The organism is Xanthomonas sp. NCPPB 1325 (assembly GCF_041477645.2).
Lineage (GTDB): Bacteria > Pseudomonadota > Gammaproteobacteria > Xanthomonadales > Xanthomonadaceae > Xanthomonas > Xanthomonas cannabis.
The window spans coordinates 1,494,019-1,551,689 of the sequence record NZ_CM192985.1 but is presented as its reverse complement, the minus strand read 5'-3'; the positions used below and the strand labels follow the sequence as shown (position 1 = coordinate 1,551,689).

Annotated in this window: 49 protein-coding genes and 1 riboswitch (2 of these 50 only partly in view); of the genes, 28 read left to right on the top strand and 21 right to left on the bottom strand. The window is 66.2% G+C overall.

Going from position 1 to position 57,671, the window contains the following annotated elements:
- From ileS to murJ, 3 genes are all read right to left on the bottom strand, one after another.
- Positions 1-2,684, bottom strand: partial view of an isoleucine--tRNA ligase gene (ileS, locus tag ACCQ10_RS06460; RefSeq protein ID WP_372362543.1) — the 5' portion only. It extends 148 nt beyond the left edge of the window; only the first 2,684 of its 2,832 coding nucleotides appear in the window; it begins with the start codon at positions 2,682-2,684; its stop codon lies beyond the left edge, outside the window.
- A 6-nt stretch (positions 2,685-2,690) separates the two neighbouring features.
- The gene (locus tag ACCQ10_RS06455; protein ID WP_372362542.1) at positions 2,691-3,854 is read right to left on the bottom strand and encodes a bifunctional riboflavin kinase/FAD synthetase; all 1,164 of its coding nucleotides are present in this window, start codon (positions 3,852-3,854) and stop codon (positions 2,691-2,693) included.
- Positions 3,855-4,063: 209 nt separating this feature from the next.
- On the bottom strand, positions 4,064-5,668 hold the full coding sequence (gene murJ / locus ACCQ10_RS06450; protein ID WP_372363068.1) for a murein biosynthesis integral membrane protein MurJ: 1,605 nt from the start codon (positions 5,666-5,668) through the stop codon (positions 4,064-4,066).
- Positions 5,669-5,784: 116 nt separating this feature from the next.
- Here murJ and rpsT point away from each other — a divergent pair, with 116 nt between their 5' ends.
- Entirely contained in the window at positions 5,785-6,054 is a 270-nt protein-coding gene (gene rpsT / locus ACCQ10_RS06445; RefSeq protein WP_003484323.1) for a 30S ribosomal protein S20, read from the top strand.
- Between the two features lie 91 nt (positions 6,055-6,145).
- On the opposite strand, the gene obgE is transcribed toward rpsT, so the two are convergent.
- The 3 genes from obgE to rplU form a co-directional block, all read right to left on the bottom strand.
- Positions 6,146-7,198: a GTPase ObgE gene (gene obgE, locus ACCQ10_RS06440; RefSeq protein WP_039409562.1), complete on the bottom strand. Its 1,053-nt coding sequence runs from the start codon at positions 7,196-7,198 to the stop codon at positions 6,146-6,148.
- 232 nt (positions 7,199-7,430) lie between these two features.
- A complete protein-coding gene (rpmA, locus tag ACCQ10_RS06435) occupies positions 7,431-7,691 on the bottom strand; it encodes a 50S ribosomal protein L27 (protein WP_003484326.1) in 261 nt (86 codons plus the stop codon).
- 12 nt (positions 7,692-7,703) lie between these two features.
- On the bottom strand, positions 7,704-8,024 hold the full coding sequence (gene rplU, locus ACCQ10_RS06430; RefSeq protein ID WP_003484328.1) for a 50S ribosomal protein L21: 321 nt from the start codon (positions 8,022-8,024) through the stop codon (positions 7,704-7,706).
- A gap of 292 nt (positions 8,025-8,316) precedes the next feature.
- Here rplU and uvrA point away from each other — a divergent pair, with 292 nt between their 5' ends.
- Both uvrA and ACCQ10_RS06420 read left to right on the top strand, forming a co-directional pair.
- Positions 8,317-11,283 carry an excinuclease ABC subunit UvrA gene (gene uvrA / locus ACCQ10_RS06425; protein ID WP_372362541.1) on the top strand — a complete coding sequence of 989 codons (2,967 nt, stop codon included), beginning with the start codon at positions 8,317-8,319 and terminating at the stop codon, positions 11,281-11,283.
- Entirely contained in the window at positions 11,283-11,687 is a 405-nt protein-coding gene (locus ACCQ10_RS06420; protein WP_372362540.1) for an acyl-CoA thioesterase, read from the top strand. The genes uvrA and ACCQ10_RS06420 overlap by 1 nt, the downstream gene beginning before the upstream one ends.
- Before the next feature lie 220 nt (positions 11,688-11,907).
- On the opposite strand, the gene ACCQ10_RS06415 is transcribed toward ACCQ10_RS06420, so the two are convergent.
- Positions 11,908-12,378 carry a copper chaperone PCu(A)C gene (locus ACCQ10_RS06415; protein ID WP_221205392.1) on the bottom strand — a complete coding sequence of 157 codons (471 nt, stop codon included), beginning with the start codon at positions 12,376-12,378 and terminating at the stop codon, positions 11,908-11,910.
- A gap of 23 nt (positions 12,379-12,401) precedes the next feature.
- On the opposite strand from ACCQ10_RS06415, the gene ACCQ10_RS06410 reads away from it, so the two are divergent.
- From ACCQ10_RS06410 to ACCQ10_RS06390, 5 genes are all read left to right on the top strand, one after another.
- The gene (locus tag ACCQ10_RS06410; RefSeq protein WP_039564991.1) at positions 12,402-13,172 is read left to right on the top strand and encodes an enoyl-CoA hydratase/isomerase family protein; all 771 of its coding nucleotides are present in this window, start codon (positions 12,402-12,404) and stop codon (positions 13,170-13,172) included.
- A 70-nt stretch (positions 13,173-13,242) separates the two neighbouring features.
- Complete coding sequence (gene tesB, locus ACCQ10_RS06405) at positions 13,243-14,148, top strand: acyl-CoA thioesterase II (RefSeq protein ID WP_039409857.1); 906 nt, start codon at positions 13,243-13,245, stop codon at positions 14,146-14,148.
- Between the two features lie 208 nt (positions 14,149-14,356).
- Positions 14,357-14,866 carry a putative signal transducing protein gene (locus tag ACCQ10_RS06400; RefSeq protein ID WP_372362539.1) on the top strand — a complete coding sequence of 170 codons (510 nt, stop codon included), beginning with the start codon at positions 14,357-14,359 and terminating at the stop codon, positions 14,864-14,866.
- A gap of 106 nt (positions 14,867-14,972) precedes the next feature.
- Positions 14,973-16,166 carry an RNA polymerase sigma factor gene (locus tag ACCQ10_RS06395; protein ID WP_372362538.1) on the top strand — a complete coding sequence of 398 codons (1,194 nt, stop codon included), beginning with the start codon at positions 14,973-14,975 and terminating at the stop codon, positions 16,164-16,166.
- 305 nt (positions 16,167-16,471) lie between these two features.
- Complete coding sequence (locus tag ACCQ10_RS06390; protein WP_184369646.1) at positions 16,472-16,957, top strand: hypothetical protein; 486 nt, start codon at positions 16,472-16,474, stop codon at positions 16,955-16,957.
- Positions 16,958-17,124: 167 nt separating this feature from the next.
- Here ACCQ10_RS06390 and ACCQ10_RS06385 read toward each other — a convergent pair whose 3' ends face one another.
- On the bottom strand, positions 17,125-17,724 hold the full coding sequence (locus ACCQ10_RS06385; RefSeq protein WP_372362537.1) for an EF-hand domain-containing protein: 600 nt from the start codon (positions 17,722-17,724) through the stop codon (positions 17,125-17,127).
- A gap of 40 nt (positions 17,725-17,764) precedes the next feature.
- Here ACCQ10_RS06385 and ACCQ10_RS06380 point away from each other — a divergent pair, with 40 nt between their 5' ends.
- Both ACCQ10_RS06380 and ACCQ10_RS06375 read left to right on the top strand, forming a co-directional pair.
- The gene (locus tag ACCQ10_RS06380; RefSeq protein ID WP_372362536.1) at positions 17,765-18,679 is read left to right on the top strand and encodes an arginyltransferase; all 915 of its coding nucleotides are present in this window, start codon (positions 17,765-17,767) and stop codon (positions 18,677-18,679) included.
- A gap of 21 nt (positions 18,680-18,700) precedes the next feature.
- Positions 18,701-19,960, top strand: a complete 1,260-nt coding sequence (locus ACCQ10_RS06375; protein ID WP_372363067.1) for an endonuclease/exonuclease/phosphatase family protein — start codon at positions 18,701-18,703, stop codon at positions 19,958-19,960.
- A 304-nt stretch (positions 19,961-20,264) separates the two neighbouring features.
- Here ACCQ10_RS06375 and purT read toward each other — a convergent pair whose 3' ends face one another.
- Complete coding sequence (gene purT, locus ACCQ10_RS06370; protein WP_372362535.1) at positions 20,265-21,467, bottom strand: formate-dependent phosphoribosylglycinamide formyltransferase; 1,203 nt, start codon at positions 21,465-21,467, stop codon at positions 20,265-20,267.
- Positions 21,468-21,591: 124 nt separating this feature from the next.
- Here purT and ACCQ10_RS06365 point away from each other — a divergent pair, with 124 nt between their 5' ends.
- From ACCQ10_RS06365 to ACCQ10_RS06350, 4 genes are all read left to right on the top strand, one after another.
- Positions 21,592-22,461, top strand: coding sequence for an SPFH domain-containing protein (locus ACCQ10_RS06365; RefSeq protein ID WP_372362534.1), 870 nt, complete (start codon positions 21,592-21,594; stop codon positions 22,459-22,461).
- Positions 22,462-22,470: 9 nt separating this feature from the next.
- Positions 22,471-22,755 (top strand): hypothetical protein, encoded by a 285-nt coding sequence (locus ACCQ10_RS06360; RefSeq protein WP_039409835.1) that lies wholly within the window; start codon positions 22,471-22,473, stop codon positions 22,753-22,755.
- Positions 22,752-22,931, top strand: a complete 180-nt coding sequence (locus tag ACCQ10_RS06355; RefSeq protein WP_039409832.1) for a type II toxin-antitoxin system antitoxin — start codon at positions 22,752-22,754, stop codon at positions 22,929-22,931. The genes ACCQ10_RS06360 and ACCQ10_RS06355 overlap by 4 nt, the downstream gene beginning before the upstream one ends.
- A gap of 209 nt (positions 22,932-23,140) precedes the next feature.
- Complete coding sequence (locus ACCQ10_RS06350) at positions 23,141-23,938, top strand: M15 family metallopeptidase (protein ID WP_372362533.1); 798 nt, start codon at positions 23,141-23,143, stop codon at positions 23,936-23,938.
- A gap of 36 nt (positions 23,939-23,974) precedes the next feature.
- Here ACCQ10_RS06350 and ACCQ10_RS06345 read toward each other — a convergent pair whose 3' ends face one another.
- From ACCQ10_RS06345 to ACCQ10_RS06325, 5 genes are all read right to left on the bottom strand, one after another.
- Positions 23,975-24,649 (bottom strand): DNA-3-methyladenine glycosylase family protein, encoded by a 675-nt coding sequence (locus ACCQ10_RS06345; protein WP_372362532.1) that lies wholly within the window; start codon positions 24,647-24,649, stop codon positions 23,975-23,977.
- Positions 24,650-24,651: 2 nt separating this feature from the next.
- Positions 24,652-25,023, bottom strand: a complete 372-nt coding sequence (locus tag ACCQ10_RS06340) for a DUF423 domain-containing protein (protein ID WP_047695953.1) — start codon at positions 25,021-25,023, stop codon at positions 24,652-24,654.
- A 97-nt stretch (positions 25,024-25,120) separates the two neighbouring features.
- Entirely contained in the window at positions 25,121-26,302 is a 1,182-nt protein-coding gene (locus ACCQ10_RS06335; protein WP_184369632.1) for a polyketide cyclase, read from the bottom strand.
- Between the two features lie 328 nt (positions 26,303-26,630).
- Positions 26,631-27,272, bottom strand: coding sequence for a response regulator (locus ACCQ10_RS06330; protein WP_039409820.1), 642 nt, complete (start codon positions 27,270-27,272; stop codon positions 26,631-26,633).
- Positions 27,273-28,469 carry a sensor histidine kinase gene (locus tag ACCQ10_RS06325; protein ID WP_228313777.1) on the bottom strand — a complete coding sequence of 399 codons (1,197 nt, stop codon included), beginning with the start codon at positions 28,467-28,469 and terminating at the stop codon, positions 27,273-27,275. It abuts the gene before it with no gap.
- Between the two features lie 244 nt (positions 28,470-28,713).
- Here ACCQ10_RS06325 and ACCQ10_RS06320 point away from each other — a divergent pair, with 244 nt between their 5' ends.
- From ACCQ10_RS06320 to ACCQ10_RS06300, 5 genes are all read left to right on the top strand, one after another.
- Positions 28,714-29,310 carry a GNAT family N-acetyltransferase gene (locus ACCQ10_RS06320; protein WP_372362531.1) on the top strand — a complete coding sequence of 199 codons (597 nt, stop codon included), beginning with the start codon at positions 28,714-28,716 and terminating at the stop codon, positions 29,308-29,310.
- A gap of 3 nt (positions 29,311-29,313) precedes the next feature.
- The gene (gene minC, locus ACCQ10_RS06315) at positions 29,314-30,060 is read left to right on the top strand and encodes a septum site-determining protein MinC (RefSeq protein WP_039409811.1); all 747 of its coding nucleotides are present in this window, start codon (positions 29,314-29,316) and stop codon (positions 30,058-30,060) included.
- Positions 30,061-30,095: 35 nt separating this feature from the next.
- Positions 30,096-30,905: a septum site-determining protein MinD gene (gene minD / locus ACCQ10_RS06310; RefSeq protein ID WP_372362530.1), complete on the top strand. Its 810-nt coding sequence runs from the start codon at positions 30,096-30,098 to the stop codon at positions 30,903-30,905.
- A 2-nt stretch (positions 30,906-30,907) separates the two neighbouring features.
- Positions 30,908-31,165: a cell division topological specificity factor MinE gene (gene minE / locus ACCQ10_RS06305; RefSeq protein WP_011036323.1), complete on the top strand. Its 258-nt coding sequence runs from the start codon at positions 30,908-30,910 to the stop codon at positions 31,163-31,165.
- Positions 31,166-31,318: 153 nt separating this feature from the next.
- The gene (locus ACCQ10_RS06300) at positions 31,319-31,810 is read left to right on the top strand and encodes a hypothetical protein (RefSeq protein WP_039409866.1); all 492 of its coding nucleotides are present in this window, start codon (positions 31,319-31,321) and stop codon (positions 31,808-31,810) included.
- Here the strand turns inward: ACCQ10_RS06300 and ACCQ10_RS06295 are convergent.
- Together ACCQ10_RS06295 and ACCQ10_RS06290 are read right to left on the bottom strand one after the other, a co-directional pair.
- Positions 31,796-33,103: a sensor histidine kinase gene (locus tag ACCQ10_RS06295; protein ID WP_372362529.1), complete on the bottom strand. Its 1,308-nt coding sequence runs from the start codon at positions 33,101-33,103 to the stop codon at positions 31,796-31,798. The genes ACCQ10_RS06300 and ACCQ10_RS06295 overlap by 15 nt on opposite strands.
- Positions 33,096-33,812: a response regulator transcription factor gene (locus ACCQ10_RS06290; protein ID WP_166743392.1), complete on the bottom strand. Its 717-nt coding sequence runs from the start codon at positions 33,810-33,812 to the stop codon at positions 33,096-33,098. The genes ACCQ10_RS06295 and ACCQ10_RS06290 overlap by 8 nt, the downstream gene beginning before the upstream one ends.
- Before the next feature lie 215 nt (positions 33,813-34,027).
- On the opposite strand from ACCQ10_RS06290, the gene ACCQ10_RS06285 reads away from it, so the two are divergent.
- From ACCQ10_RS06285 to ACCQ10_RS06265, 5 genes are all read left to right on the top strand, one after another.
- Positions 34,028-35,761 carry an ArnT family glycosyltransferase gene (locus tag ACCQ10_RS06285; RefSeq protein ID WP_372363066.1) on the top strand — a complete coding sequence of 578 codons (1,734 nt, stop codon included), beginning with the start codon at positions 34,028-34,030 and terminating at the stop codon, positions 35,759-35,761.
- 99 nt (positions 35,762-35,860) lie between these two features.
- Positions 35,861-36,625 carry a phosphatase PAP2 family protein gene (locus tag ACCQ10_RS06280; RefSeq protein ID WP_372362528.1) on the top strand — a complete coding sequence of 255 codons (765 nt, stop codon included), beginning with the start codon at positions 35,861-35,863 and terminating at the stop codon, positions 36,623-36,625.
- A complete protein-coding gene (locus tag ACCQ10_RS06275) occupies positions 36,622-38,283 on the top strand; it encodes a phosphoethanolamine transferase (protein WP_372362527.1) in 1,662 nt (553 codons plus the stop codon). The genes ACCQ10_RS06280 and ACCQ10_RS06275 overlap by 4 nt, the downstream gene beginning before the upstream one ends.
- Positions 38,284-38,541: 258 nt before the next feature.
- Positions 38,542-40,560 (top strand): M2 family metallopeptidase, encoded by a 2,019-nt coding sequence (locus ACCQ10_RS06270; protein WP_372362526.1) that lies wholly within the window; start codon positions 38,542-38,544, stop codon positions 40,558-40,560.
- Between the two features lie 132 nt (positions 40,561-40,692).
- Positions 40,693-42,639 carry an XVIPCD domain-containing protein gene (locus ACCQ10_RS06265; protein WP_372362525.1) on the top strand — a complete coding sequence of 649 codons (1,947 nt, stop codon included), beginning with the start codon at positions 40,693-40,695 and terminating at the stop codon, positions 42,637-42,639.
- Between the two features lie 257 nt (positions 42,640-42,896).
- On the opposite strand, the gene ACCQ10_RS06260 is transcribed toward ACCQ10_RS06265, so the two are convergent.
- Entirely contained in the window at positions 42,897-43,301 is a 405-nt protein-coding gene (locus tag ACCQ10_RS06260; protein WP_047694246.1) for a hypothetical protein, read from the bottom strand.
- A 16-nt stretch (positions 43,302-43,317) separates the two neighbouring features.
- Complete coding sequence (locus tag ACCQ10_RS06255; RefSeq protein WP_372362524.1) at positions 43,318-44,571, bottom strand: multidrug effflux MFS transporter; 1,254 nt, start codon at positions 44,569-44,571, stop codon at positions 43,318-43,320.
- A 263-nt stretch (positions 44,572-44,834) separates the two neighbouring features.
- Positions 44,835-44,949: riboswitch (glycine riboswitch) on the top strand.
- Positions 44,950-45,039: 90 nt separating this feature from the next.
- Between ACCQ10_RS06255 and gcvP the strand changes: the two genes are divergently transcribed.
- The 4 genes from gcvP to ACCQ10_RS06235 all read left to right on the top strand — a co-directional run bounded on the left by gcvP (position 45,040) and on the right by ACCQ10_RS06235 (position 52,997).
- Entirely contained in the window at positions 45,040-47,913 is a 2,874-nt protein-coding gene (gene gcvP, locus ACCQ10_RS06250; protein ID WP_372362523.1) for an aminomethyl-transferring glycine dehydrogenase, read from the top strand.
- 147 nt (positions 47,914-48,060) lie between these two features.
- Positions 48,061-49,731 (top strand): carboxylesterase/lipase family protein, encoded by a 1,671-nt coding sequence (locus ACCQ10_RS06245; protein ID WP_372362522.1) that lies wholly within the window; start codon positions 48,061-48,063, stop codon positions 49,729-49,731.
- A gap of 112 nt (positions 49,732-49,843) precedes the next feature.
- Positions 49,844-50,698, top strand: a complete 855-nt coding sequence (locus tag ACCQ10_RS06240; protein ID WP_372362521.1) for an aldo/keto reductase — start codon at positions 49,844-49,846, stop codon at positions 50,696-50,698.
- A 190-nt stretch (positions 50,699-50,888) separates the two neighbouring features.
- Positions 50,889-52,997 (top strand): catalase, encoded by a 2,109-nt coding sequence (locus ACCQ10_RS06235; protein ID WP_372362520.1) that lies wholly within the window; start codon positions 50,889-50,891, stop codon positions 52,995-52,997.
- 1,246 nt (positions 52,998-54,243) lie between these two features.
- Here the strand turns inward: ACCQ10_RS06235 and ACCQ10_RS06230 are convergent.
- From ACCQ10_RS06230 to ACCQ10_RS06220, 3 genes are all read right to left on the bottom strand, one after another.
- Positions 54,244-54,969 (bottom strand): AraC family transcriptional regulator, encoded by a 726-nt coding sequence (locus tag ACCQ10_RS06230; RefSeq protein ID WP_039413302.1) that lies wholly within the window; start codon positions 54,967-54,969, stop codon positions 54,244-54,246.
- Between the two features lie 123 nt (positions 54,970-55,092).
- The gene (locus tag ACCQ10_RS06225) at positions 55,093-55,572 is read right to left on the bottom strand and encodes a hypothetical protein (RefSeq protein ID WP_372362519.1); all 480 of its coding nucleotides are present in this window, start codon (positions 55,570-55,572) and stop codon (positions 55,093-55,095) included.
- 372 nt (positions 55,573-55,944) lie between these two features.
- Positions 55,945-57,671, bottom strand: the 3' portion of a protein-coding gene (locus ACCQ10_RS06220) for a prolyl oligopeptidase family serine peptidase (RefSeq protein WP_372362518.1). 394 nt of this gene lie beyond the right edge of the window; only the last 1,727 of its 2,121 coding nucleotides appear in the window; the start codon falls outside the window, past its right edge; its stop codon occupies positions 55,945-55,947.

Below are 57,671 nucleotides of genomic sequence, written 5' to 3'. Positions count from 1 at the left end.
AAGATGTCGTCGGTGCTGGCCGCGGTCACGGTCACATCGCCACTGATGAACAGGAAGCGCAGCTCCTGGCTCAGCGGCTGCCAGCGCGCGGCGGTCTGCGCATCGGCGGCCACGGTGATTTCCGCTTCCAGTGCGGCGCCGATGGCGCCATTGGCACGCATCGGTTCCAGCACCTTGGCGACCTGCTCGCGCAGCGCCAGCAACTTGTCGACATCGGCACTGGTCAACGCCGCATCGGCCGGCAGCGGCGCCAGGCCGTCATACCAGGTGGCGAACAGCACGTTGCCGACATGCTCGCCGGGCAGATACGCCCACAGCTCTTCGGCGGTGAAGGTGAGCACCGGCGCGACCCAGCGCACGAACGCCTCGGCCACGTGATACATCGCGCTCTGCGCCGAACGCCGGCCGCGCGAATCCTCGGCCATCGTGTACAGACGGTCCTTGGTGACGTCCAGGTACAGCGAGCCCAGATCCACGCTGCAGAAATTCAGCAGCGCCTGCACGATTTCGGCGAAGTCGTAGCGCGCGTAGGCGGCCACGATCTTTTCCTGCAGCTCATGCGCGCGATGCACGATCCAGCGGTCCAGCAACACCATGTCGTCCAGCGCCACCAGATGCTGCAGCGGGTCGAAGCCATGCAGGTTGCCCAGCAGGAAACGCGCGGTATTGCGCAGGCGGCGATACGCATCGGCATTGCGCTTGAGGATCTCCTGCGACAGCGACATCTCGTTGCTGTAGTCGGCCGAGGCGATCCACAGGCGCAGGATGTCCGCGCCCAGCGTCTTCATGATGTCCTGCGGCTCGATGCCGTTGCCCAGCGACTTGGACATCTTGCGGCCGTGCTCGTCCACGGTGAAGCCGTGGGTCAGGCACTGCTTGTACGGCGCCGCCTTATTCATGGCCACGCCGGTCAGCAGCGAGGACTGGAACCAGCCACGGTGCTGATCGGAGCCTTCCAGATACAGGTCCGCCGGCGTGGGCAGGCCGCGGTCCACCAGCACCGCCTCGTGGGTCACGCCCGAGTCGAACCACACATCCAGGATGTCGGTGATCTTGTCGTAGTCGGCGGCCTCGTCGCCCAGCAGCTCGGCGGCATCCAGCGTGTACCACACGTCCACACCGCGCTGCTCCACCCGGTCGGCCACCTGCCCCAGCAATTCGGTGCTGCGTGGATGCGGCTCGCCGGTTTCGCGATGCACGAACAGGGCGATCGGCACGCCCCAGGTGCGCTGGCGCGAGATGGTCCAGTCCGGACGTCCTTCGACCATGCCGGCAATACGCGCCTGGCCCCAGGCCGGGTACCACGTCACCTGTTCGATCGCCTTAAGCGCGTCAGCGCGCAGGTTGGCCTGCTCCATCGAAAAGAACCACTGCGGCGTGGCACGGAACGCGATCGGCGTTTTGTGCCGCCAGCAGTGCGGATAGCTGTGCTCCATCTTGCTCGCCGCCAGCAGCACGCCGGTGTCGCGCAGCGCGTCGATGATGACCTCGTTGGCCTTCCAGATATGCAGCCCGGCCAGCACGGTATCGCCCAGCGGCGGGGTCGACGGCAGATACACGCCGCGTCCGTCTACCGGATTGATCTGCGCCGCGCCGTAGCGCTCCAGCAGCCCGTACTGCTTGGAGACCTGGTAGTCCTCCTGGCCGTGACCTGGGGCGGTGTGCACCGCGCCGGTACCGTCCTCGGCCGACACATGGTCACCCAGCAGCAGCGGGATCTCGCGCTCGACGTAGAACGGGTGATTCAGCAGCATCTGATCCAGCACCGCGCCCTTGGCGCGACCGTGCACCACCACCTCGTCCACGCCGTAGCGCGACAACGCCTTGGCCGCCAAGGCCTCTGCCATCACCAGCCAACGCGGCTGGCCGCGATCGGCCGGGCCTTCGACCAGCACGTAATCCAGTTCCGCACCCAGGCTCACCGCCAGCGAGGCCGGCAGCGTCCACGGCGTGGTGGTCCAGATCGGCACCGCCACGCTCACGTCCGCCGGTAGCGTCGCACCGAATGCGGCAGCGACAGCACCCGGATCGCGCGCCGGATAGGCGATATCCACCGTCGGCGAGACCTTGTCGGCGTATTCGATCTCGGCTTCGGCCAGCGCCGAGCCGCAATCGAAGCACCAGTGCACCGGCTTGACGCCACGGGTCAGATGGCCGTTCTCGATGATCCTGGCCAGCGCGCGCAGCTCGTTGGCCTCGAAGCGGAAATCCAGGGTCTTGTACGGGTTGTCCCAATCGCCCACCACGCCCAGGCGCTTGAAGTCGCGGCGCTGCAGATCGATCTGCTCGCTCGCGTACTCGCGGCACTTCTGACGAAATTCCGCCGCGTCCAGCTTCACGCCGACCTTGCCGTACTTTTTCTCGATCGCAATTTCGATCGGCAAGCCGTGGCAGTCCCAGCCCGGGATGTAGGGCGCATCGAAGCCAGCCAGATACTTCGACTTGACGATGATGTCCTTGAGGATCTTGTTGACCGCGTGACCGAGATGGATCTGGCCGTTGGCATACGGCGGGCCATCGTGCAGCACGAACAGCGGGCGTCCGGCCGCGTTCGCGCGCAGCTGCGCATACAGACCCTCGCGCTCCCAGCGGTCCAGCATCGCCGGCTCGCGCTTGGGCAGGTCGCCGCGCATCGGAAAGTCCGTCGCAGGCAGATGAAGAGTGGCTTTGTAGTCTTGGGTCACAGGAATCTACCGTTGCGCTGCTTTCATTGAAGAGTCCGCACAGGGACGTGCGGGCTGTTGCGAAGGACTCGCATCATCGGAGTCCGCACTCGGATGTGCGGGCTGTTGCGAAGGACTCGCATCATTGGGGTGTGCACCGGGCGCCACAGCGCCTTGCGCGCGACTGCCTTCGGCATGCACGGAAACATCGCGCGCCTGCTGCAGGCCGCCCATGCTTCCAGCGCCAACCAGCATTCGCGACGGGCTGCCCTCAAGCACCGCACGCGCCTGTTCGGCATCGCGATGCATCTGCACGGTCAGCGCCTCCAGACCATCGAACTTTTCCTCGTTGCGCAGTTTGGCGACGAATTCGACTTCCAGATGCCGGCCGTACAGATCGCCCTGGAAATCGAACAGATGCGCTTCCAGCAGCGGCTCCACGCCAGCCACGGTCGGCCGCGTGCCGAAGCTGGACACCGAGGGCCACGGTTGCGCGGCCACGCCGTGCACCCAGGTGGCATAGATGCCCGACAGCGCCGGCGTGCGCGAAAACCGCAGATTCGCGGTGGGGTAGCCCAACGTGCGACCCAGTTGCTTGCCGCGCACCACCCGCCCGCCGATGGCGTACGGGCGGCCGAGCAGATCGGCGGCGTGCGCAAACTCGCCTGCCACCAATAATTCACGGATGCGCGTGGCCGAAATGCGCTCGCCATGCAGATGCACCGGCGCAATCTCCCCGGCCGCAAATCCGTGCTGCTCGCCGAGTGTGCGCAACAAGGCGATGTCGCCGCCACGGCGATGGCCGAAACGGAATTCCGGGCCGATCCACACCTCGCGGGCGCAGAGCCGGCCCACCAGCGCCAGCCGCACGAAGTCTTCGGCGCGCATCGCCGACAGACGGCCATCGAAACGGATCAGGCCGACGCTGTCGGCGCCGAAGCCGAGCAAGCCTTCGATCTTGGCGCGCGCCAGGGTCAGCCGCGGCGGCGGTGCGGCCGGGGCGAAGAACTCGCGCGGCAATGGCTCGAAGCTCAACGCCACTGCCGGTACGCCCAGCGCGCGCGCGCGGTCAACCGCGTGCTGCACCAATGCCCGATGCCCCAGGTGCAGGCCATCGAAGGCGCCGATGCAGACCACGCTTCCGTGCGGGAACAGCGTCCCGCCCTCGACGTCTCTAAACAGCCTGCTCATTCCTCGATCCAAACAGATGCCGGCTTGGCGGCCGACCCTCGCTGATACATAACTTGTAAGTATAGCCGTGCCTGTCAACCCGCATGATCCGCATCGATCACGCAAGCGCTCAGCGACACCAGGCCAAGCCCGCCGCCGGTACGGCCTACCCCCATCCGCCCTTCAGGCACTTTCCCCCGCACACGGGGGAAGGGACCCGACATCCAGACTCAGCTCTCGCGCAGGTGGCGCGGCCGCAGACCCAGCGCCAGCTGCGCTGCCAGGTAGGTCAGCCCGCCACTGCCGACCAGCACCGCCAGCCAGCCGATCCGCTGCCACTTGTCCATTCCGGTGAACGACGGCAGCCACCACAGCAGGCCCAACAGCACTACCGCCATCGCCGTGCATGCCAGCAGCAGACGCATCACATAGCCGCCCCAGCCCGGCCGGCGCTGATACACGCCGGACTTGCCCAGCCAGTACCACAGTAGCCCCAGGTTGAGATAACTCGACAGCGCGCTGGCAATACCCAGCGCCAGATGCAGCCCGGGCTGTTTACCCAGCGCCTGCATCACGCCCTGCGCCTTGAGCTCGGGCGGCACCATGAGGTGGTACAGCACCGCCAGGAACGCAAAGTTGAACACCATATTGGCCACCAGCGCCGCCACGCCGGCGCGCACCGGGGTGCGGGTGTCCTGGCGCGCATAGAACGCCGGCAGCACCACCTTGAGCATGGCGTACGCCGGTAGGCCAAAGCTCAGGCCGTATACCGACAAGGCCGTCATGCGGGTGTCGAAAGCGGTGAACTTGTGATACTGGAACAACGTTGCCACCAGCGGCTCGGCCAGCAACAACAACCCCAGCATGGCCGGCATTGCGATCAGCAAGGTTGTCCGGAAGCCCCAGTCCAGCGCGCTGGAAAACGCGGCGCGGTCGGTCTTGACGTGATGGCGCGCCAGCGCCGGCAGGATCACCGTGCCCAGCGCCACCCCGAACACGCCCAGCGGCAGTTCCAGGAACCGGTCGGCCAGCGACAGCCACGACTGCGAGCCATCGGTCAGCTTGGCGGCGATCACGGTGTCCAGCAGCAGGTTGATCTGCGCCACCGAGGAGCCGAACAGGGTCGGCACCATCAGGGTCAGCACCTTGCGCACACCCGGATGTCGCCAGCCCCAGCGCGGCAGGGTCAACAGGTTGATGCCCTTCAGCGAAGGCAGCTGGAACAGCAACTGCAGCATGCCCGCCGCCAGCACCGCCCAGCCCAGCGCGAGGATCTGCCTTTCCGGCGTCCCACCCAGCCGCGGCGCCAGCCACACCGCCCCGGCGATCATGCACAGGTTGAGGATCACCGGGGTCAGCGCCGGCATGGCGAACTTCTGGAAACTGTTCAGCGCCCCGCCCGCCAGCGCAGTCAGCGACACGAACAGCAGGAACGGGAAGGTCAGACGGAACAGATCCACCAGCAGGCCATGCTTGGCCGGATCGGTGTCCACCCCGCTGGAAAACAGCGTGGCCAGCTGCGGGGCGAAGATCAGCGCCAGCGCGGTGACCAGCAGCAGCACGCCGCCGAGGGTTCCGGCCACGCGCGCCATCAGCTCGCGCAGCTCGGCATGCGGCCTGGCTTCCTTGACTTCGGTAAACACCGGCACGAAGGCGGTGGCGAAGGAGCCTTCGGCAAATAGCCGCCGCAGGAAATTGGGAACCCGGAAGGCCACCCAGAACGCATCGGTCACTGCATTGCTGCCGAAGGTGGTGGTGATGACCTGGTCGCGCACCAGCCCCAATACCCGCGACACCATGGTCATGCTGCTGAAGGAGAGCAGGCCCCTCATCATGCGGGGGGTGCTCATGGGGACTGCCTCTTGACAACTGACTTGACGTACATATCTGGGTCCATCATACTTTCGCGCTTGCTTTTTCCACCACACCGATTTTTCAGGAAACCACCACCGTGGCCAATATCAAGTCCGCCAAGAAGCGCGCCAAGCAGACCATTGTGCGCAATGAGCGCAACACCGGTCAGCGCTCGATGCTGCGCACCGCCGTCAAGAAGGTGATCAAGGCCCTTGACGCCAACGATGCTGCAGGCGCCGAAGCTGCTTTCGCCGTTGCACAGCCGATCCTCGACCGTTTCAGCGCCCGTGGCCTGATTCACAAGAACAAGGCTGCACGCCACAAGAGCCGCCTGACCGCGCGCATCAAGGCCATCAAGGCCGCGTAAGCGATCGGCAGCGACGTTGCCGGAAGCCTGGCTTCCGGTAGCACAGAAAAACCCGGCCTCGGCCGGGTTTTTTGTGTGTGCGTGTGCGCACTCAGCCCGCATCGCGCGCCTCGAGCTCGTCCTCGCGCTGGCGGTCGAAGAAGGCCATCACGTCCTTCATGATCGGGAAGGTGCCGTCACGGCCCAGCGCCGAGACCAGATACCACGGCGCGGTCCAGCCCAGCTCGGCCACGATGGCCTCGGCAGCGGCGCGCGCCTCGTCCTCGAACATCAGGTCGGCCTTGTTGAGCACCAGCCAGCGCGGCTTCTTCAACAACTCCGGATCATGCCGCTCGAGCTCGCGCTCGAGGGTACGCACCTGGTCGGCCGGCGACACACCGTCCACCCCACCATCCATCGGAGCCATGTCCACCAGATGCAGCAGCAGGCGGGTGCGCTGCAGGTGACGCAGGAACTGCGTGCCCAGGCCGGCACCATCGGCTGCGCCTTCGATCAGGCCGGGCACGTCCGCGATCACGAAGCTGCGGTACGCCTCGACACTGACCACGCCCAGATTGGGATACAGCGTGGTGAACGGGTAGTCCGCCACCTTCGGCGTGGCCGAAGACACCGCACGGATCAGCGTGCTCTTGCCGGCATTCGGGAAGCCCAGCAGGCCAACGTCGGCCAGCAGCTTGAGCTCCAGCTTGAGCAGGCGCTCCTCGCCCTCTTCACCGGTGGTGGACTGGCGCGGCGCACGGTTGACCGAGCTCTTGAAATGCATGTTGCCCAGACCGCCCTTGCCGCCCTTGGCTACCAGCAGGCGATCGCCGTGCTGAACCAGGTCGCCAATGATTTCATCGGTCTGCACGTTGATCACCACGGTGCCGACCGGCACCACGATGACGCGATCTTCGCCGCCCTTGCCATAGGCCTGGCGGCCCATGCCGTTCTCGCCGCGCTGCGCCTTGAAGGTGCGCTCATGACGGAAGTCGACCAGGGTGTTGACGTTCTCGTCGGCCACGATCCAGACGCTGCCGCCTGCCCCGCCATCACCGCCATCAGGCCCGCCCAACGGGATGAACTTCTCGCGGCGAAAGCCGACACAGCCATTGCCGCCATTACCGGCGGTGACCAGGATTTCTGCTTCGTCGACTAATTTCATGGGATTCGGGATTCGTGATTTGGGATTGGTGACAACGCTGCAACGCAACCATGGCGAGCCCGTCAGCAGGAAAGGATGGGGACGCCAGGATGCCGAGGGATCTGCTCTTGCGAATCCCCAATCCCGAATCCCGATTCGCAGCTCTCAAACGCAAAACCCCGCCGAAGCGGGGCTTTCCGTCTCATTCGCCCGGCAGCGTTGCCGGGCGAACTGGCCTGCATGGAGCGGGCGATTACGCCTCGGCAACCACGCTGACGGTGCGACGCTTCTTCGGGCCCTTGGTGGAGAATTCCACCTTGCCGTCGACCAGCGCAAACAGCGTGTGGTCACGGCCCAGGCCGACGCCGGCGCCCGGATGGAACTGGGTGCCGCGCTGACGCACGATGATGTTGCCGGCGTCGATGGCCTGGCCACCGAAGATCTTCACGCCGAGGTACTTCGGGTTGGAATCGCGACCGTTGCGCGAGGAACCTACGCCCTTTTTATGTGCCATGACTGGTTCTCCTTACTTCTTGTCGCCACCGGCGATGCCGGTGATCTCGATTTCGGTGTAGTGCTGACGGTGTCCCTGACGCTTCATGTGGTGCTTGCGGCGACGGAACTTGATGATGCGCACCTTGTCGGCGCGGCCATGGGCCACGACCTTGGCGGTGACCGAGGCGCCCTTCAGCGCATCGCCCAGCTTGATGCCGTCGCTATCGCCCAGCATCAGGATGGTGTCGAACTTGATCTCGTTGCCAGCTTCGACTTCGAGCTTTTCCACGCGGAGCGTTTCGCCCTGCGCGACGCGGTATTGCTTACCGCCGGTTACCAGAACTGCGTACATGACCAGGTGTTCCTCTGTAGTTATTATGGTCGCCTGACTTGCCCATGGGGCAGACAGGAGCGGAATTGTACTGGCCTAGCCGGTTTCGGGTCAACCCGCAAGCCGGCCCGCCGCTGCCGGCCGGAATCGGCCTGGTGGAACGCATCATCCGGCCGCCACAACGGCCCCGGCAGACTGGCATTTGGGGCAATTGCCCTCACCTAGGTCGGCGGGTAGGCTGATCGACTGCCACTCATTCCTGCTGAGCACGCTCGCACCACCGCCGGTTCGCCGGCCCGACATCGGATCCCCCATGGCGATGGATTTCATCCGCATCCGCGGCGCGCGGACGCACAACCTCAAGAACATCGACCTCGACCTGCCCCGCGACAAACTGATCGTGATCACCGGCCTGTCCGGTTCGGGCAAGTCGTCGCTGGCGTTCGACACCATCTATGCAGAAGGCCAGCGCCGCTACGTCGAGTCGCTGTCGGCGTATGCGCGCCAGTTCCTGAGCGTGATGGAAAAGCCGGACCTGGACCATATCGAAGGCCTGTCCCCGGCGATTTCGATCGAACAGAAATCGACTTCGCACAACCCGCGCTCCACCGTCGGCACCATCACCGAGATCTACGACTACCTGCGCCTGCTGTACGCGCGCGTCGGCCAGCCGCGCTGCCCGGACCACGGCTTCCCGCTGGAAGCGCAGACCGTCAGCCAGATGGTCGACCACATGCTCACCCAGGACCAGGAACAGCGCTACATGCTGCTGGCCCCGGTGATCCGCGACCGCAAGGGCGAGCATGCGCAGGTGTTCGAACAACTGCGTGCGCAGGGCTTCGTGCGCGTGCGCGTGGACGGCGAACTGTACGAGATCGATGCGGTGCCGCCGCTGGCATTGCGCCAGAAACACACCATCGAAGCGGTGATCGACCGTTTTCGCCCGCGCGAAGACATCAAGCAGCGCCTGGCGGAAAGTTTCGAAACCGCGCTCAAGCTGGGCGAAGGTATGGTGGCGGTGCAGTCGCTGGACGACCCGGCCGCCGCACCGCACCTGTTCTCGTCCAAGTACAGCTGCCCGGTGTGCGATTACTCGCTGCCGGAGCTGGAACCGCGGCTGTTCTCGTTCAACGCACCGGTGGGTGCCTGCCCGAGTTGCGATGGCCTGGGCGTGGCCGAGTTCTTCGACCCGGACCGTGTGGTGGTGCATCCGGAGCTGTCGCTGTCGGCCGGTGCGGTGCGCGGCTGGGATCGGCGCAATGCCTATTATTTCCAGCTGATCGCCTCGCTGGCCAAGCACTACAAGTTCGACGTGGACGCGGTATGGAGCACGCTGCCGGCCAAGGTGCGCCAGGCGGTGCTGTTCGGCAGCGGCGATGAGGTGATCAGCTTCACCTACTTCACCGATGCGGGCGGGCGCACCACGCGCAAGCATCGCTTCGAGGGCATCCTGCCGAACCTGGAACGTCGCTACCGCGAAACCGAATCGCCGGCGGTGCGCGAAGAACTGACCAAGTACGTTAGCCAGCAACCCTGCCCGGCCTGCAACGGCACGCGCTTGAATCGCGCTGCGCGCAATGTGTTCGTCGCCGACCGCCCGTTGCCGGAACTGGTGATGCTGCCGGTCAACGAAGCGCTGAACTTTTTCCGCGGCCTGTCCTTGCCGGGCTGGCGCGGCGAGATCGCGGCCAAGATCGTCAAGGAGATCGGCGAGCGGCTGGGCTTCCTGGTCGATGTGGGCCTGGATTACCTCACGCTGGAACGCAAGGCCGACACCTTGTCCGGCGGCGAGGCGCAGCGCATCCGTCTGGCCAGCCAGATCGGTGCCGGCCTGGTCGGCGTGATGTACGTGCTGGACGAGCCATCGATCGGCCTGCACCAGCGCGACAACGAACGCCTGCTCGGCACGCTGACGCGGCTGCGCGATCTGGGCAACACGGTGATCGTGGTCGAGCATGACGAAGATGCGATCCGCCTGGCCGACCATGTGCTGGACATCGGCCCCGGTGCCGGCGTGCATGGCGGCGAGATCTGCGCGCAGGGCACGCTGGAGGACATCCTGAAATCGCCGCGTTCGCTGACCGGCCAATACCTGTCGGGCAAGCGCCGCATCGAGATCCCCAAGCAGCGCCACAAGCCCAACCCGAAGATGATGCTGCATCTGCGCGGGGCGACCGGCAACAACCTGAAAAATGTCGACCTGGACATTCCGGCCGGTCTGCTGACCTGCATCACCGGCGTGTCCGGCTCGGGCAAGTCGACGCTGATCAACGATACCTTGTTTACGCTGGCGGCCAACGAGATCAACGGTGCCTCGCACGTGGTGGCGCCACATCGCGAAGTCGAAAATCTTGATCTGTTCGACAAGGTGGTGGACATCGACCAGTCGCCGATCGGTCGCACGCCACGTTCAAACCCGGCCACCTACACCGGCATGTTCACCCCGTTGCGCGAGTTGTTTGCGCAAGTGCCCGAGGCGCGCGCGCGCGGCTACTCGCCGGGGCGTTTCAGCTTCAACGTGCGCGGCGGCCGCTGCGAGGCCTGCCAGGGCGACGGCATGATCAAGGTGGAGATGCACTTCCTGCCCGACGTCTACGTGCCCTGCGATGTCTGCCATGGCAAGCGCTATAACCGCGAGACGCTGGAGATCCGCTACAAGGGCTTCAATATCAGCGACGTGCTGCAGATGACCGTGGAAGATGCGCTGCGCTTGTTCGAGCCGGTGCCGTCGATCGCGCGCAAGCTGGAAACGCTGGTCGATGTGGGTCTGAGCTACATCAAGCTGGGCCAGAGCGCGACCACGCTCTCCGGCGGTGAAGCGCAACGCGTCAAGCTGTCCAAGGAACTGTCGCGTCGCGATACCGGGCGCACCTTGTACATCCTGGACGAACCGACCACCGGCCTGCACTTCCACGATATCGAAGCCCTGCTCGGCGTGTTGCACAAGCTGCGCGACGAAGGCAACACGGTGGTGGTAATCGAACACAATCTGGACGTGATCAAGACCGCAGACTGGATCGTGGATCTGGGTCCGGAAGGCGGCCACCGTGGCGGCACCATCCTGGTCTCCGGCACGCCGGAAGATGTGGCCGTGCACGAGGCGTCCTACACCGGCCAGTTCCTGGCCAAGATGCTGCCGTCGGTGAAGGCGCGCGAGACGCGTCCGGCCGCGATGGCCAACAAGCCGGATGCGCGCCCGCCGCGCAAGGTCAAACCGGAGAAGGTGGCCAAGGCTGCCAAATCCGCCACCAAAAAAACCGCGAAGAAGAAGGCAAGCTGATGAGCGAACACAAGATCCTGGCACGCATTCCGATCAGCGTGCGCTGGCGCGACATGGACAGCATGGGCCACGTCAACAACGCCAAATACATCTCCTATCTGGAAGAAGCACGCGTGCGCTGGATGCTGGGCGTGCAAGGCGTGTCAATGACCGACCGCATCGCACCGGTGGTCGCGGCCACCAACGTCAACTACAAGCAGCCGCTGATCTGGCCCAACGACATCACGGTGGAGCTGTTCGTGGAGCGGCTGGGCAACAGCAGCGTCACCATCGGCCACCGCATCTTCGACCAGAAGGACGACAGCGTGCTGTATTCCGATGGCAACGTGGTGGTGGTGTGGATCGATACGCAGACCGGCAAGAGTGCGCCGCTGCCGGACGCGGTGCGCCTCGCCAGCACCTGAGCGGTCGCGCCGCCAGGCCTGGGCAATCACGCCATCGACGGCGGCTCTTGCGGGAGCCGCCGTTTTTTTGTGGGCGCGTGCTTTATCTGGCAGTGGCGCCGCGCGAGCCGATCCCGCTGCACCTGGCCGCAGGCCGCAAGCCCAAGCGCCCCGGCAATGCCGCACGCACGTGCATGCGGAAGACGAAGCCGGCTCCCCGGGCGTATATCCGCCCCGCTCCTCATCCGCCCGGCGCGCGCTTGCGTGCCTGCAGCGTGGCCTTGAATTGGCGACCGTCCTGCAAGGTGAACGTCACCGGCACCTGCGCGCCTTCCTGCAGCGGGGCGCGTGCCTCCATCAACATTAGATGCAGGCCGCCGGGTGCCAGGGGCACCGTCTTGCCGGCGGGCAGGGCCAGCGCGGGTACTGCACGCATGCGGCTGACGCCATTGCTCTGCGTGGTCTCGTGCAGCGACACGTCGGCGAAGGCGCTGCTCGTGGCCGCGGTGATCGTCAACGGTTGCGTGCAGCCATTGTGGAATTGCCCGAATCCCGCGGCCATGCCCATGCCGCCAGGTGGCGGGATGCGGATCCAGCCGTCCTTGAACTCCGGCATGCACTGCGCCGCAGCGCCCGCGCTGGCCAGCAGCGCCATCACACCAAGCCACACGCGTGCACGCAGCTGCCACCTGCTTCGACTGCCGTCTATCATGACCCGACCTCCAGGAGCCCCGAATGAGCATCCAGATCTTAGACCATGGCCGAGTTCGCGAAATCCGTCTGGCGCGCCCGCCGGTCAATGCGCTGGATCGTGCGCTGTGCCAGGCACTGAGCGCTGCGGTGCAACAGGCCGGCGACGAGGCCGACGGCATCGTGCTGTCGGGCAACGAGCGGATCTTCTCCGGTGGCATGGATGTGCCGCAACTGCTGGCGCACGGTACCGACCGCGCGGCGTTGCTGGCCAGCTGGACGGCATTCTTCGAGGCTGCGCAGGCGCTGGCCAATAGCCGGATTCCGGTGGTTGCGGCGATCGGCGGGCATGCGCCGGCCGGCGGCTGCGTGCTGGCGCTGTGCTGCGACTACCGGGTGATGGCACGCAGCGCCGATACCGCCAGGCCGTACACGATCGGCTTGAACGAAGTGCAGGTCGGCCTGGCCGCACCGGAAGGCATCCAGCGGCTGTTGCGCCGCGTGGTCGGCGCGCACCGTGCCGAGCGCCTGCTGATCGCCGGGCAGCTGCTGCCTGCCGAACAGGCGGTGCAGATCGGCCTGGTGGATGAACTGGTCGACGGCGAGCTGGTCACCGCGCGCGCGGTGGCCTGGCTGCACGAACTGCAGCAGCTGCCGCGTCAGCCGATGCTGGCCACGCGTGCGGTGGCCCGCGCCGACCTGCGCGCGGCCCTGGCGCCGGAGCTGATCCAGCTGGAGCGGTTCGTCGACGGCTGGTACGCCCCGGATGCACAGGCCGCACTGCACGGGCTGGTCGCGCGCCTGCAGAAGGGCTGAGCCTTCCACTGCCGCGGTGACCACGAAGCGGCCCGCTATAATCGCGGTCCGTCGCACCCAGGCCAGCCCCTTGTCCGCCACCGCCGAACCCGTCGTCTCCGAACTGATCAGCCTGCTGTCGCTGGAGCGCCTGGAGGACAACCTGTTCCGCGGCCAGAGCCGCGACATCGGCACCAAATACGTCTTCGGTGGACAAGTGCTGGGCCAGGCGCTGTCGGCCGCGCAGGCCACGGTCGACAACGGGCGCCAGGCGCATTCGCTGCATGCCTATTTTCTGCGTGCCGGCAACATCGACCACCCCATCGTCTACGACGTCGACCGCACCCGCGATGGCGGCAGTTTTTCGGTGCGCCGGGTCACCGCGATCCAGCACGGCAAGGTGATCTTTTTCTGCGCGGCCTCGTTTCAGGAACGCGAAGACGGCGCCGAGCATCAGTCGGCGATGCCGGTGGTGCCGCCACCGGAAGACATCGAACCAGCCGCGCCGCTGGCACCGGAGGTGCTGGCGAACCTGCCGCCGAAAGTGCAGCGCTGGCTGTCGCGCGGCGGTCCGTTCGAATTTCGCCACGTGTTTCCGCGCGACGAACTCAGGCCGCCCAAGCGCCCGCCGTTCCAGCAGATGTGGCTGCGCTTGAACGACCCGATCGGCGACGACGTGGGCCTGCATCAGGTGCTGCTGGCGTACGCGTCGGACTTTCAGTTGCTGGGCACCTCCACGTTTCCGCACGGCATCAGCTACTACACGCCCAACGTGCAGATGGCCTCGCTCGATCACGCGCTGTGGTTCCATCGGCCGTTCCGCACCGACGACTGGCTGCTGTATTCGCTGGACAGCCCGACCGCACAAGGCTCCCGCGGCCTGGCGCGCGGGCAGTTCTTCACCCGCGATGGCGTGCTGGTGGCCAGCACCACGCAGGAGGGGCTGATCCGCGTGGTGCCCGATGGCAGTGCGATTGCCGTGCCGGCCAAGGGCTAGGCGTGCAGCGTTGCGTCGCGCCGAGTGGGTGGGTGACCGTGCACTGACCACGTGCGTCCCACGCCCCCTGGCGTACTGCTACCGGGACCTGCTGTCGCACGCCTGCGTTGCGTGCACCGTCAGTGGCAGTGTTGATCGGCTTTCCTTTCCACCTTGAACCGGCGCAGCAGTGGCGCCATCTGTTCCGGACCCAACGGCGGTTTCCAGCATGCGCAAGATCTTCAGCAGTCAACGTATCGAAACCGCCGAGGGCGTCGCCAATCTGTTGCGCGATGCGGGGATCGAGATCCGTCTCAGTAATGGCCGCTCCTACCAGAGCAAGCGCGGCGGCCAGTTCAGCTATCTGGAGCAAAGCAACGCGCAGGCACAGCCCACCGTGTGGATCGTGCATGCCAACGACCAACCGCGTGCGCGCGAACTGCTGCGCGATGCACGCCTGCTCGACACCACCCGCCGCGATCTGCCGAACGTGGAATACACCTTCCGCGACGGCGAAAACGGCTCCAGTGCCAGTGCGCGCAGCTGGGCCTGGCGCATCCGTCTGGTGCTGCTGCTGGTGATCGGCGCCGTGGCCATGGGGGTGGTGATGCGCCATCGCAGCGCGCCTGCGCCACTGGCACCGGCGTCACAGCCGGCGTCGCAGCAGGCGCCGACGCCAGATGCCGCCCAGCCGGCAGCAGACGACGAAATGCGTGTGCGGATCCAGCCGGCGCGCTGAGCGCGGCGCGACCAATTGATGGCGGGATAGCCGCGCGCACGTCATCAGCCCGGTCACATCCATTGCCGGCATGCGTCATGCTGGCAACAGGACATGGATTGCGCCGATGAACGCCAACACGCTGGAGCTGATGTTGCAACACGAACTGCCCAACGCCGCGGCCGGCTGCCAGCAGGCGTATGGGCGCATCGTGGGCGCCTGCCAGAACACGGTGACTGCCATCGCGCTGGCAATCACCCGCGACATCGCAGCCAGCGAAGACATCGCCCAGGAGGCCTTCCTGCGTGCCTGGCAGCGGTTGGCGCAGCTGCATCAGCCGGCAAGCTTTCTGCCCTGGCTTCGGCAGATCACCCGCAACCTGGCGCGCGACTGGCTGCGTGCCAACCGCCATCGTGCGCTCAGCGGCGAGGCCGCCGAGCTTGCCATCGCGATGGCAGCCGACCCGGCGCCCTCACCCGCCGACCAGCTGCTACAGGTGGAAGAAGAGATCGCCGCGCTCGATATCATTTCTGCACTGCCGGAAGAGAGCCGCGAAACGCTGCTGCTGTATTACCGCGAAGGCCAGAGCTCGCAACAGGTTGCCGCGCTGCTCGGGCTCAGCGACGCGGCGGTACGCAAACGGCTGTCGCGCGCCCGTGCCAGCGTGCGCAGCGAGTTGCTGCGCCGCTTCGGCGAATTCGCACGCGGTAGCGCGCCGAGTGTGGCGTTTGCCACCGCGGTGACCTCGGCCACCCTGTTGGGCGCGCCGGGCAAGGCTAGCGCGGCGGTTGTGCTGACGAGCATCGGAGGCGCGGGCAAACTAGGCGCGAGCGGGTTAAGCGGCTCGGCGCTTGGTGGGGGCGGCGCCGCCGGCGCGCTCAGCCTCTGGCTCGGCATGCCGACACTGTTCGCTGCGTGCGCGGTGCTGGTTGCCGGGATCGGCACGTACTGGTCGTACTGGTACCTGCTGCGCTTCGCACAGACCGCCAGCGAGGCAGCAGCGATCCGTCGTTTCATGCACATCACCACGCTGACCTCGGCTCTGGTGTGCGGCAGCACGTTGGTGCTGAAATACCTGCAGGCGGGCGCGTGGGCATCGGTTCTGACGCTGTGCGCAGGCATGGCGGTACTCAACTATCAATCCCTGCGCATCCTGCCACGCGTGATGCGCCCCATGCTGGAACGCGATGCGCGCAGGCGCGGCGCCACGCAGGCACCGCTGTTGTACCGCTGCATGTTCAGTCCGGGCGCGATGGTGGTGAGCACAGCGGCCGTCATTCTGCCGATCGTGCGGCACTACATGCAGCTGGGAATGTTCTGAGGCTGGCGTGACGTCACCGCAGCACCGGCAGTTGCAACCTGTTCCGAGACGAGGACACGCGGCTGCGGATCCACCCGCGCTGGCGGCAGCACCGGCTTTGCGTTACGCAGGCTTGGCGACATGGTTATCGACGACGCACACTGAAGCACGCTGCGGCCCAGCCTGCCTTCCTGCAACGGTGAACGCCGCGGGCAGCAACGTCGCATGGTCCGAAGTGATGCGTTCATATCCGACTTCAGCGGCCACCGGGTAGCGTCCACGCTGCTACAAGCAGGGAGAATTCGACCAAACCCCGGAGCAATGAAGTGAAGGCAAGTCTCTTCACCAGTCTGCTGATGATGGCCAGCATGAGCGCGCACGCGGATGGACTGACGACATCCCACGATGGCAAGACCCTGTCGGTGAGTTTCGGAGCGCCGACCTTCAAACAGGTGCTTCACTACAACAAGATGTACGAGAAGAAACCGTTCCCCGATGCGGAAATCTATTATTTCAGCAACGGCATGTACAAGATCATTTCGCAAGGGGAAAACCATTACGGGGTTTACGTCCTGCAGGGGACGTTCGACGACCAGACCTACACGATCCGTTTCATCTCGCTGCCCTCGGAAGACTGGGGCAACAAGACTGCGTTCCATCAGCTGACCTTCGTGCGCGGCGACAAGCAGAATGTCTTCATCCAGAACGCCATCGTCGACACCGGCGAAGCGATCGCACAGCAGAACGGAACCTACACGCTGGAGAAAAACACCGTTTCCAATCCGGTTCCCACGTCCTGGAAGCACGACTGATCGTTGCAACCGCGCCCCGCATCTAGCCCAAACGCAAGCGCCCTCCCGCCAGGCGAGAGGGCGCGGTCGATCGGCGCCTTGTTACGTTTTGATGCTACGTGTTGCTGCTGATGCAGCGACCGCCGCGCCTGTCACGCGCCGGCCGCTGCATCGATGCGCACTACTGCTTAGTTGCCCGCAGCAGGCTTGGCCGGCATCGCATGCTTGCCGTGGTCGCCACGCTCACCATGCTCACCCGGACCGCGCGGACCATGCTCGCCGCGCAGCTTCGAGGCCGCATCGAACTCGACCTTGCTCAGCTTGCCGTCCTTGTCGGTGTCGGCCTTGGCAAACCACGCATCGCGGTGTTGCTGCATGCGTAGCTCGCGGTCGGCACGATCGACAAAGCCATCCTTGTTGAGGTCCATCTGATCGAAGCGTGTTGCAAGCTTCGGGTCGGCCTTGGCCTCCTCGCGGCTGATGCGGCCGTCCTTGTTGGTGTCGAGCTTGGCCATCCATTCGCCACGGCCCTCGCGCCCCGGGCCGCGATGACGTGGGCGCTCGTCGCGCGACAGCTTGCCGTCCTTGTTGGTGTCCAGCGTATCGAACTGCGCGGCCAGCTTCGGGTCGGCGGCCGCTTCGCTGCGATCGATGACGCCGTCGCCATTGCTGTCGAGCTTGCCAGGACGCGAAGCATCGCCGGAGGCCGGCGGAGTGGCAGCGAACACCGCGCCGGTGGACAGCGCAGCCAGCACGGCCAGTGCGAGGAAAGGTTTGCGGGACGTCATGAGAAACTCCTGAGTTGTGGGAACCACACGCGGCACCTGCATGGGCCGCATCGCGTGGGTGGCGCATCCGGATCAGCCGTGCGCTGCCACCAACACCCACATCAACGAGCTACCGCCGCAGGCGTTGACGCCGGCACCGGGCGCATTCATCCGGCGGACAGTCGCCGCTGCTGCGACACACAGGCGCTATCCTGCGTACATGGCCATCCATGCCGACACCCACGACGACCTGCGCCTGTTCCAGACCGGCGAGCATGCCTGTGGCTACTGGTCCGACCGCCAGGCGCGCGACCTGGTCCTGGACCCGCACGACCCACGGCTTGGCACCATCTACCCGCAGGCGTTGGCCTGGGGATTCCGTCGCTCCGGCGATCTGGTCTACCGGCCGCATTGCGAACGGTGCCGCGCCTGTGTGCCGGTGCGCATCGCGGTGGACGCGTTCCGACCCGATCGCAGTCAACGCCGTTGCCTCGCGCGCAATGCGGATCTGGTGGTGCGCGTGGTTGCGGCCGAACGCACCGACGAGCAACTGGCCCTGTATCGCCACTACCTCAAACACCGTCATCCCGGCGGCGGCATGGACGAACATGGCGCCACCGAGTTCGATCAGTTCCTGATCGGCGGTTGGTCGCACGGGCGCTTTCTTGAGATCCGCGAACCGGCTGTCGCGCATGTGCCCGGGCGCCTGCTGGCCGTCGCGGTCACCGACGTCACCGAGCACGCGCTCTCGGCGGTGTACACGTTCTATGCGCCGGATGCAGCCGCGCGCAGCCTGGGCACGCTGGCGATCCTGCAGCAGATTCAATGGGCACGCCGCGAGCGACGCGCGCATGTCTATCTGGGCTACTGGATCGACGGCCACGCAAAGATGAACTACAAGCGGCGGTTCGGCGCGCTGGAAGCCTACGACGGCCGCCACTGGCGCGGACTGCCGGCCACTGCGCCAGCGCCCTGACGTGCCGGCGGCGACATCGGCCTGTCGCATCCAGCATGCGACAATCGCGCAATGATCAAGCCACTGCTGCTGCTCGCACTGACCGCGCTCTGCGCTGCCTGTACCCATCGCACGGCCACACCGGCGGCCACCGCCGACACTGCGTCAGGCCAGGCATCGCCCGCGCAGTTGCGCATCGCCACCTACAACACCTCGCTGTACTCCGACGAGGCCGGCGGCCTGGTCCGTGAGCTGCAGGGCGACAGCGCGCACGCGCGCAAGATTGCGGCCGTGCTGCAGCGCGTGCGCCCGGATCTGGTGCTGCTCAACGAGTTCGATTTCGACCCCGACCACCGCGCTGCCGAGTTGTTCCAGCAGCGCTATCTGCAGGTCGCCCAGCCCGGCGGCGGCGAGCCGCTGCGTTATCCGTATCGGTATCTGGCGCCGGTCAACACCGGTGTGCCGAGCGGGCTGGATCTGGACAACAGCGGCAGCGTCGGCGGCGCTGGCCGCAACCGCGGCAATGATGCCTGGGGGTTCGGCCTGCATCCGGGGCAATACGGCATGCTGGTGCTGTCGCGTTATCCGATCGATGCGCAGGCCGTGCGCAGTTTCCAGTTGCTGAAATGGAGTGCATTACCAGGTGCGCTGCGGCCGATCGATCCGACCACGCGGACCTCGTTTTATAGCGACGCAATCTGGGCGCAGCTGCGGCTGTCGTCCAAGTCGCATTGGGACGTACCGGTCCGCACGCCACAGGGCGTGGTGCATGCACTGGTGTCGCACCCCACCCCGCCGGTGTTCGATGGCGCGGAAAAACGCAATGCCGCGCGCAATCATGATGAGCTCGCACTGTGGCGCGCGTACCTGGACAACCCCGCCGACAGCACGGGCTGGCTCTGCGACGACAAGGGCACCTGCGGCGGCCTGCCGGCGGATGCGCGCTTTGTGATTCTGGGCGATCTGAACAACGATCCGATCGATGGCGCCGGCCGCCACGAAGCGATCCGCGCACTGATCCACCACCCGCGCGTCCTGCAGTACCCCACACCGCGCAGCGAAGGTGGCGCGGAAAAGACCGCCGAATACGCCGCGCGCGGCATCGCGCACACCGGCGACCCGCACCAGGTCACCGGCGACTTCGGCCCGCAGGCCGGCACCATGCGCCTGGACTATGTACTGCCCTCCCACCAGTTCACCCTGGTCGGCAGCGGCATCTTCTGGCCGGCCGGCACCACCGCCGACGCGGCGATTGCCGATGGCAGCGACCATCATGCGGTGTGGGTGGATGTGGGTTGGTAGCGGGGATTGGGGAGTCGGGATTGGGGAGTCGGAAGAGCGCATTCCCTGTCCGGCTACGTTAGTGGAGCTCGGCTGATGAAGGACGTGGGCATGCGCGGCCAGCCGTGCGGCGCGACGCAGCTCGGCCTGCAGTGACGCATAGGTGGCGTCACCAAGGGTGGTCAATCACCTAGCGACGGGCAGCGCGCCTGGACGTGCGCACGAACCTCGCCATGCTTTGGTGCTTTGGTGCTTTGGTGCTTTGGCGCTTTGGCGCGTTGACGCAATGCGGCGGTGCGCTGCATTGCGTCGGACGTGCAGCGCGTCAGGCCTGCAACTGGATCGACAGTGCCGCGGCCGCCACGCGCGCCTTCTCGCGTGCGTCGTCGATGCTGCCCGCGCGGGCAAGCGTCACGCCCACACGGCGGTGACCGTCCACGCGCGGCTTGCCGAACAGGCGTAGCGCGGTATCCGGGTCGCGCAGGGCGTCGGCCACGTTGTCGAACAACGGCACGCCATGGCCGTGCGCAAGCAAGGCGCACGAGGCCGACGGGCCGCTCTGACGGATGACGCCTCCGTCTTCTGCGCCCACCGGCAAGCCGAGAATCGCGCGCGCATGCAGTGCGAATTCGCTGAGCTCTTGCGAGACCAGCGTGACCAGTCCGGTGTCGTGCGGACGCGGCGACACTTCGCTGAACCACACCTCGTCGCCCTTGACGAACAGCTCCACGCCGAACAGGCCCCAGCCACCGAGGTCGTCGGTGATGGCCTTTGCGATCTGCTGCGAGCGACGCAATGCGGCTTGCGACATCGGCTGCGGCTGCCAGCTTTCGCGGTAGTCGCCGTCCTGCTGCCAGTGGCCGATCGGGTCGCAGAACGAGGTGCCGCCGGCATGCCGCACGGTCAGCAAGGTGATCTCGTAATCGAAATCGATGAAGCCTTCGACGATGCAGCGCCCGGCACCGGCACGGCCGCCGGTCTGCGCGTACTCCCACGCCGCGTCGATGTCCGCTTCGCTGTGCAAGGTGCTCTGGCCCTTGCCCGAGGAGGACATCACCGGCTTGACCACGCACGGCAGACCGACCGCGGCAATCGCCTCGCGGTATTCCGCGGCGGTGTCGACGAAGCGGTACGGCGAGGTCGGCAGGCCCAGCGTTTCGGCAGCCAGCCGGCGGATGCCTTCGCGGTCCATGGTCAGGCGTGCGGCACGCGCGGTCGGAATCACCTTCTGGCCCTGGTCGCGCTCCAGCGCCACCAGGGTCTCGGTATGGATCGCCTCGATCTCCGGCACGATCAGATGCGGCTGCTCGGTGGCGATCAGCGCGCGCAAGGCGGCGGGATCGAGCATGTCCAGCACGTGCGAGCGGTGCGCCACCTGCATCGCCGGCGCGTTCGCGTAGCGATCGGCGGCGATGACTTCTACCCCGAAGCGCTGCAATTCGATCGCCACTTCCTTGCCCAACTCGCCCGAGCCCAGCAACAGCACGCGGGTGGCGGAAGGCGACAACGGCGTGCCGAAAGTGGTCATGAGCGCAGTCCAGATCAAGGGGGCCGCCATTCTAACGGCTGCCAACGGCTGCGCCGACGAATGGCCCTTGCCTGGACTGATATCAAATTGATATCTTTTACTCACTCCACAAGGACTTGTCCTCATGAAAGAGAAGCAGATCGGTTCGTTGCCTGGCATTCCCGTCGTCCTGGTCGCAGGCGCCGGCCTCATCGGTGCGGCTTGGTCCGTGTTTACGATGCTGGCCAGCGGCAGCGTCACCCCGGGCGCGTTCATCGCCGCAGCAGTGGTCGCGGCGGCGGGCATTTTCATGCTGGCCGGCCTGTACACGCTGGAGCCCAACCAGGCCGCGGTACTGAGCCTGTTCGGCAAGTATGTCGGTACGGTCAAGGACGCCGGCCTGCGCTGGAATGTGCCGTTCTACGCCAAGCGCCGCGTCAGCCAGCGCGTGCGCAACTTCGAGAGCGGGCGGCTCAAGGTCAACGAACTGGACGGTAGCCCGATCGAGATCGCCGCGGTGATCGTGTGGCAGGTGCTGGATGCCTCCGAAGCCGTCTACAACGTGGACGACTACGAGAGCTTCGTGCACATCCAGTCCGAGGCGGCGCTGCGCGCCATGGCCACCAGCTACCCGTACGACCAGCACGAAGACGGCCAGATCTCGCTGCGCAGTCACCCGACCGAGATCAGCGAGCAGCTCAAGCGGCACCTGGACGAGCGCCTCACCCAGGCCGGCGTGGACGTGATCGAAGCACGCATCAGCCACCTGGCCTATGCGCCGGAAATCGCCCAGGCCATGCTGCAGCGCCAGCAGGCCAATGCGGTGATCGCCGCACGCACCCGCATCGTGGCCGGCGCGGTCGGCATGGTGGAGATGGCGCTGGCCGAGCTGCAGAAAAACGGCGTGGTACAGCTGGACGAAGAGCGCAAGGCGCATATGGTCAGCAACCTGCTCACCGTGTTGTGTTCTGATCGCGGTACCCAACCGGTGGTCAATGCCGGCTCCTTGTATTGAGGTGATGCAATGAATGTCATGGTGCCACTGGTCGTCGCGCTGTCCGGCTTGCCCGCGCTGGCGATCGCCGCCTCGATCGGGGCGGACGACGACGACCGCGCGCGCGGCCTGGGCCTGCGCTGGGCGTTGATCAGCCTGGTGATCCTGGTCGGCGCGGCATGCCTGTACTGGGCCGGCGACAACCGCGCCGGTATCTACGCGGTGGTGATCGGCATGATCATCGGCGTCAACACGCTGATCGTGTCGATGGTCATGCACCTGCGCCGGCACGGCAGCCGCAGGAACGGCGAATGAGCGAAAAGAAGGCCTACCCGCTGCGCATCAATGCCGATGTTCTGGCCGCCGCGCAGCGCTGGGCCGACGACGAATTGCGCAGCCTCAACGCGCAGATCGAATACGTGCTGCGCGATGCGCTGCGCAAGGCCGGGCGACTGCCGAAGCCGCGTGACGACAGGACAGCCGACGACTGACGACGCGTGGGACGTCGCACGAACGCGCGCGCAGTGACGTCGCCTCGCATCTGCAGGCAAGATGGCCAGAGGCAGCCCTGAGTGCACCCCAGCGCTGCAGCCACCGCGGCGGCCGACCGCCTGTCATACGCCCACCTGGAGCAGTCCAGGCTGACCACATGCGCTCGTGCTCACTGGTGACGCTCACCACTTCACCCTACCCTGTCGCAATGCGTCCTCTCCCCACCACGTTGCTAAACACCACTGCCATCGAGTTGCTGCCTGCCGCCTTGCTGCGCGCGCGCAGCAATGCCGATGCACGCGTGCTGGCGCAGGCCGACTGGCTGCTGCGGCGCAAGCGCGACGGACGCTATCTGGCCGCGCAGCTGACACAGGGCCTCATGCCGCTGATACCGCGGCTGGCACGCGAGCCCGGGCTGGACGAGGCGCTGGACCGGCTGCAGGCCGCCGCTGCCCGCACGCAACCGCCGCACGGCATGACGCTGATGGTCGACGGCCTGCAGCGCCGCCTGAGCCGACTCGGTCTGGATGCAGACGGTTATCAGCAACAAACCGGCCTGCAGCTGATCGCCGAGCCGGCGACCTTGCAATCTGCCGGGCGCGATCGCTTCGGCCGCCCGCTCTGGCTCAGCGCAGGCGCCGCACGCGCCTGGCACCACATGCGCGCGGCAGCGCTGCGAACGGACATCGTGCTGGATGCCATCTCCGGCTACCGCAGTCACGACTACCAGCTGGGAATCTTCGAGCGCAAATTTGCGCGTGGGCTTACCCTGGAACAGATCCTGGCAGTCAACGCCGCGCCCGGTTTCAGCGAACACCACAGCGGCGACGCGCTGGATATCGGCACCCCCGGCGAGCCACCGGCCGAAGAGTCGTTTGAGACCACCGCGGCGTTTGCCTGGTTGAACGAGCATGCGGCAGATTTCGGCTATCGCCTGAGCTACCCACGCGACAACCCGCACGGCATCGTCCATGAGCCGTGGCATTGGCGTTGGCATGCTCCCTGACAGACGCGGCATGCAAGACGCAGTGGCCGCGATGGATCACTCCTGCGAACGCGGCGTCGGCACCTTGGCTGCCACGCTGAAGTCGGCGATCTTCCACAGATAGAACGCGGCATAGGTGCGGTACGGGCCCCAACGTTCGCCGCGGATGGCCAACTCCTTTGGCGTCGGCATCTGCGCCTGCTTGTCCACGCGCTGGGCGCCCTTGCGCACGCCCAGGTCATCGATCGGCAGCAGATCCGGCCGGCCCAGGCGGAACATCAGCATCATTTCCACCGTCCAGCGGCCGATGCCACGCACCGGAATCAGTGCCTGGACAATCGCCTCGTCGTCCATGAAAGCGAGCTTGCGCAAGGAGGGTATCTGGCCGTCGCACGCGCGGCGAACCAGATCGCGCAACGCCAGCGCCTTGTTGCCGGAAACTCCGCAGCCACGCAATGCCGCATCGTCCACGCGACCGAGGGTGTCCGCATGCAGGCGCGGCAAGCCGATCGCCGCTTCCACCCGTGCCACGATGGTGGACGCCGCCTTGCCGCTGAGTTGCTGGAACAGGATGGCGCGCGCCAACGCATCCACCGGGTCGAACGGTTTGCGCCATCCCGGCTGCGGGGCGATCGGGCCGATACGCCGCATCCACGCAGCCAGGGCGCGATCGCGCCGGCTCAGGTGTGCAAACGCCATCTCCACATCGAAGCCGCGGGTATGGCGCGGCATGCTCAGCGCCTCAACGCACCGATGGCCAGCACCACCCAGCCCAGCATCAGGCTCATGCCGCCTACGGGCGCCAGGCTGGTCGGCCAATGCAGCAGCGCGCCGCCGACCAGGCTGCCCGAAAACAGGACGGTGCCGAGCAACAACAACGACAGCCCGACCCGCGCCAGTGCACGCGTGTCGGTGGCGCCAAGCACAGTGAGCACCGCGCCGTGCCCGAAGGCATACAGGGACGCCAGTTGCAGCCGCGACTGCACCAGCGCATCGGACACGCCATGCGACGCGTAGGCAGACAGGCCCACCGCGGTGGCGGCCAGCAGGCCGCCGCAGAACGCCAGTAACGAGGGGTGTTTCTTGCGACGGTCGAGCAACGACATAAGGGGACACTTCCTGGCAGCGCAATGGCGCAAAAAAAACGCGCCGCAGGACTGCGGCGCGTTTTTTTGTCTGGATCAGATCATCGCGGTGAGACGATTACTTGATGGCCCAGTAGACGTCGTAGGTGCCGTCCTGCGTAAAGGACTTGTCCACGCCGCCCTTCCAGCTTTCGTACGGACGCTCGGTTACGTCCATACCGCTGGTGGCAGCCCAGGCACGCAGCGAGTTGCGCACGGCATCCAGGCCAGCCATGTGACCTGCATAGGTCGCAAACGCCGAACGGTGCGCCGGGGTGCGCTGGTACTTCACAGGCGCCTCGGACGGGATGTTGACCTTCAGCTCTTCGCCCGTTGCGGCAACCGGGGTTGCATCGACCGGTGCAGCGGCTGCGGCGTCGTCCTTCTTGGCATCGGCCTTGGCGGTATCGGTCTTGGCGTCGGCCTTCGGCGCGCCACCGGCACGCTTGCGGACCGGCTGCACGACGTCGAACGCGTACTTGTCGGTGGCGAAGTCGGTGGTGACGATGCGCACCGGGCCAGCAGTTTCCAGACCATTGGCGTCCATGACGCGCTTGATCCACTCCTGGTTGTCCTTGATCGACTTCTTGATCGTCTCGTTGTCACGATCGATGTTGCCTGCGGTGACGACCAGCAGGTCCTCGGCGGGCACATCGACGATCTTGAGATCGCTCAACACCGGCTTTCCGTCGAGCTGGGCGCGGTAGTCGAAATTCGGCACGGTGGCCAAGGCGGTTGCCAGACGCGACAGACCCAGCTTCAGGTCATCGCCCACGTGACGGCTGACATACAAGCCGGCGTAGCGACCGAACAGGTTCCAGCCGTACTTGACGCTGTAGTCCTGGGTGATCTTGACGTTCTTGTTGTTCTTGCCGGTCGGCGCCAGGGTGAAATTGGTGACCTTGTCGTAGCCCTTGGTGGGATCTTCGATCGCGATCTCAACACGCTCGTTCTTGACGGTGTTGGTGATTTCCCAGCTGCCCTTGCCGATATAGCCCTCGTTGGAGCTGTACTCGACGCGTGCACCCTTGCCCTCTTCCGGGCCGGCCAGCTTCAGCTGGATCTTCGGGTCACGCAGCACAAGCGGGTTCCAATCCTTGAAACGACGGAAGCTGTTCACGGTGTCGTAAACAATCGTCATCCTGCGGTTGGTCTCAACACTCTCGGACATCTGCCGCTCCGAGGGCAACACCAAGCCCACCACGACAAACAAGCCAGCCACGATCCCCAAGGCGATCAGGAACTCGATAATACGGGTCATTCAGGAGGTCTCCGGGGCCGATCCCACGGCCGGGTTGAGTGAAGCGAAGCCACCATCCTAGCAGGCTTCGAGAAAGATGTTCAGTTGTGCGACGGGTAGCGCGGTCTTGCGGTGTCATCCAGCGCGCGCGACGCCGTGGTGGAACTGCGCAATCCCTGCCTGCGCAAGGGTTTGCGCCGCGCGCGCAGCCATCATGCACATCGTGCGCTGCGTGCGCGTGATGCCGTGCCCGTTGCGGACGCCGATGGCCGCCGGCACCGCGTCCGAACGGGCCGCCGCGGCAACCGGACCACGACCTGCGGCACGCAGGCAGCACCTGCCGTCTCGATCAGACCAGCTGCAGCTCGAACGCCTTCAGCACCGCGCGGGTACGGTCGCGCACGCCCAGTTTGGACAGGATGTTGGAGACGTGATTCTTGATGGTGCCTTCGGCCACGCCCAGCGAGTTGGCGATCTCCTTGTTGGAAAAGCCGCTGGCCATCAGGCGCAGGATCTCGGTCTCGCGGTCGGTGAGCGGATCGGGCCGGTCCAGGCTGACGAACTCGTTGCGCATGTGCTCCAGGCCCGAGAGCAGGCGCTGGGTCACTGCCGGCTGCACCAGCGAACCGCCGTCGGCCACGGTGCGGATGGCGCCGACCAGCTGTTCCAGCGAGACGTCCTTGAGCAGGTAGCCCTTGGCGCCGGCCTTAAGCCCGGCCAGTACCAGCTGGTCGTCGTCGAAGGTGGTCAGGATGATGGTCGGCGGCAGCGTGCCGTTGCGCGAGAGCATCTGCAGGGCCTCCAGCCCGGACATCACCGGCATGCGCATGTCCATCAGCACCACGTCCGGCCGGATCTGCGGAATCTGCTCCACCGCCTGCTTGCCGTCCGAGGCCTCGGCCACCACCTCGATGCCGTTGTCCAGCGCCAGCAGCGAGCGGATGCCCTGGCGTACCAGGGTTTGGTCGTCGACCAGGCACACACGGATCATCTAAAACACTCCTTGAGTCACGGCCGCCGGCATCAGTGCCGGCGCGCCTGGAACGGAGATGCGCAGGCCGAAGCCGTCACCCCGCCGGGTTTGGATTTCCAGCTGCCCACCATACTGGTTGAGCCGCTCTCGCATGCCACGCAAGCCATTGCCGGGCGCGACCGTGTCGGCGCCGTGGCCGTCGTCGCGGGCGTCGATCAGCACGCTGTCGGCGTCGCGGCGCACCTGGATCCACAGATTGCGCGCGCCGGCGTGGCGGACCGCATTGGTGATGATCTCCTGGGTGCAGCGCAGCAGCACGTGGGCGCGCTCGGGGTCGTCCAGGGTCAGCGGCTGGGCGATGTCCAGGTGGATGTCCAGCGAGGGCACCTGGGTCACCAGCGGGCGCAGCGCTGCCTCCAGGTCGATGGCGCCGCTGTCGCGCAGCTGACTGACCGCTTCGCGCACGTCGGTGAGCAGCAGCTTGGCCAGGGTATGCGCCTGGCGCACGTGCTCCTGTGCCTGGCCCTCGGTGATATGGCCGGCCACTTCCAGATTCAGGCTCAGCGCGGTGAGGTGATGGCCCAGCAGGTCGTGCAATTCCCGCGAAATGCGGGTGCGCTCGTTGATGCGCGCGCTCTCGGCCAGCAGCGCGCGGGTGGCGCGCAGTTCGGCATTGAGCCGGCGCTGTTCTTCGCGCGCTTCGGTCTGCTGACGGGCCACCAGGCTGGTGACGAAGATGAACATCGAAAAGCCGCCGTAGAGCAGCGACTGCATCAGTGCGGCCAGCAGGGTGAAGTCCGCCCGCAGGTAATAGAACACCGGCAACACCGCCAGCTGGCTCAGCACCAGCCACAGCACGCCCACCCGCAGCGGCAACAGCCACGGGATCACCCCGGCCGCCACCATCATCAGGATGCTGCCCAGGCCGGTGCCGCTCAGATAACTCACCGCCAGGGCGCAGATCGTCAGCAGCAACAGCAGTAGCCGGTCGTACCAGTGCGCGTGGCCGCCACTGCTCAGGCCGCGGGTCAGCCAGAAGTAGCTGGCGCCGAAGCCGACGAAGAAGGCCGCCATGATCAGGGCCTCGGCCACGCTGCGATGATCGCCCTCTTCGACCGGCGGCCAATACGTGTACACCAGCGGCATGGCGATCATGGCCCAGGTGAACAGGCCGGCGAAGCGCAGGACGCGCGTATGACTGAGGTATCCCAACATGTCCGCATCTTAGGGCCAAGCCGCGCCGCTGCCCTCTTGCCGGAAGTCATGCCTGCACGTCATCGGCGGCGTGCGCGGACTGGCGACGGCGGTGCCTGCGCGGCATCCCGGCGTGCGTGCGCGTGCCTGCGGGGACGCGGCGCGCCATCGCGGTGTGCGCTCCGGGTCGCCGCTTCAGGCCACGCATGTAATAATCCGACGCAGATCCGATTTCGGATCGAGAGCGTTACCCCACGGAGTCCCAATGTCGATCGTCATCCGCGACGTGCGCGAGCACGAGCTCGATTCCGTCCTGGCCCTGAACAACAATGCCGGACTGGCGATCCTGCCGCTGGATTCAAACAAGCTGCAACGGTTCTATGCGCAGGCCGAATATTTCCGCGTCGCCGAGCGCGACGGCAACCTGGCCGGGTTCCTGGTCGGGTTCGGTAGCGGCAGTGCGCACGACAGCAGCAATTTCGCCTGGTTCCGGGACCGTCATCCGGAATTCTTCTATATCGACCGCATCGTGGTCGCCAGCCGCCGCCGCGGTGGTGGCGTGGGCCGCGCGTTCTACGCCGATGTGCAGAGCTACACCGAGCTGCGCTACCCGCAACTGGCCTGCGAGGTGTTCCTGGACCATGGCGCGGATGCGGCGTTGCTGTTCCATGGCAGCTTCGGCTTCCGCGAAGTGGGCCAGAACACCATGCCCGACGTGGATGTGCGCGCCAGCATGCTGCTGAAGGACATGTGCAGCTATCCGTGGGTCAAGGAGACCTATGGCGGCAACCTGCCCGCGGACCTGCCGTGGGTCGGCCGGCCGCGTCATGCCGCCACCGCCAATCAACCGACGGGGGCCTGAGGCGTGTCGAGCGTGAATGTGGATTTTGAGCAGGCCGGCGAACTGAAGATCGGCCAGGTGGGTATTGCCAACCTGCGCATACGTACCCTGGACGTGCCGCGCCTGGTGCGTGAAATGCGCGAACGCGTGAACCGTGCCCCCAAGCTGTTCGGGCGCGCAGCGGTGATCCTGGATTTTGGCGGGTTGTCGCAGGTGCCGGACGTGGCCACCGCCAAGGCACTGCTGGACGGCCTGCGCGATGCCGGCGTGCTGCCGGTGGCCCTGGCCTACGGCACCAGCGAGATCGACCTGCTGTCGCAGCAGCTCGGCGTGCCGCTGCTGGCCAAGTTCCGCGCGCAGTACGAGCCGACTGCAGTCAGCCCGCCGCCACCGCCACCGCCGCCCGCACGCGCCGAACCGGCACCGCCCGCCGCGCGCCCTGCACCGGGCCGCATGCAGCGCACCGCGGTGCGTTCGGGCCAGCAGCTGTACGCGGAGAACTGCGACCTGACCGTCCTCAATACGGTGGGTGCGGGGGCGGAGGTCATCGCCGACGGCAGCATCCATATCTACGGTACCCTGCGTGGCCGCGCTCTGGCCGGCGCGCAGGGCAACCCGGACGCGCGCATCTTCTGCCGCGACTTCCACGCCGAACTGGTCGCCATCGCTGGCCACTACAAGGTGCTGGACGATGTTCCCATGGACCTGCGTGGCAAGGCCGTCCAGGTCTGGCTGGAGCAGGATCAGATCAAGATCGCTGCGCTTGATTGACGCGGCCCAACCACAGAAACATTCGGAGAAATCCTTTGGCTGAAATCATCGTAGTCACCTCCGGCAAGGGCGGCGTCGGCAAGACCACCACCAGCGCGAGCCTGGCCTGCGGGCTGGCAAAGCGCGGCAAGAAGGTGGCCGTCATCGACTTCGACGTCGGTCTGCGCAACCTGGACCTGATCATGGGCTGCGAGCGGCGCGTGGTGTACGACTTCGTCAACGTCGTGCATGGCGAAGCCACGCTCAAGCAGTCGCTGATCAAGGACAAGCGCTTCGACAACCTGTACGTGCTGGCGGCCTCGCAGACGCGCGACAAGGATGCGCTGACTCAGGAAGGCGTGGAAAAGGTGCTCAAGGATCTGGCCGCCGACGGTTTCGATTACATCGTCTGCGATTCGCCGGCCGGTATCGAAAAGGGCGCGTTCCTGGCGATGTATTTCGCCGACCGCGCGGTGGTGGTGGTCAACCCGGAAGTGTCCTCGGTGCGCGACTCCGACCGCATCATCGGCCTGCTCGACTCCAAGACCCGCAAGGCCGAGGAAGGCAAGGTGGTACCGGCCTTCCTGCTGCTGACCCGCTACAGCCCCGGCCGCGTGGAAGGCGGCGAGATGCTGAGCATCACCGACGTGGAAGAAGTGCTGGGGCTCAAGGCCATTGGCGTGATTCCCGAGTCCGGCGATGTGCTCAATGCCTCCAACAAGGGCGAGCCGGTGATCCTGGACGCCGAATCCCCGGCCGGTCAGGCGTATGAGGACGCAGTCGCCCGCATCATGGGCGAGGAGCGCCCGATGCGATTCACATCCGTGGAGAAGAAAGGCTTCTTCAGCAAGCTGTTCGGAGGGTAAGCATGGGCCTGCTCGATTTTCTCAAGAGCAAGAAGAACACCGCCGAGACGGCCAAGAACCGCCTGCAGATCATCATTGCGCAGGAGCGCAACCACCGTGGCGGGCCGGATTACCTGCCGCTGATGCAGCGCGAATTGCTGGAAGTGATCAAGAAATACGTCAACATCGATGCCGATGCGGTGCGGGTTGATCTGGTCAAGGATGGCGAACACGACGTGCTCGATATCACCGTCGCGCTGCCGGAAGACGGCGACAAGTAAGCGACCTCGCGCTGCGGCCATGCCGTCCGCCCACACGGGCGCGCTGCATGGCCGCAGCGGCGACCTTCTGCCGACGGTACCGTGTTCGCACGGTACCGTTTTGGTGTCTGTCCCACCGCGCCCTGCGGCGCGCCCGACCGCGAGCGACTGCGCGTGACTGCTGACCCTGCCCCGGTGCCTGATGCTTCCCAAGTGCTGTGCGTGGCCGATATCGGCCTGGAGGCGCCGACGGCGTTGCTCGGCCGCTACGGCCTGCGCCTGCACCGCGTCGACGCGGGCGCACCGATTCCCGGCAGTTTCTGGGGCGAACCGGAGGCCGGCATCATCGGCTGCGATGTCTATGTGCGCGATGACACCCCGGTGCATTCGATGCTGCATGAAGCCGGGCATCTGATCGTGTTGCCAGCCGACAGGCGTGCAGCCGTGCACACCGATGCCACCGATTCGGTGGATGAGGAAGACGCCACCTGCTACCTGCAGATCCTGCTGGCCGAACAGCTGCCCGGGGTGGGCAGCGCGCGATTGATGGCCGACATGGATGCCTGGGGCTACACCTACCGCCTGGGCTCCACGCGCGCCTGGTTCGAGCAGGATGCCGAGAACGCGCGCAGCTGGTTGAACGCGCGCGGGTTACTGCCTGCCTGAGGCCGGTGCCCCCGCCGTGCTGGCATCGACCAGATCCAGCGTGGCCACCGTGCCCTGCCCTGCATCGGATGCAAGGCTCAGCTTCCAGCCCAGGTGCTCGCACAGCCGGCCGATCAGCTCCAGCCCGATGCCGTTGCCCTGGCGTGCATTGCCGCGCGCCAAGCGGGCGTAGATGGCGCTGACTTCTTCCGGCGTCATGCCGTGGCCCGGGTCGGCGATGCGCACCGTGCCCGGTGCCGAGAGCGAAATCCGGATGATGCCGCGGTCGCTGTTTTCGATGGCATTGCGCAGCAGATTGCCGATGGCGGTCTGCACGATGGCCACCGGCGCGGTCAGGCTGCAGGCCGGCAGCGGGTCGATGACCAGTTGCAGGTCCTTGTCGGCACACAGATGCGCATGGTCGGCAACGATGTCCGGCAGCAGCTGATCCAGCCGCAGCGTATCGCTGCTACGCACCAGCCGGCCTGGGTCCTTGGCCAGCACCAGCAACAAGGTGATCAGCTGCTCCACCGACGCGCTGGTCTGGGCGATGCGCTGCAGCTGATGGCGCACCGCCGGCGGCGTGCCGGGTTGTTCGAGCGCCAGCTCCACCGCATTGCCGATCACCGCGATCGGCGTGCGCAGCTCGTGGCTGGTGCTGTCGATGAAGGCGCGTTCGCGCTCGACGAAGTGGCTGTTGCGCTCCAGATAATCGTTGAGCGCATCGGCGATGACGTACAGCTCGGCGCTGCCCTGTGCGCCCACCGCGACCTGCTGCGCGCGCTGCTCCGGGCGCAGCGCGCCGATGTCGCGGGCCAGTTCCACCAGCGGGCGCACCAGGCGCGCCATCGCATAGGTACCCATCAGCACGGTGATGCCGATCAGCGCGATGCCGGCGGCCAGCATCCAGCGGGTCAGGAACTTTTCCAGCGCCTCGAAATCGGTGATGTCCAGCACCAGCGCCAGGCGGCCGGCCTGGGGGGTATCGCGCACCATCACCGCGCTCTGGCGGCCGGCCACCTCCATCTCGTCGTGCAGACCCGGGTGCAGAGTGCGCAGCACCGGCGGCACGCCTGACGAGCCATCGATGCGGTACAGCCGCAAGGTGTCCGAGTCCTGCCAGCGGTAGTCCGGATTCTGCGTGCTGCGGTCGAGGATGCTGTCCAGCTCGGAGTTCAGCAGCGAGCGCCACACGCCATGCTCTGCGCGCTCGTGCAGGTACTGCGCGGTGCCGAACACCGCCAGCGTCATCAGCAGCGTGTACCCGAACAGCCACACCATGACGCGGCGGCCCAGCGGGCGCTGCTTAGCCATCGACGCTGTCGCTGCGTGCAGGCTCGCTGCCGCTGTCGAGCTCGGCCAGGCGGTAGCCGAGCCGCGGCAGGGTGTGAATCAACTTCTGCGCGAACGGGCCGTCCACGCTGCGGCGCAATTCGTAGATATGCGAACGCAGCATGTCGCCATCGGGCGGGTCGTCGCCCCACAGCGATTGCTCCAGCCGCTGCCGGGTCACCGCCGCCGGGCTGGCCTGCATCAGCACCTCCAGCAATTTGCGGCAAGCCGGATACAGGTGCAGCGCCTGGCCGGCGCGGGTGGCCTCCAGCGTGGCCAGATCCAGGCGCAGGTCGGCCACTTGCAACAGCTTGCCGCGGCGGCGGCCGTGCGCGCGCGCCAGCAAGGCGTCGATGCGCACTTCCAGCTCGGGCAACGCGAACGGTTTGGTCAGGTAGTCGTCGGCGCCGGCGCGGAAGCCGGCGATCTTGTCGGGCAGCTCGTCACGGGCGGTGAGCATGATCACCGGCAATTCGGACTGATGCTGCTCGCGCAGGCGGCGCAGCACTTCCGGGCCGTCCATGCGCGGCATCATCCAGTCCAGCACCAACACGTCGTACTGCTGGGTGGTGGCCAGGTGCAGGCCGGTGACGCCGTCGGGCGCTGCGTCCAGGGTGTGCCCGCGCGCTTCGAAATAGTCGAACAGGTTGGCAACCATGTTGCGGTTGTCTTCGATGACCAGCAGCCGCATGCGCGCGATTCCAGAACGGCCCGACCGGGACGGTGTGCGCATCCTAACCGAGGCAAGCCGAACGCGGCCGGTATTGCCGAATCGCCTCGCAATCGGGTGTGCTCAAGACCCCGTCACGCTGCAACGCCTGCACTGCGGCGTACGATCCGCTTGCGCGGTTCCGACAAATTTCCGACCTGTTTGCCAGATAGTGTGTGCCCGCATTCACTCAGGGCGTGCGCGTGTCGGCTGCCATCTCTGCCTTCTCATCCCGCCAGCGCGCGCTGATGACCGCGTTGCTGTTGATCGTGATCAGCCTGCTGGCCGGGCTGGGCATGCGCCAGCCCAACCCGCCGGACGAGCCGCGCTTTGTGCTGGCCGCGCGCACGATGGTCGAAAGCGGCCAGTGGCTGCTGCCGCACCGGGGCAGCGAGCTGTATGCGGAAAAGCCGCCGGTGTTCATGTGGCTGCAGGGCGCCACCTACACGTTGATACCGCACTGGCCGGTGGCATTCCTGCTGCCTTCGCTGCTGGCCGCGCTGGCCACGCTGTGGCTGACCTGGGACATCGCGCGCCGGCTGTGGAACCGGCGCGTGGCGGTGTACGCGGTGCTGACCTTGTTCACGGTGCTGCAGTTCGGCCTGATGGCCAAGCGTGCGCAGATCGACATGGTGCTGGTGGCGCTGACCACCCTCTCGCTGTGGGGGCTGCTGCGGCATGTGTTGCGCGGGCCGGACTGGCGCGCCTGGACGCTGGGGCTGTTTGCCGCCGGCATCGGCACGGTGACCAAGGGCGTCGGCTTCCTGCCGCTGTTGCTGCTGTTGCCTTGGATGGCGCTGCCACGCCGGCACTGGAGCGTGTTGCCGGCCCGTGCGCAGGCAGGGCGCAGCTGGCTGCTGGTGCTGCCGGCGTTCGTGGCCGGTACGGCGGTGTGGCTGGGGCCGCTGTGCATTGCGCTACTGCACAGCGACGACCCGCAGCTGCACGCTTACGCGCACGAGCTCTTGTTCAAGCAGACCGGCACGCGCTATGCGCACGCCTGGCATCACGTCAAACCGTTCTGGTACTACCTGCAGGTGATCGCCACCTTGTGGCTGCCCGGCTGCCTGCTGTTGCCGTGGTTGCTGCCGGCCTGGTGGCGGCGACTGCGCCGGGGCGACCCGCGCTATGTGCTGCTGCTTGCCTGGAGCGCGCTGGTGCTGCTGTTCTTCAGCGCCAGCCCGGGCAAGCGCGAGGTCTATATCTTTCCGATGTTGCCGGCGTTGTGCGTTGCAGCCGCGCCGCTGCTGGCCGGGCTGTTGCGCCGGCGCGGCGTGCGCGTGTTGCTGAGCGGCTATGTGCTGCTGCTTGCGCTGGCCGGGTTGATCCTGGGAGGTGGCATCGCGCTGCATCTGCACTGGGCGGAAAACCCGGCACTGAAACGCGGGATGGAGCTGGCCTCGCTGCAGTCGGTGGGGTTCTGGCTGATCGGCCTGGGCGTGGTCGCCCTGGCTGCACTCGTCTGGTCGCGCGGCAGACGCGCGGGCACCGCGTTGGTGGTGACGACCGCCGCGCTATGGATGGTGTACGGCCTGGGCCTGATGCCGGCGCTGGACCCGTACAGTTCGTCCGCGCGTCTGATGCAGCGGGTGGGCCAGCGCATCGGGCCGGACGCGGAGTTGGGCATGCTGGCCTGGCGCGAGCAGAACCTGCTGCAGGCCGATCGCCCGGTCACCGACTTCCGCTTCAAGGCGAGTTGGCAGGAGCAGTGGGCCAAAGCGGGCCCCTGGCTCGCACAGGCGCCGGAGCGGCGTTGGCTGTTCGTGCTCCGGCAGGCGGTGCCGGCGTGTATCGACCCTGCGCAACGCATCGATATCGGCGAATCCAATCGCAATCAATGGCAGTTGGTGCCGGGCACGGCATGGCACGCCGGTTGCATCGCCACTGCGTCCGACAGCGAACAAACCGGTAGCGACGGCGAGACAGACTGAACGCTCGGTAGCGGGTTAACGACTGAGCAACTCCGGTCCGACCGCTCTCCGACATCCGGGTTTCGAAGATGCCGGGCATCGACACAGACCGACATCTCGATGAGCTCGTTTCCTCTCCCTGCGCCCAGCGTGGCGCACACCGCCGGCGATCTGCAAGCGCAGTTTCTTGCTCGGCACCTGTGGCTGCCGCTGGCCTGCGTGCTGTTGGCGAGTGCGCTGCTGATGGGCGCCGGTGGCGACCAGTGGATTGCCGACGCGCTGTATCGGCTGGAAGGCGGGCACTGGCTGCTCAAGGACCATTGGTTTACCAGCGGCGTGATCCACCGGGTGGGCAAAGGGTTGAGCACGACTGCCGGTGTCAGCGTGTTGGTGCTGGCCAGCCTTGCGTGGTGCCGGCCGCGTCTGAAGGGATTGCGCTGGCCGCTGACGTATCTGGCCGCATCGGTCGCACTGTCGACCTCGCTGGTGTCGTTGCTCAAGTCGTGGACTGCGATGGACTGCCCGTGGGATCTGAGTCGTTATGGCGGCACGCACGCGATGATCGGGCTGTTTGAATCGCGCAACGGCATTGCTGCGTCCGGTTGTTTTCCGGCAGGCCATGCCAGTGCCGGTTATGCGTGGGTGGCGCTGTATTTCTGTGCGCTGGCGCTCCGTCCTGCATGGCGCTTTGCAGGCTTGTTCGCAGGCTTGGCAGCAGGTCTCATTTTCGGTGTTGCGCAACAACTGCGTGGCGCGCATTTTCTCTCGCACGATGTCTGGTCGTTGGCGGTGTGCTGGGTGAGCGCACTGGCACTGTACGGCGTGATGTTGCAACGACCGCGTCGCGCGCTTGGTTTGATGTTGCTATCGGGGGACGCAGCATGAGCACCTGGTTACCGGAACCGCGCAGGCGTAGTGGCCTGCGCGCGCTGACATGGAGTACGCGGCCGACGGTGTCGACCGAAGCGCTGGTATTGCTGTCGAGCCTGTTTTTCGCGCTGGTGTGCAACCAGCTGTTCTGGCGCACGGCGATGGCCACGCATCCGGGCAGCCTTGGATTTGCGGTGTCGTTGATGGCGCTGCTGGTGGCCGTGCATGCGCTACTGCTGGGGGTGCTGGTCTGGCGCTGGAATGCCAAGCCGCTGCTCACGCTGCTGCTGTTCACCACCGCCCTGGCCGCGCACTACATGGACAGCTACAACGTCTATCTGGATGCGGACATGCTACGCAACGTGCTGCATACCGACCACAAGGAGTCGCGCGAGCTGCTCACGCCCGGACTGATCCTACCGTTGGTGGGCTACTTCCTGATCCCGACCACGTTGCTGTGGCACACGCGTCTGCGCGCTCGCAGCGTGGGCAAGGCGTTCCTGGTGCGGGTGGGGTTTTTGCTGGCGGTGGCGCTGGTGGGCGCTGCGGGCACGCTGCTGTCGTCGCAGGATATTTCGGCATTGATGCGCAACCACCGTGAGGTGCGCTATCTGGCCACGCCGATCAACTACATCGTGGCGCTGCGGCAGAACCTCAAATCCGAATCGCCGATCAAGCATGCGCCCAAGCAGCCGATCGAACACGACGCCACGGCCACACCGCGCGCTGCCGGCAGCCGCCCGCGCCTGTTGCTGCTGGTGCTGGGCGAAACGGCGCGTGCGCAGAACTGGGGCCTCAACGGCTATGCGCGCCAGACCACCCCTGAGCTGGCCCAGGCCGGGGTCATCAACTTCCCGGACATGCATTCGTGCGGTACCAGCACCGAGGTCTCGGTGCCCTGCATGTTTTCGCCATTCGGCCGCCGCGACTACAACGAAGACAGGATCCGCGGGCATCAATCGTTCCTGCATGTGCTCGAACACGCCGGCATCTCCACGCTGTGGCGCGACAACCAGTCCGGCTGCAAGGGTGTATGCGACGGGCTGGAGCTGCAGAAGCTCGACGACGCCACTACGCCGGGCCTGTGCGCCGATGGCCGCTGCATGGACGAAATCCTGCTGAGCGATCTGGCCGCGCAGGTGCGGGCAAAGCCCGGCGACCGCGTGGTGGTGCTGCATCAACTGGGCAGCCACGGCCCGAGCTATTTCGAACGCTATCCGGCGCACTTCGAACGCTTCAAACCGGTCTGCAGGACCGCCGACCTGGGCAGCTGCAGCCGCCAGAGCATCGTCAATGCCTACGACAACTCGATCAGCTACACCGACCATTTCCTCAACCAGGCCATCCACACCTTGCGTGGGCTACAGGACTACGACACGGCCATGATTTATCTCTCCGACCATGGCGAGTCGCTGGGCGAAAAAGGCCTGTACCTGCATGGCGTGCCGTATGCGATCGCGCCCAAGGAGCAGACCCATGTGCCGATGGTGATGTGGTTCTCGCCGGAGTTCGCGCGCGACCGCGGCCTGGACGAGGCCTGCCTGCGCCACCGCGCCGGGCAGTACACCGATCAGGATGCGCTATTTCCTTCGGTGCTGGGCCTGATGCAGGTCAGGACCAGCGTGTATGCGCGCGAGCGGGACGTGTTCGCGCAATGTACGGGCAAGCGCTGAGCTGAGCGCGGCCATGCCTTCAGCGCGCGCAGCAGGCGGGCGCGGGCGGTGCTCGGCGCCGCACCCCACCTGCGGCGTTGCAGCTTGGGCGCCGATCACACCGCCTGACCCTGGTCTGCCAGGGCCTGCGCGTGCGCCAACCGTTCTGCCGGATTGCTGCCCGGATCGATCGTCGCGGCGTGACGCCGACCGCCGCACCGCTTGCCCTGAAGACCGGCGCGCTCTAGCCTTCGCCGGACTTCACCGCAAGGACCACCCGTGAATCCTCGTCTGCTGTTGCTGGCGCTGGCCGTTGCCGCCGGCACGTTGTCGCTGTCGGCCTGTCGCAAGGATGCCGCACCGCCAGTCACGCCGGCCGCACCCAACGCCGCGCCGGGCGAAACTGCCGACCAGTTCGTCACGCGCATCAGCGCCGAGTACAAGGCGGCCTACCCGGAAGTCACCGCAGCGCAGTGGCTGTCGTCCACCTACATCAACGGCGATTCGCAACTGCTGGCCGCCAAGGCCAACGAGCGTTCGCTGGCGCAGCTGGATCGCTGGATCGAACAATCCAAGCACTACGCGGGCACGCCAATGTCGGCCGACAGCGCGCGTGCGCTGCAGTTGCTCAAATTGATGAGCGCCCTGCCCGCTCCGCGCGACCCGGCCAAACTGGCCGAACTCACCCGCATCGCCGCCAAGATGGAAGGCGACTACGGCGCCGGAACCTATTGCGTGGGCGATGGCGAGCAACGCCGCTGCCGCCAGCTGGGCGAGCTGGAGCAGGTACTGGCCAGCAGCCGCGACTACAACGAACAACTCGATGCCTGGCAGGGCTGGCATCGCACCGCGCAGCCGATGCGCAAGGACTACCAGCGCTTTGTCGAGCTGGCCAACGAAGGCGCGCGCGGCCTGGGGTTTGCCGATGTCGGCGTGATGTGGCGCAGCGGCTACGACATGCCGCCGCAGCAGCTGGCCAGCGAAACCGACCGCCTGTGGGAGCAGGTCAAGCCACTGTACGCACAGCTGCAGTGCTATGCGCGCGGCAAGCTGGACACGCAATACGGCAAGGACAAGGGCGAGCTTCCCGGCGGCCTGCTGCCGGCGCATCTGATGGGCAACATGTGGCAGCAGGACTGGAGCAATCTGTGGGACCTGCTGCAGCCCTACCCCGGCGCCGGCGATCTGGACATCACATCGGCCCTGGAAAAGCAGTACCAGGGCAATCTGAGCGCAGCGCTGGCACGCAATATCGGTGGCGACGGCGGCACCGCAGCACGCTTCAATGCCGAGCGCGAGGCGCAGCTGCGCACCGCCAGGCAGATGACCGAGCGCGCGCAGGATTTCTACACCTCGCTGGGCATGCCCAAGTTGCCGGACACCTACTGGCAGCGCTCGCAGTTCATCAAACCGCTGGACCGCGATGTGGTCTGCCACGCCAGTGCCTGGGACATGAACATGGGCGGCGAGGCGAACCAGAACATCGGTGCGGATGTGCGCACCAAAATGTGCATCAAGCCCACCGAGGAAGACTTCACCACCATCTACCATGAGCTGGGCCACATCTATTACGACCTGGCCTACAACCCGCTGCCGCCGCTGTTCCAGAACGGTGCCAACGATGGGTTTCATGAAGCGATCGGCGACACCATCGTGCTGGCGATGACGCCCAGGTATCTGCAGTCGATCGGCATGGTGGGCGAACAACAGGCCGGCCGCGAGGCGTTGATCAATTCGCAGATGCGCATGGCGCTGAGCAAGGTGGCATTCCTGCCGTTCGGCCTGATGATCGACCGCTGGCGCTGGGGGGTGTTCGATGGCTCGATTCCGCCGGAGCGCTACAACCAGGCCTGGTGGGAACTGAAAGCCCGCTATCAAGGCGTGGCGCCGGCAACCGCGCGCGGCGAAGAGTTCTTCGATGCCGGCGCCAAATACCATGTGCCGGGCAACACCCCCTACACGCGCTACTTCCTGGCCCACATCCTGCAATTCCAGTTCTACAAGGGCCTGTGCCAGGCCGCCGGCCATCAAGGCCCCTTGTACGAGTGCAGCTTCTACGGCAACAAGGACGCCGGGCAGAAATTCTGGTCGATGCTGCAACGTGGAGCGAGCCAGCCGTGGCAGACCACGCTGAAGGAACTCACCGGCAGCGACAGACTCGACGCCGGCCCGATGCTGGAATATTTCGCGCCGATGAGCGAGTGGCTGAAGCAGCAAAATCAAGGGCAGATGTGCGGGTGGCAGGCGACTGCGCCTGCTGCCGCGAGCAACGCGCCTGCGCCTGCCGCGCTGCACTGACGCGCCGCTGTCGCTGCAGCATGCGGCGGCCGTCACCAGGGCCGCCGCCTAACGTTCCTTTGATAAACGCCTAAAACGCCGGCGATATACTGCGCGCCCGCTGCACAGGCGCAGCATGCAGGAAGCATCCTAATGAGCAACGCCTCCACCGGACCGGACGCGCGCGATATGGACCGCAACACGCAGTTCATCGACGATGCGAACGATCGCGCGTTCGACCCGACCTACAGCAGCTCCAACAGCGAATACGCGGCGAAGGTGGGAAGCGGCACCGTCTCGGTCACCCCGGCAGAGCAGTCGGCCAAAGTTTCGCAGACCAGCGAGCAGAGCAGCGGCAGCCCGACGCAGCCACTGGGCGAGACCAGCCTGCGCCGCGGCGGCGCGCTGAGCGCAGCCATGCTCAGCGATGCCGATGCAAAGACCACCACCTTCAGCCTTGAGGCCGACGCACAGACCGGCCAGCACCAAAGCCTGCAATCCAAGCTCGGCGACAGCAAGCTGAGCATCGAGGCAGGCACCAGTGCCGGGCAGCGCATGCGCTACGTAGTGACGCTGCCCGGTGTCGATCAACCGCTGGAAGCCGCCAGGCAAGTCAATCCGCTGCAGCCGGAGAGCCTTCCGATCGGCGCACGCGCGGTGATGGACACACAGACTTTTGTGCAGCGCGAATCCTCGGCAAGCCTGCGATCGCTGACCACGCAGAGCGAGATCACCGAAGCCAGCGGCCGCAGCTACATGATCGAACGCGTCGACGAGCGCCACGTGCGGGTGGTGACTGGGCCGAACGCGGCGATCGAGGCGGTGAATGCGTTGGGCATCAAGGCCGGACCGGCGCAGGCCCTGCTCGGGCGCGCCGACTCGCTGGGCCAGTCGCAGGTGCACAGCGCGCAATTCGACCTGGCCGATCCGCGTGCGCTTGCGGCCATGGGCGCGTTCGTGCGCGAGGGCAAGATTGCCCCGGGCGTGCCCGGCGTCGATGACATGCAGACGCTGGAACGGATCAATTTCAGCTCGCAGCAGCGTCTGCAGCTGGAACTGGGCCCGCTCAGCGCCGATGTCGCCGGCAACCGTAACCAAGGCAGCCAGGTGCGCATCAGCACGCCGGGCCAGGACGGCTACACCATGGTGCAACAGCTGCAGTACGGCGACAACGTGCCGCTGACGATCGTGCGCCAGTACGACGGCAACGATGCCGAACGCGTGGAGCAGCGCAGCTACCGTTTCGAGATCGATGGCGATGTGGCCGCGCCGGGCTTGTTGCAGCACCTGGGCGGGCGCAACGAGGCCAGCGAGGAAAAGGCGATCGCGCAGACCCTCAACAGCGCGTTGAGCGGCGACATGGCGGGCACTGGCGCAATCGCGCCAGGGCAGAAAACCACGCTGGAGTTCAGCGAGGTGCAGATGCAGGCGCTGCTGGAGCAGACCCGCGCCAGCGCCGACGCCGGCAAGATCGGCGGCAGCGCGTTGACGGCGCTGGTCGGCGACCGCAACGCCCCGTCGCAGTCGCCCGAGCAGTTCGCAATCGCGATGGCGCGCAATGTGGGTGGATCGCCTTATGGGTTTGCCGAGCGGCTGCAGCGCATCGCCGACGGTGCCGACGGAACATACGACGGCCAGCTGCAGCGTGTGGATGCCACCGTACTGCCGCGACCGACGGACGCCACCCCGACGCTCCCGGACCCGCGCGATGCAACGCACCCGGATCATGCGTTGCTGCAGCAATGCACGGCGGCAGTGGAGCGCCTGCAGGCGACACCCGGCCCCGCGGCCGGGATGGACAGCGAACGCCTGGCCTTGGGGTCGGTAGTAGCCGCACGCGAGAATGGCTTGCAGCGGGTGGATCACGTGCTACTCGGCAACGATCCCGCGCGCGGGTTCGTGGTGCAGGGAGCGCTCGACTCGCCAGCGCATCTGCGGGGCAGTTTCGACGCCAAGGCTGTGCAGGAGGAACCCATTGCCAACAGCCTGCAACGCCTGCAGGCGCTGGAACCCAGCACGGAGCGCGATGCCGCCACGCAGGCGCAGGCATCGCAGCAGGAAACGCAGCAGGAAACGCAGCGACAGGCGCAGGCGCGCTAAGCTGCGCGCTGGGGACTGCACCTGGATTCTCCTATCGAAAAAGTCGATCACGCGTAGCCAACCACGATGTTGGCCCCATGCGCTGGACGGGGAACGATGGTCCGCTGGCTGGCCGGTGATACCTCGCGCCACACCTGCCAGGCAGCAGATCTAACACCGGCCTGCTGCACATCCTTGCAGCAGGCACAGCAACCCGGTACCCCGTTCTAAACGCCGCATCTCTCAAGGCACCAGCGAAGGCACACGGCGAGCGTGGCTCAATTGAGCTTGGCGCCGCCCTGCAAGCGTTCGCTCAACTTGGTTTTGAATTGCTCGAACTCCATGCCGTCGGCCTGGGCTTCGGCGTGCGCGGCATCTTTCAGCGCGTCCGAGTAGGTCAGGCGCACCGGCGTGCCCTGGCGTTCGTGCAGTTCGGCCGCGCGCATGATCAGCGCCAGCACCTGGGCGGCGCTGGTGCTTTCGCCGGCGATGCGGCCGTCCATGCCCAGCACCCATTCGCCGTCGCGGCGGACGATGCCGGCCAGCAGGGTGCGTTGCTGATCGCGGAGTTCTGCATGCGGTTCGATCGGCGAGTCGGCCGTGGCCTTGGCGGCAGCCTGGTTGCGCTGGCGCTCGGCGGCGCGTTTGCGGGCATCGCGGCGCAACTTGGAATCGGTGGACATGCGGGCTCCTGTGGGGTCAAAGGTGGTCGGCCGGCTCCAGAGGCACTGCCTCGGTGGCCTGGCGGTGCCGTAGACGGCGGCCGCTGCGGCGCTCCCAGCGCCAGAATAGCCAGCCCAGCAAGAAAAAACCGGTCATCCCGATTGCCAGATGCCGCGGGTGTTCACTCAGCAGCGGCGACAGCACGCCGGCCACCAGCGTGTTGGTCATCAATTGGGTGAAGGCCTGCAGCGAGGACGCCAGGCCGCGCTGGTGCGGGTACATGTCCAGCACGGCCAGTGCCAGGATCGGGAAAATCAACGCCATGCCCACGCCGGCCAGGAAGATCGGCAGCACCGCCCAGGGCAGCGCGATCTGCGCCACCGACAAGGTGTAGCCCAGGTTGGCGAGCGCTGCCACGCCGCAGCAGATGAAGCCGATGCGGATCTGCCGCACCGGCTCCATGCGCCCGGCCATGCGCCCGGACAGGAACGAACCCAGCGTCATGCCGCCGATGGTGGGAATGAACAGCCAGGCGAAGTCGCCCTCGCCCAGACGCAGGTGCTGCATGATCAGCACCGGCGCCGAGGCGATGTACAGGAAGATGCCGGCGAAGTTGAGCGACCCGGCCGCGGCCAGCCGCTGGAAGCGCGGATTGAAGCCGATGCGCACATAGTCCTGCAGCAGGCGCTTGAACTGCAGCGGTGTGCGTGCCTCCACCGGGTGGGTTTCCGGCAGCCAAGTCATGGTGGCCACCAGCAGCACCAGCCCGAACACCACCAGAAACCAGAAGATCAGCGGCCAGCCGGCACCGCTGAGCAGGATCCAGCCGCCGATGATCGGCGCGATGGCCGGCGCGATGCCGAAGATCATCGACACCTGGCTCATCAGTCGCTGCGCGTCCGGGCCATGGAACAGGTCGCGGATCACCGCCCGCCCGACGATCATGCCCACCCCGGCCGACAGGCCCTGCAAGGCGCGGAACGCCAGCAACGTGGGCAGGTCCTGCGACAGCGCGCAGCCGATCGAGCCGGCAATGAACAGCACCAGCCCGCCCAGGATCACCCGCTTGCGGCCCCAGGCATCGGACAGCGGCCCGTGCGCGATGCTCATCACGCCATAGGCCAGCAGGTAGACGCTGATGGTCTGCTGGATCGCCACCTGGTCCACCGCCAGGCTGCGGCTGAGCCGCGAGAACGCCGGGAAGATGGTGTCGATGGAAAACGGGCCGAACATCGCCAGCCCGGCGAGCAGCAGCGCCATGCGCCGGGTGGAGGGCGTGGTGGGGGTCATGCAGGGATCCGAAACGTGATGCATCCGGGACGCACGCCGGCATCCGCCGGGGCGGCACCGGATAGCGCGTGAGGGCGCCGATGATAGGCGCTTGCGCCGGCGAGGTTAAGCAAACCCAAGTGCACGGGCCGTTGCCGGCGACCCACGCGGGCCCGCCAGCATGCGCAGCCACGCTATAATCGGCCGGCAACACGGTGGGAGAAGCGGCACTGCCGCTGCCGAAGGCGCAACAGCCCGTAATCGCTCAGGCCCGATACCATCCGCAGTACAACTCTGGAGAGACCGGCCGATGCCGGCGCCGAAGGGGCACGGAACGCAGGCAGGCCAGACGCCATGCCGCGTTTTTAAACTCTCAGGCAAAAGGACAGAGGGGCGCGAGGAAGACCGTCGCTACGGCGGGTCGCGGTGCGCCATGCGCGCCGGGCCGGCTGCGGGACGCGTCGACCATTCGTCTGCCCCCTGCCCCGGATGCCCGCCATGTCCCAGACCCCGTCTTCCTTGCGCGACCTCGAACACCACGGCGCGTTCGTCGAACGCCATATCGGCCCCAACGACGCGGAAATCGCGCAGATGCTGGAGGTGGTCGGCCACGCCTCGCTGGATGCGCTCACCGACGCCATCGTGCCGGGCAACATCAAGTCGCCGGCCGCGCTGGCGCTGCCCGATGCCATCACCGAAGAAGAAGCGCTGGCCAAGATCCGCGCCATCGCCGGCAAGAACCAGGTGCAGCGCACCTTCATCGGCCAGGGCTATTACGGCACCCATACGCCCAAGGTGATCCTGCGCAACATCCTGGAAAACCCGGCCTGGTACACCGCCTACACGCCGTATCAGGCGGAGATTTCGCAGGGCCGCATGGAAGCGCTGATCAACTTCCAGACCCTGTGCGCGGATCTGACCGGCATGCAGATCGCCAACGCCTCATTGCTGGACGAAGCCACCGCCGCGGCCGAAGCGATGACGCTGGCCAAGCGCTCGGCCAAGTCGAAGTCCGACATCTTCTTCGTGCACGACGCGGTGCATCCGCAGACGCAGGAACTGCTGCGCACGCGCGCCGAGCCGCTGGGCATCGTGCTGCGCGTGGGTACGCCGGAAGAAGCGCTGCAGGCCGAATGCTTCGGCGTGCTGCTGCAGTACCCGGACAGCTTCGGGCATATCGGCGATCACGCCGCGCTGGCCGAGGCGATGCATGCGCAGGGCGGCCTGGTCGCGGTGGCCACCGACCTGCTCGCGCTGACCCTGATTGCCGCCCCCGGCGAATGGGGCGCGGACATCGTGGTCGGCAATTCGCAGCGCTTTGGTGTGCCGTTCGGCTTTGGTGGCCCGCATGCAGCCTTCATGGCCTGCCGCGATGCCTACAAGCGTTCGATGCCGGGCCGCCTGATCGGCGTGTCGATCGATGCCGCCGGCAACCCGGCGTATCGCTTGACCCTGCAGACCCGCGAGCAACATATCCGCCGCGAGAAGGCCACCTCCAACATCTGCACCGCGCAGGTGCTGCTGGCGGTGATGGCGTCGATGTACGCGGTCTACCACGGCCCTGATGGCCTGACCCGCATCGCGCGTCGCACCCATCGCCTGGCGGCGATCCTGGCGGCCGCACTGCGCAGCTCCGGCGTCACCGTGGGCGAGCATTTCTTCGACACCCTGCACGTCAAGGCCATCGATGCCGACGCCATCCATGCCCGCGCGCGTGCGGCCGGCATCAACCTGCGCGCCATCGACAGCGAAGCGGTCGGTATCAGCCTGGACGAAACCACCACGCGCGCCGACGTGGTCGCGCTGGCGCAGCTGTTCGGTGCCACGGCCGATGTGGACGCGCTGGATGCCGCCACCGCCGATGCACTGCCGCAAGGCCTGCTGCGCACGACGCCGTTCCTGACCCACCCGGTGTTCAACACCCACCACAGCGAGCACGAACTGCTGCGCTACATGCGTTCGCTGGCCGACAAGGACCTGGCGATGGATCGCACCATGATCCCACTGGGCAGCTGCACCATGAAGCTCAACGCCACCGCCGAAATGATCCCGGTGACCTGGCCGGAGTTCGGCGCGATCCATCCGCTGGCCCCGGCCGAACAGTCGGCCGGGTACGCGCAGCTGATCGACGAGCTGGAAGCGATGCTGGTCGAATGCACCGGCTATGACGCGGTGAGCCTGCAGCCCAATTCCGGCGCGCAGGGCGAGTACGCCGGCCTGCTGGCGATCCGTGCCTATCACCGCTCGCGCGGCGAGGCGCATCGCGACATCTGCCTGATCCCGGAATCCGCACACGGCACCAACCCGGCCTCCGCACAGATGTGCGGCATGACCGTGGTGGTCACCAAGTGCGACGCCAACGGCAACGTCGATGTCGAAGACATCCGCGCCAAGGCGGAGAAATACTCCGACCGCCTGGCTGCGCTGATGATCACCTACCCGTCCACGCACGGCGTGTTCGAAGAAGACGTGGTGGCGATCTGCGAAGCCGTGCACGCGCATGGCGGCCAGGTCTACACCGACGGCGCCAACATGAACGCGCTGGTCGGCGTGGCCAAGCCCGGCAAGTGGGGCTCGGACGTGTCGCATTTGAACCTGCACAAGACCTTCTGCATTCCGCACGGCGGCGGCGGCCCGGGCGTGGGCCCGTGTGCGGTCAAATCGCATCTGGCGCCGTTCCTACCGAGAACGCTGGGCGGCGAAGGCGATGTGGGCATGGTCAGCGCCGCCAGCTACGGCTCTGCCTCCATCCTGCCGATCAGCTGGATGTACGTGACCATGATGGGCAGCGCCGGCCTGCGCAAGGCCACGCAGGTGGCCCTGCTCAATGCCAACTACATCGCCAAGCGCCTGGCGCCGCACTACAAGACGCTGTACACCGGCCGCAACGGGCTGGTGGCGCATGAGTGCATCCTCGACGTGCGCCCGTTGGAGAAGACCAGCGGCATCGGCGCCGAAGACATCGCCAAGCGGTTGATCGACTTCGGCTTCCACGCGCCGACGTTGAGCTTCCCGGTCGCCGGCACGCTGATGGTGGAACCTACCGAAAGCGAATCGCAGCATGAGCTGGACCGCTTCATCGACGCGATGATCCAGATCCGCGAAGAGATCCGCGCCATCGAGGACGGCCGCCTGGACCGCGAGGACAACCCGCTCAAGCACGCCCCGCACACTGCCACGCAGGTCTCGGCCAGCGAGTGGACCCATGCCTACCCGCGCGAACTGGCCGCCTTCCCGCTGCCCAGCCTGAAGCAGCAGAAGTACTGGCCGCCGGTGGCGCGAGTGGACAACGTCTATGGCGACAAGAACGTGATGTGCGCCTGCATCCCGGTGGACGCGTACAAGGAAGACGCCGAAGCCTGAGTAGCGGCACGCATGCTGTAAACAAAAAACCCAGCCGGAAACGGCTGGGTTTTTCATTGCGCGCAAGGCGCGTCGTTCATTTGCCTGGCCTACACGTGCAGTCGGGATGATGGCGGACGTCCTTACCGCACTGGCAGAGCCTCGCACATGCTTGAACTGAAACATCTCGGCGCCGTGCTGCTGGCCGCCTGCATGTTGAGCGGCTGCGCGCCGCGCCGTCCCGGCGAGGTGCCGGCACTGGTGCAGGCGCACGATGCGCGTGCGGCGGTGGTGCAGACCGACGCCGGGCCGGTGCGCGGTGTGGCCAGCGCGCACGGCAAGGTCTTCCTGGGCATACCGTTCGCAGCGCCGCCGGTGGGCGCATTGCGCTTTCGCGCGCCACAACCGGTGCCGGCCTGGAAGGACGTGCGCGATGCCACGCACGCAGGGCCCGCCTGCCTGCCGCGCTATCGCATCGGGCGCACGCATGTCTCCGAGGACTGCCTCACGCTGAACATCTATGCCCCGCCCGGCCCGGCCCCCGCGCATCCACGCGCGGTGATGGTATGGATCTATGGCGGTGCGCTGGAGCTGGGCAGCAATGCGGATTACGACCTGAGCGCACTGGCGGCGCGCCAGGATGTCATCGTGGTGGCGCCCAACTACCGGCTGGGCGTGTTCGGCTTTCTTGCGCACCCTGGTCTGCGTGGCGAGGGCGAAGGCGCGTATGCACTGCTCGACCAGCAGGCCGCGCTGCGCTGGGTACAACGCAATATCGCCGGGTTCGGCGGCGATGCGCACAACGTCAGCGTGTTTGGTGAATCCGCCGGCGCATGGAGCATCTGTTATCAGCTCGCCTCGCCAACGGCCAAAGGGCTGTTCCAGCGTGCCATCCTGCAAAGCGGCAGCTGCCTGGCCGCCGATTCCAGCGTGACCCGAGATGAAGCCGAACACGGCGGTGTGCGCATGGCGCAGGCGCTTGGCTGCACGCACACGGCCGACGTTGCAGCATGCCTGCGCGCGCTTCCGGCCGATGCATTGGCCGATGCAACGCCGCAGCGACGCGGCCTGACCGGCCGCGATGCGTGGGCGCCGATGGCCGGCGGCGATGTGCTGCCGCTACCACCTGCACAGGCGATCGCAAGCGCGCAACACGCACAGGTGCCGGTGCTGATCGGCAATAACCGCGATGAGGGACGCCTGTTTGCGCAGCTGCTGTCCTACCTTGGCAAGCTCACCTCGCGCAGTGGCTACGAGGCACGCATCCAACGCATGCACGCGTCTGCGGCGCCGATCATGGCGCAGTACGCCGATGTCGCCACGCACTCGCGCTGGGAGGCGTTTGCCGACATCGTCACCGACGGCGGCTTCGCCTGTCCGACGCGCCGGCTGGGCCAGGCATTGCGCACGCATGCCCCGGTGTACGCCTACGAGTTCGATGACTCGCAGGCGCCGTACGGGCTGCTGCGCCTGCCGTTCTCGCCGGCGTTGGGCGCCTTCCACGCCTCGGAGCTGGTGTATCTGTTTCAGCGCCCCTGGGTGCTCAGCGGCGATCCGCGGTTCAGCCCGGCGCAACAGGCGTTCTCCGACACGTTGCAGGACTACTGGGGCGCGTTCGCGCGTACCGGCGACCCGAACGGTCACGGCCGCCCGCAGTGGCCGCGATTCGATGGCCAGACACCGCTGACCTTGTCGCCCGCCCGGATCGGCGCAACGCGGGACTTCATACAACGGCACCGCTGTGGCTTTTGGGACGCACAGGCGCGCGCTGCCACGGCGAGCGTCCCATCGCCTTCGCAACAGCATCAGCCCGACGTAACGCACGCTGCTCAACGATAGGACCCTGTGGCCGAGCTGCCGTGCGATGCCGGCAGGCGCCCGCAACCGTGCATGCACGTCGCCCGTCGCATGGGACACACGACCAACCGCCATCACCGCAGAGGAGCCATCCATGTCCATCGCCCCGTCACCCTCCTGTCCCCAGGTGCGCCTGCGTCATGGGCGCGAGGTACCGGCACTCGGGCTGGGTTCGTGGAATCTGGGCCAGGGCCGGCATCCGTCGCAGCAGGAGATCGATGCCTTGCAGGTCGGGCAGCATTTGGGCATGCGGCTGATCGATACCGCCGAGATGTACGGCAATGGCCGCTCGGAGCAGCTGATCGGCCAGGCCATCGACAGCAGGCAGCCGCCGTATCTGGTGTCGAAGGTGTTGCCCGGCAATGCCAGCGCGCGCGGTATTGCGCGCGCCTGCGAGGCCAGCCTGCAGCGGCTGGGTGTGCGCACGCTGGACCTGTACCTGCTGCATTGGCGCGGCGGCAGCGCGCTGGCCGAGGTGGTCGATGCGTTCGAAGCCTTGCGCGATGCCGGCAAGATCCGCGACTGGGGCGTATCCAACTTCGATGTCGATGACATGGAAGAACTGTGGTCCATCGATGGCGGACAACGCTGCCTGGTCAATCAGGTGCTGTACCACGCCGGCAGCCGTGGCATCGAATTCGATCTGCTGCCGTGGTGCGCCGACCATCAGGTGACAGTGATGGCGTACTCGCCGTTGGGTAGCCGCGCCCTGCTCGGCCACCCAACCTTGCAGGCCATCGGTGCGCGACGCGGCGTGGCGGCCACTGCCGTCGCACTGGCGTGGGCGATTCGCAGCGGCAAGGTCATCGCCATTCCCGAGTCGGGCACGCCGGAGCATGTGCGCGCGAACGCCGCCGCCTGTGCGTTGCAGCTGGATGACGACGATCTTGCCGAGCTGGACCGCATTTTCCCTGCGCCAACGCGCAAGCAGCCGCTGGATCTGCTGTAACACCGGCCTGCGCATGCACATCATTCGGTGCATGTGCCCACTGACGTGACGCGCGCAACAAAGCGCTGCGACGCGCTGCAGGGTTCTGCGCAGATGTGAGTATTCGTTCTCAAGCAGACACATGCAGTTAACAGCGCCACTCGCACGCTCTGTGGCTCAGCCCGCAATCAGCTCGCCAGAGTGGAGTCCCATGGCCAAGTCCCCCAGTAAACCCGCGCAGGTTCCTGCCGCCGCTACCGCAAGCGCCACCGGCGATGTGTCGCGCGGTCGCGGCGACGAACTGCATCAAAAGGCCGGCGGCTCGCATCCGCAACTGACCACCAATCAAGGTATCCCGGTTGGCGACAACCAGAACTCGCTCCGCGCCACGCCGCGCGGGCCGACGTTGCTGGAAGACTTCATCCTGCGCGAGAAGATCACCCACTTCGATCACGAGCGTATTCCTGAGCGCATCGTGCATGCGCGCGGCAGCGCGGCGCATGGCTATTTCGAGTTGACCAAATCGTTGAGCCAGTACACCACGGCCAAGATCTTCACCGAGGTCGGCGAAAAAACCCCGCTTTTCACGCGCTTTTCCACCGTGGCAGGTGGCGCCGGCTCGGTGGACACGCCCCGCGACGTGCGTGGGTTCGCAGTGAAGTTCTACACCAAGGAGGGCAACTGGGATCTGGTCGGCAACAACATCCCGGTGTTCTTCATCCAGGATGCGATGAAGTTCCCGGACCTGATCCATGCGGTAAAGATGGAGCCTGACCGTGGCTTTCCGCAGGCCGCCAGCGCGCACGACACGTTCTGGGATTTTGTCTCGCTCACGCCCGAATCCATGCACATGATCATGTGGGCGATGAGCGACCGCACCATTCCGCGTTCGCTGCGCATGATCGAAGGCTTCGGCATTCACAGCTTCCGCTTCCTCAATGAGAAGGGCGAAAGCACCTTCGTCAAATTCCATTGGCGTCCCAAGCTTGGCCTGCAATCGACCATCTGGGACGAGGCGGTGAAGATCGCCGGCGCCGACCCGGACTTCCAGCGCCGCGACCTGTTCGAAGCGATCCAGAACGGTGACTTCCCGGAATGGGAATTGGGCGTGCAGCTGTTCACCGAGGCCGAGGCCGAGGCATTCCCGTTCGATCACCTGGATTCGACCAAGGTCATTCCGGAAGAACTGGTGCCGCTGCAGATCGTCGGGCGCATGGTGTTGGACCGCTGGCCGGACAACTTCTTTGCCGAGACCGAGCAGGTGGCGTACTGCCCGGCCAACATCGTGCCCGGCATCGACTTCAGCAACGATCCGCTGCTGCAGGGGCGCCTGTTCTCGTATCTGGACACCCAGCTCAGCCGCCTGGGCGGGCCGAATTTCCACCAGATTCCGATCAACGCGCCCAAGTGCCCGTTCGCCAACAACCAACGCGATGGCCACATGCAGATGGGCGTGCCGAAGGGCCGCGTGGCCTATGAACCGAGCTCGCTGCAGGCAGATGCGCCGCGCGAGGCGCTGCGTGGATTCCCCAGCCACGCCACGCCCGCCGAGGATGGCGCCAAGGGCCGCGTGCGTGCGGACAGCTTTGCCGATCATTACAGCCAGGCGCGCATGTTCTTCCGCAGCCAGACCGCACCGGAGCAGGCACACCTGGCATCGGCGCTGGTGTTTGAACTGTCCAAGGTCGAAACCGCGCACGTGCGCGAGGCCGTCGTCGGCCATCTGCGCCACATCGATGAAAGCCTGGCCAAGCGCGTGGCCGACGGCATGGGCATGACCACGCTGCCACCCGCGCCGCCAGCGGCCGTTGCGCCCACCGATATGCCGTTGTCGCCGGCGTTGCAGCTGATCGGCAAGATGAAGGACACCCTGCAAGGCCGCACGGTCGGCATCCTGATCCACGACGGCTCGGATGCTGCGGCGATCAAGGCAGTGCGCAAGGCGGCGGAAGCGGCCGGCGCCACGGTCAAGATCGTGGCACCCAAACTGGGTGGCGCCAAGCTCAGCGATGGCAAGCAACTGGCGGCTGATGGCCAGCTGGCCGGCACCCCGTCGATCATCTTCGATGCGGTGGCGGTATTGCTGTCGTCGGAAGCGGCCAAGGCATTGACCAACGAATCGGCGGCGCTGGATTTCGTCAGCAACGCCTGGGCGCATCTGAAGGCGATCGCCTTCGACGACGGTGCGCAACTGCTGCTCAAGGCCGGCAACGTCGGCAAGGACGCGGGCATCGTTTCTGCCGCCGATACCAAGGCCTTCATCGCGGCGGCAAAGACCCGCCAGTGGGCACGCGAGCCGAAGGTGCGCATGCTGGCGTAATCACGCCTGGTTGGCAGATGCAGGCTTGGGCGCGAGCGGCTTTCCAGTAGCCGTTTCGCGCCCAAGTTGTTTCCGCAGGCAGCGATGAAGATGCATCGCCGGAGGCATTGAGCTTGGTGTTGATTGCATGGGTCAAGGCCACCGCGCCCTCGATCGATGCAGCACTTGGCTGAACCTGCAAGGCGGGGACGCTGATGCTGATGCCATGAGGCATGTTGGCAGCGCAGAAGGTAGCCGCGGAGTGCTACCTCTGCATTTTGCTGCAGAGCCCTTGCCCGCCCACCATCGCGGGACACGCTGCAAGTACGTCCCTGTAAGCTCCGTGGCGGCATCCATGCCGCCAAGGGTCCCGCGACGGTGGGCGGGCAAGGACCAGTGGAGATGGTCGATGCGCGGTGTGTAGTTGATGCGCAGCGCTTTGATAAGCGATCGGCAAGGCGCGTGGCGTGGCTTCTTCGCTCTTCAACAAAACCATCAGCCAACTGTCCGGTGCGGTGCTTTCGTCCTTCAACGCCGTCGCCAGCACACTGTCTGGTGCGGTGCCCTCGCCGATTGCGGGACCGTGTGGCGGCATGGATGCCGCTACCGAGCCTACAGGGACGTACTTGCGGCGTGTCCCGCAAGCGGTGAGGGCACCGCGCCCTCGACCGACTCAGCGTTTGACTGAACCAGCAAGACCAGAACGCCGATGCTGATCGCCATAAGGTACGTTGACAGCGCGGAAGATCAGCTGCGGAGTGCCACCTCTGCATTTTGCTGCAGGGCCCTTGCCCGCCCACCATCGCAGGACACGCTGCAAGTACGTCCCTGTAAGCTCCGTGGCGGCATCCATGCCGCCAAGGGTCCCGCGACGGTGGGCGGGCAAGGACCAGTGGAGATGGTCGATGCGCGGTGTGTAGTTGATGCGCAGCGCTTTGATAAGCGATCGGCAAGGCGCGTGGCGTCGCTTCTTCGCTCTTCAACAAAACCATCAGCCAACTGTCCGGTGAGGTGCTTTCGTCCTTCAACGACGTCGCCAGCACACTGTCTGGTGCGGTGCCCTCGCCGATTGCGGGACCGTGTGGCGGCATGGATGCCGCCAGCGAGCCTCCACGGACGGATTCACGGCGTGTCCCGCAAGCGGTGAGGGCACCGCGCCCTCGACCGACTCAGCGTTTGACTGACTGAACCTTGGAACGGGATGCTGTTTCTGTCGTGTCTCTAGCTGCGCACACGCTATAGCGGAGCAGTCGTGTGGTCTGCAGCTCTACACCGCTTCGACAGCAAACCGTTGCGCATTCGCCAGCGCACGATACTCGCGCGGCGTCATGCCCACGGCTTGCTTGAATTGCCGCGCAAAGGCGCTTTGATCGCTGAAGCCGCAGGCGTGGCCGATTTCGGTCAGGCTCTTGTCGCCGTGCAGCAGATGCATGGCCATCTGCAGCCGCAACTTGGCCAATACCTGCTGCGGAGTGAGCTGGAACACCTTGCGGAACGAGCGTTGCAGCTTGGACATCGAAAACCCGGTGATTTCCACCAGCGCCTGCATGCGCACGTTCTGCGCGTAGTTGGCGTTGAGGTAGGCCAGTGCGAGCCGCAATTTTTCGTACTGCGACTCGTGCCCGTCCTGCGGACCGAGATCGCGTGAGATGCCGATGATGCCCTGCACCTTGCCATCCACCAGCAGCGGGCGTTTGCAGGTGAGACACCAACCCGGTTCGCGGTTGGCGAACAGGTGCAGCTCCAGCAGGTTGTCGATCACCTCGCCGGCCAGCACCTGCTCATCCTGGTTGGCGTAGTTGGCACCCAGGCCGCTCGGGTACACCTCGGCCACGCGCTTTCCGATCAGCTCCTTGCGCGATTTCAGGCCAAGCCGCCGCAGCATGGTCTGGTTGACGTGGGTATAGCGGCCCTCGCGATCCTTGACGAAGAACAGCACGTCCGGCACGGCATCGAACAACGCTTCCAGATCGGCAGGATCGATGCTCTTCATGCAGGACGGTGGGCTCGTGAGCAGGAAAGACGCGGCGGCAAGAAAACGACGCGGCCATCTCGGCGAACAGCATCGCCGCGCCGCTTCATGATACGCCGCGCAGGCCGCACGGCTTGCAGGAGGTCAGCGCGGCTCTTCGGCCACGGTGGCCGTGGCTGCAGCGGGAGCGGCCTTGGCGGTGTCGAGCGAAGCACTGGTCGCGCCCAGACGATCGGCCGGCATGCGCCGTGCCGCCCAGCTCTGCACCACGGCCGCACCTGAGTGCGACCCCACCTGCACGCGCAGACGCGCACCGGCAGCCGGTGCCACAAATTCGATTTCGCAGTCGCCCGCCGCCATGCAGCTGTCGGCTGCAAGCGGATCCACCGGCTGCCAGCCCTGTTCGGCAATTGCCTGCGAGAACGCGCGGTAGTTCATGCCCGACTTCAGTGTTGCCGGCAGCGGCACCAGCAGCTCGCTGTCTGCCGCCTCCGCTGCGGCCACGGGCGCCGCAGGTGCCGGCACACGCGCAGGTGCGCCAGCTGCCGTCCGCGGCGCGGCGCTCCAGGCAGGGCTGAAGATCAGGGCGAGGCCCAGCAGGGCGGGACGGGCGAACGTGCGCATACGGAAGATCCTTGCGATCCTGCAGGGACTGGGAAAGTTAAAGAAGCGCTATTTTGACACGTCGACATGACGCCGGGGCGATGATGTCCGTATGCAATCAGCCGCCGTTTCGTCATGACACGGTTTGGCGCGCCCGCAAGCACACTCGACAGCGCTTGTCTCGGCGTAACGTGTGTGACCGCAAGCGAACCCGACAGCAATGCAGCTGTAGCAGCGATCGCTGCATGCTGCGGACCGACCGCGGCGCACGCAGCCGCATGTGTCGCGGTTGCGTGCGCACACGTGTCGCGCTGCTGTTTGTAAACCACGTTGCAGCGTGCCCATCGATGCAGACCGGCACGCCGCATCGCGCGGCGTGCCGGCATCGCCGGCTTATTGCCCGATGTGCTGCTTCAACCAGCCGTTGACGGTGTCGTGCCACAGGATGCTGTTGTCCGGCTTGAGCACCCAGTGGTTTTCGTCCGGGAAATACAGGAACTTGGAGTCGATACCCTTGCGCTGCAGCGCGGTGAACGCGGCCAGCCCCTGTTCGACCGGGATGCGGAAATCCTGCTGGCCGTGGATGACCAGCATCGGCACCTTCCACTTGTCCACGTGCAGCACCGGGTTGAACTTTTCGTAGCCGGCTGGGTTCTGCCACGGCGTGCCGCCGTTTTCCCATTCGCTGAACCATAGTTCCTCGGTGGCGTAGCCCATGGTGCGGTTGTCGAACACACCGTCGTGGTCGACCAGGCACTTCCACGGCTGGTTCCAGTTGCCTGCCATCCAGTAAACCATGTAGCCGCCATAGCTGGCGCCCAATGCGCAGGCCTTGTCACCGTTGAGGAAGCCGTACTGTTTCTGCGCAGCCGCCCAGCCCTTTTGCAGGTCTTCCAGCGGGCGGTCGCCCCAATGCTGGCTGATCGCATCGGTGAATTCCTGGCCATAGCCGGTGGAGCCGTGGAAGTCGATCATCACCACCGCGTAGCCCTGGCCGGCGTAGGTCTGCGGATTCCAGCGGTTGCTCCAACCATTGCCGAAGCTGCCCTGCGGCCCGCCGTGGATCAGGAACGCCACCGGATAGGTCTTGCCTTCCTGATAGTTGTACGGCTTGACCACGTAGCCGTAGACGGTGTCGTTGTTCCAGCCCTTGAACTGGAACTGCTCGTAGTCGCCGAACTGCACGTCGGGCAGCTGCTCTCCGGCGCTCTGACTGATCGCACGCAGACCCTGGCCCTGCAGGTCGCTCACGAAGATTTGGTCGCCGCTCTTGAGCGAGTTGCGGGTAAACGCCAGCGTGGTTCCGGCCAGCGTCGGTGCGTGCACCGCGCCCTCGCCGACCAGCTTGGTCGTAGTGCCGGTGGCGAGGTCGATCTTGAACAACGGGTGCTCGCCGAGCTCGTCGGCGCTGGTGTACACGCTGGTACCGTCCTCGCTCAAGACGATCTCACCGGCGGAGCGATCCCACTTCGGCGCAATCTCGCGCGTCTTGCCGCTGGCCACGTCCATCGCCATCAGGCCGAAGCGATCGGCCTCGAACCCCGGGCGCTTCATGGCGCGGTAGTACAGCGTCTTGCCGTCGGCGCTGAACACCGGGCCGGCGTCCCAGGCCGGATTGGCCGCGGTGAGGTTGACCGGTGCAGACTTGCCCCTGGCATCCAGGCGATACAGATCGAAGTTGGTCTGCCACGGCTCGTCGTTGCCGGTGGGCCTGGCGCCGGCCTTGGCGTTCTTGCCCGCTTCCGGGCCATGCGGCTGCGGGATGCGCACGCTGGCCACCACGGTGCTGCCATCGGGCGACCAGGTGTAGTCGTCGTTGCCGCCAAACGGCTTGGAGGGCGCGTCGCCGGCCAGCGTGGCACTGATGGCCGACGCCCCGACCACGGCCTTGCCGCCCGCCGCTGGCAGGTCGGCCACGAACAAGGTATTGCGGCGGCCATCGTTCCAGGTGTCCCAATGCCGCACGAACAGCTGGTCGTACACCACGCCGCTGGCTTTGCTGTTCTTCAGCTCGCCCAGCCGCTTCTTGGTGCAGCCCAGGTCCGAACCGCAGTCCTGGAACACGCCCGCACTGAAGACGATGCGCTTGCCCTCGGGCGAGAGCTTGTAGCTGTCCACAT

Coding starts and splice junctions, on each gene's coding strand:
- ACCQ10_RS06235 (WP_372362520.1), top strand. CDS start 50,889: ATGGCCAAGTCCCCCAGTAAACCCGCGCAGGTTCCTGCCGCCGCTACC.
- ACCQ10_RS06290 (WP_166743392.1), bottom strand. CDS start 33,812: ATGCGGCTGCTGGTCATCGAAGACAACCGCAACATGGTTGCCAACCTG.
- ACCQ10_RS06330 (WP_039409820.1), bottom strand. CDS start 27,272: ATGATCCGTGTGTGCCTGGTCGACGACCAAACCCTGGTACGCCAGGGC.
- ACCQ10_RS06280 (WP_372362528.1), top strand. CDS start 35,861: ATGAGCTCGTTTCCTCTCCCTGCGCCCAGCGTGGCGCACACCGCCGGC.
- uvrA (WP_372362541.1), top strand. CDS start 8,317: ATGGCGATGGATTTCATCCGCATCCGCGGCGCGCGGACGCACAACCTC.
- purT (WP_372362535.1), bottom strand. CDS start 21,467: ATGACCACTTTCGGCACGCCGTTGTCGCCTTCCGCCACCCGCGTGCTG.
- ACCQ10_RS06230 (WP_039413302.1), bottom strand. CDS start 54,969: ATGAAGAGCATCGATCCTGCCGATCTGGAAGCGTTGTTCGATGCCGTG.
- ACCQ10_RS06420 (WP_372362540.1), top strand. CDS start 11,283: ATGAGCGAACACAAGATCCTGGCACGCATTCCGATCAGCGTGCGCTGG.
- ACCQ10_RS06275 (WP_372362527.1), top strand. CDS start 36,622: ATGAGCACCTGGTTACCGGAACCGCGCAGGCGTAGTGGCCTGCGCGCG.
- ACCQ10_RS06240 (WP_372362521.1), top strand. CDS start 49,844: ATGTCCATCGCCCCGTCACCCTCCTGTCCCCAGGTGCGCCTGCGTCAT.
- ACCQ10_RS06350 (WP_372362533.1), top strand. CDS start 23,141: ATGCGTCCTCTCCCCACCACGTTGCTAAACACCACTGCCATCGAGTTG.
- murJ (WP_372363068.1), bottom strand. CDS start 5,668: ATGATGAGGGGCCTGCTCTCCTTCAGCAGCATGACCATGGTGTCGCGG.
- ACCQ10_RS06345 (WP_372362532.1), bottom strand. CDS start 24,649: ATGCCGCGCCATACCCGCGGCTTCGATGTGGAGATGGCGTTTGCACAC.
- ACCQ10_RS06335 (WP_184369632.1), bottom strand. CDS start 26,302: ATGACCCGTATTATCGAGTTCCTGATCGCCTTGGGGATCGTGGCTGGC.
- ACCQ10_RS06385 (WP_372362537.1), bottom strand. CDS start 17,724: ATGACGTCCCGCAAACCTTTCCTCGCACTGGCCGTGCTGGCTGCGCTG.
- ACCQ10_RS06395 (WP_372362538.1), top strand. CDS start 14,973: ATGAACGCCAACACGCTGGAGCTGATGTTGCAACACGAACTGCCCAAC.
- ACCQ10_RS06255 (WP_372362524.1), bottom strand. CDS start 44,571: ATGACCCCCACCACGCCCTCCACCCGGCGCATGGCGCTGCTGCTCGCC.
- ACCQ10_RS06320 (WP_372362531.1), top strand. CDS start 28,714: ATGTCGATCGTCATCCGCGACGTGCGCGAGCACGAGCTCGATTCCGTC.
- ACCQ10_RS06365 (WP_372362534.1), top strand. CDS start 21,592: ATGAAAGAGAAGCAGATCGGTTCGTTGCCTGGCATTCCCGTCGTCCTG.
- ACCQ10_RS06380 (WP_372362536.1), top strand. CDS start 17,765: ATGGGCCGCATCGCGTGGGTGGCGCATCCGGATCAGCCGTGCGCTGCC.
- ACCQ10_RS06355 (WP_039409832.1), top strand. CDS start 22,752: ATGAGCGAAAAGAAGGCCTACCCGCTGCGCATCAATGCCGATGTTCTG.
- ACCQ10_RS06400 (WP_372362539.1), top strand. CDS start 14,357: ATGCGCAAGATCTTCAGCAGTCAACGTATCGAAACCGCCGAGGGCGTC.
- ACCQ10_RS06325 (WP_228313777.1), bottom strand. CDS start 28,469: ATGTTGGGATACCTCAGTCATACGCGCGTCCTGCGCTTCGCCGGCCTG.
- ACCQ10_RS06455 (WP_372362542.1), bottom strand. CDS start 3,854: ATGAGCAGGCTGTTTAGAGACGTCGAGGGCGGGACGCTGTTCCCGCAC.
- gcvP (WP_372362523.1), top strand. CDS start 45,040: ATGCCCGCCATGTCCCAGACCCCGTCTTCCTTGCGCGACCTCGAACAC.
- rpmA (WP_003484326.1), bottom strand. CDS start 7,691: ATGGCACATAAAAAGGGCGTAGGTTCCTCGCGCAACGGTCGCGATTCC.
- ACCQ10_RS06295 (WP_372362529.1), bottom strand. CDS start 33,103: ATGGCTAAGCAGCGCCCGCTGGGCCGCCGCGTCATGGTGTGGCTGTTC.
- ACCQ10_RS06360 (WP_039409835.1), top strand. CDS start 22,471: ATGAATGTCATGGTGCCACTGGTCGTCGCGCTGTCCGGCTTGCCCGCG.
- ACCQ10_RS06415 (WP_221205392.1), bottom strand. CDS start 12,378: ATGATAGACGGCAGTCGAAGCAGGTGGCAGCTGCGTGCACGCGTGTGG.
- ACCQ10_RS06245 (WP_372362522.1), top strand. CDS start 48,061: ATGCTTGAACTGAAACATCTCGGCGCCGTGCTGCTGGCCGCCTGCATG.
- ACCQ10_RS06340 (WP_047695953.1), bottom strand. CDS start 25,023: ATGTCGTTGCTCGACCGTCGCAAGAAACACCCCTCGTTACTGGCGTTC.
- ACCQ10_RS06410 (WP_039564991.1), top strand. CDS start 12,402: ATGAGCATCCAGATCTTAGACCATGGCCGAGTTCGCGAAATCCGTCTG.
- ACCQ10_RS06225 (WP_372362519.1), bottom strand. CDS start 55,572: ATGCGCACGTTCGCCCGTCCCGCCCTGCTGGGCCTCGCCCTGATCTTC.
- ACCQ10_RS06265 (WP_372362525.1), top strand. CDS start 40,693: ATGAGCAACGCCTCCACCGGACCGGACGCGCGCGATATGGACCGCAAC.
- ACCQ10_RS06260 (WP_047694246.1), bottom strand. CDS start 43,301: ATGTCCACCGATTCCAAGTTGCGCCGCGATGCCCGCAAACGCGCCGCC.
- obgE (WP_039409562.1), bottom strand. CDS start 7,198: ATGAAATTAGTCGACGAAGCAGAAATCCTGGTCACCGCCGGTAATGGC.
- minE (WP_011036323.1), top strand. CDS start 30,908: ATGGGCCTGCTCGATTTTCTCAAGAGCAAGAAGAACACCGCCGAGACG.
- rplU (WP_003484328.1), bottom strand. CDS start 8,024: ATGTACGCAGTTCTGGTAACCGGCGGTAAGCAATACCGCGTCGCGCAG.